The organism is Pseudophaeobacter sp. A-200-2 (assembly GCF_041008815.1).
GTDB classification, from domain to species: domain Bacteria; phylum Pseudomonadota; class Alphaproteobacteria; order Rhodobacterales; family Rhodobacteraceae; genus Phycobacter; species Phycobacter gallaeciensis_A.
Genome location: NZ_JAXGFU010000001.1, coordinates 285,303 through 341,976, shown reverse-complemented (window position 1 = coordinate 341,976; position 56,674 = coordinate 285,303). Strand labels below are relative to the sequence as shown.

The 56,674-nt window shown below is 60.9% G+C and carries 50 protein-coding genes and 1 tRNA gene (2 of these 51 only partly in view); 26 read left to right on the top strand and 25 right to left on the bottom strand.

The features are described from left to right. Positions 1 to 537 carry the end of a lipid-A-disaccharide synthase gene (lpxB, locus tag SM766_RS01560; protein WP_368946672.1) on the top strand. The gene continues 621 nt to the left of window position 1, outside the view, so 537 of the gene's 1,158 nt are visible here — the last part of the coding sequence; its start codon lies beyond the left edge, outside the window; it ends in the stop codon at positions 535 to 537. Here lpxB and mnmA read toward each other — a convergent pair. Beyond that, on the bottom strand, positions 534 to 1,679 hold the full coding sequence (gene mnmA / locus SM766_RS01555) for a tRNA 2-thiouridine(34) synthase MnmA (protein ID WP_065273436.1): 1,146 nt from the start codon (positions 1,677 to 1,679) through the stop codon (positions 534 to 536). The two genes, lpxB and mnmA, sit on opposite strands and share 4 nt — an antisense overlap. 147 nt (positions 1,680 to 1,826) lie before the next feature. Here mnmA and sciP point away from each other — a divergent pair, with 147 nt between their 5' ends. From sciP to SM766_RS01530, 5 genes are all read left to right on the top strand, one after another. Next, entirely contained in the window at positions 1,827 to 2,105 is a 279-nt protein-coding gene (gene sciP / locus SM766_RS01550; protein ID WP_065273437.1) for a CtrA inhibitor SciP, read from the top strand. Positions 2,106 to 2,277: 172 nt separating this feature from the next. Next, on the top strand, positions 2,278 to 3,003 hold the full coding sequence (gene ctrA / locus SM766_RS01545) for a response regulator transcription factor CtrA (protein ID WP_065273438.1): 726 nt from the start codon (positions 2,278 to 2,280) through the stop codon (positions 3,001 to 3,003). Between the two features lie 292 nt (positions 3,004 to 3,295). After that, positions 3,296 to 5,548 carry an NAD-dependent DNA ligase LigA gene (gene ligA / locus SM766_RS01540; RefSeq protein ID WP_368946671.1) on the top strand — a complete coding sequence of 751 codons (2,253 nt, stop codon included), beginning with the start codon at positions 3,296 to 3,298 and terminating at the stop codon, positions 5,546 to 5,548. Then, on the top strand, positions 5,545 to 7,635 hold the full coding sequence (gene recG, locus SM766_RS01535; RefSeq protein ID WP_368946670.1) for an ATP-dependent DNA helicase RecG: 2,091 nt from the start codon (positions 5,545 to 5,547) through the stop codon (positions 7,633 to 7,635). The genes ligA and recG overlap by 4 nt, the downstream gene beginning before the upstream one ends. A gap of 150 nt (positions 7,636 to 7,785) precedes the next feature. Then, positions 7,786 to 7,908, top strand: coding sequence for a hypothetical protein (locus tag SM766_RS01530; RefSeq protein ID WP_274831152.1), 123 nt, complete (start codon positions 7,786 to 7,788; stop codon positions 7,906 to 7,908). Positions 7,909 to 8,164: 256 nt separating this feature from the next. On the opposite strand, the gene SM766_RS01525 is transcribed toward SM766_RS01530, so the two are convergent. Next, entirely contained in the window at positions 8,165 to 9,571 is a 1,407-nt protein-coding gene (locus SM766_RS01525) for a methyl-accepting chemotaxis protein (RefSeq protein ID WP_368946669.1), read from the bottom strand. A 59-nt stretch (positions 9,572 to 9,630) separates the two neighbouring features. Continuing rightward, positions 9,631 to 10,083 (bottom strand): iron-sulfur cluster assembly scaffold protein, encoded by a 453-nt coding sequence (locus tag SM766_RS01520; RefSeq protein ID WP_274828013.1) that lies wholly within the window; start codon positions 10,081 to 10,083, stop codon positions 9,631 to 9,633. A gap of 58 nt (positions 10,084 to 10,141) precedes the next feature. Here SM766_RS01520 and hisI point away from each other — a divergent pair, with 58 nt between their 5' ends. Then, on the top strand, positions 10,142 to 10,537 hold the full coding sequence (gene hisI / locus SM766_RS01515) for a phosphoribosyl-AMP cyclohydrolase (protein ID WP_368946668.1): 396 nt from the start codon (positions 10,142 to 10,144) through the stop codon (positions 10,535 to 10,537). A gap of 6 nt (positions 10,538 to 10,543) precedes the next feature. Here the strand turns inward: hisI and gluQRS are convergent, their stop codons facing one another. The 3 genes from gluQRS to SM766_RS01500 form a co-directional block, all read right to left on the bottom strand. Then, complete coding sequence (gene gluQRS, locus SM766_RS01510; RefSeq protein WP_368946667.1) at positions 10,544 to 11,386, bottom strand: tRNA glutamyl-Q(34) synthetase GluQRS; 843 nt, start codon at positions 11,384 to 11,386, stop codon at positions 10,544 to 10,546. A 15-nt stretch (positions 11,387 to 11,401) separates the two neighbouring features. Then, positions 11,402 to 12,745, bottom strand: coding sequence for a methylenetetrahydrofolate--tRNA-(uracil(54)-C(5))-methyltransferase (FADH(2)-oxidizing) TrmFO (gene trmFO / locus SM766_RS01505; RefSeq protein ID WP_368946666.1), 1,344 nt, complete (start codon positions 12,743 to 12,745; stop codon positions 11,402 to 11,404). A 339-nt stretch (positions 12,746 to 13,084) separates the two neighbouring features. Next, a complete protein-coding gene (locus tag SM766_RS01500) occupies positions 13,085 to 13,873 on the bottom strand; it encodes an enoyl-CoA hydratase (protein ID WP_368946665.1) in 789 nt (262 codons plus the stop codon). A 58-nt stretch (positions 13,874 to 13,931) separates the two neighbouring features. Between SM766_RS01500 and SM766_RS01495 the strand changes: the two genes are divergently transcribed. Further along, a complete protein-coding gene (locus SM766_RS01495; protein ID WP_274828018.1) occupies positions 13,932 to 14,354 on the top strand; it encodes a PaaI family thioesterase in 423 nt (140 codons plus the stop codon). Between the two features lie 3 nt (positions 14,355 to 14,357). Here SM766_RS01495 and asd read toward each other — a convergent pair whose 3' ends face one another. Next, the gene (gene asd, locus SM766_RS01490; RefSeq protein WP_368946664.1) at positions 14,358 to 15,248 is read right to left on the bottom strand and encodes an archaetidylserine decarboxylase; all 891 of its coding nucleotides are present in this window, start codon (positions 15,246 to 15,248) and stop codon (positions 14,358 to 14,360) included. A gap of 199 nt (positions 15,249 to 15,447) precedes the next feature. Here asd and SM766_RS01485 point away from each other — a divergent pair, with 199 nt between their 5' ends. The 5 genes from SM766_RS01485 to SM766_RS01465 all read left to right on the top strand — a co-directional run bounded on the left by SM766_RS01485 (position 15,448) and on the right by SM766_RS01465 (position 20,066). Next, positions 15,448 to 16,068: a holin-associated N-acetylmuramidase gene (locus SM766_RS01485; RefSeq protein WP_368946663.1), complete on the top strand. Its 621-nt coding sequence runs from the start codon at positions 15,448 to 15,450 to the stop codon at positions 16,066 to 16,068. Further along, positions 16,065 to 16,637 carry a holin family protein gene (locus tag SM766_RS01480; protein ID WP_368946662.1) on the top strand — a complete coding sequence of 191 codons (573 nt, stop codon included), beginning with the start codon at positions 16,065 to 16,067 and terminating at the stop codon, positions 16,635 to 16,637. Before SM766_RS01485 ends, SM766_RS01480 begins: the two co-directional genes overlap by 4 nt. 79 nt (positions 16,638 to 16,716) lie before the next feature. Beyond that, the gene (locus tag SM766_RS01475) at positions 16,717 to 18,684 is read left to right on the top strand and encodes a heme lyase CcmF/NrfE family subunit (protein ID WP_368946661.1); all 1,968 of its coding nucleotides are present in this window, start codon (positions 16,717 to 16,719) and stop codon (positions 18,682 to 18,684) included. A 50-nt stretch (positions 18,685 to 18,734) separates the two neighbouring features. Next, the gene (locus tag SM766_RS01470) at positions 18,735 to 19,175 is read left to right on the top strand and encodes a cytochrome c-type biogenesis protein (protein ID WP_274834459.1); all 441 of its coding nucleotides are present in this window, start codon (positions 18,735 to 18,737) and stop codon (positions 19,173 to 19,175) included. Positions 19,176 to 19,289: 114 nt separating this feature from the next. Next, on the top strand, positions 19,290 to 20,066 hold the full coding sequence (locus SM766_RS01465; RefSeq protein WP_347509695.1) for an enoyl-CoA hydratase-related protein: 777 nt from the start codon (positions 19,290 to 19,292) through the stop codon (positions 20,064 to 20,066). 64 nt (positions 20,067 to 20,130) lie between these two features. Here the strand turns inward: SM766_RS01465 and SM766_RS01460 are convergent, their stop codons facing one another. From SM766_RS01460 to gltX, 3 genes are all read right to left on the bottom strand, one after another. Continuing rightward, positions 20,131 to 21,003 (bottom strand): calcium-binding protein, encoded by an 873-nt coding sequence (locus tag SM766_RS01460; protein ID WP_368946660.1) that lies wholly within the window; start codon positions 21,001 to 21,003, stop codon positions 20,131 to 20,133. Positions 21,004 to 21,257: 254 nt separating this feature from the next. Beyond that, on the bottom strand, positions 21,258 to 22,553 hold the full coding sequence (gene gltA, locus SM766_RS01455) for a citrate synthase (RefSeq protein WP_065270151.1): 1,296 nt from the start codon (positions 22,551 to 22,553) through the stop codon (positions 21,258 to 21,260). 128 nt (positions 22,554 to 22,681) lie between these two features. Then, positions 22,682 to 24,082, bottom strand: coding sequence for a glutamate--tRNA ligase (gene gltX / locus SM766_RS01450; RefSeq protein ID WP_368946659.1), 1,401 nt, complete (start codon positions 24,080 to 24,082; stop codon positions 22,682 to 22,684). Positions 24,083 to 24,161: 79 nt separating this feature from the next. Between gltX and SM766_RS01445 the strand changes: the two genes are divergently transcribed. Beyond that, positions 24,162 to 26,174, top strand: coding sequence for a ComEC/Rec2 family competence protein (locus SM766_RS01445; RefSeq protein ID WP_368946658.1), 2,013 nt, complete (start codon positions 24,162 to 24,164; stop codon positions 26,172 to 26,174). A 101-nt stretch (positions 26,175 to 26,275) separates the two neighbouring features. Here SM766_RS01445 and lexA read toward each other — a convergent pair whose 3' ends face one another. From lexA to SM766_RS01410, 7 genes are all read right to left on the bottom strand, one after another. Continuing rightward, positions 26,276 to 26,968, bottom strand: coding sequence for a transcriptional repressor LexA (gene lexA, locus SM766_RS01440; protein WP_274828025.1), 693 nt, complete (start codon positions 26,966 to 26,968; stop codon positions 26,276 to 26,278). Between the two features lie 228 nt (positions 26,969 to 27,196). Beyond that, positions 27,197 to 28,375 carry a molybdopterin molybdotransferase MoeA gene (locus tag SM766_RS01435; protein WP_368946657.1) on the bottom strand — a complete coding sequence of 393 codons (1,179 nt, stop codon included), beginning with the start codon at positions 28,373 to 28,375 and terminating at the stop codon, positions 27,197 to 27,199. Beyond that, positions 28,376 to 28,846: a cyclic pyranopterin monophosphate synthase MoaC gene (gene moaC, locus SM766_RS01430; RefSeq protein WP_065270156.1), complete on the bottom strand. Its 471-nt coding sequence runs from the start codon at positions 28,844 to 28,846 to the stop codon at positions 28,376 to 28,378. It abuts the gene before it with no gap. After that, the gene (gene trpC / locus SM766_RS01425) at positions 28,846 to 29,658 is read right to left on the bottom strand and encodes an indole-3-glycerol phosphate synthase TrpC (protein WP_368946656.1); all 813 of its coding nucleotides are present in this window, start codon (positions 29,656 to 29,658) and stop codon (positions 28,846 to 28,848) included. Before trpC ends, moaC begins: the two co-directional genes overlap by 1 nt. Before the next feature lie 14 nt (positions 29,659 to 29,672). Further along, a complete protein-coding gene (locus SM766_RS01420; RefSeq protein WP_368946655.1) occupies positions 29,673 to 30,323 on the bottom strand; it encodes a uracil-DNA glycosylase in 651 nt (216 codons plus the stop codon). Further along, positions 30,323 to 31,345: an anthranilate phosphoribosyltransferase gene (gene trpD, locus SM766_RS01415; RefSeq protein WP_368946654.1), complete on the bottom strand. Its 1,023-nt coding sequence runs from the start codon at positions 31,343 to 31,345 to the stop codon at positions 30,323 to 30,325. The genes SM766_RS01420 and trpD overlap by 1 nt, the downstream gene beginning before the upstream one ends. Then, the gene (locus SM766_RS01410; RefSeq protein WP_065270159.1) at positions 31,342 to 31,923 is read right to left on the bottom strand and encodes an anthranilate synthase component II; all 582 of its coding nucleotides are present in this window, start codon (positions 31,921 to 31,923) and stop codon (positions 31,342 to 31,344) included. Before SM766_RS01410 ends, trpD begins: the two co-directional genes overlap by 4 nt. 195 nt (positions 31,924 to 32,118) lie before the next feature. Here SM766_RS01410 and SM766_RS01405 point away from each other — a divergent pair, with 195 nt between their 5' ends. Further along, a complete protein-coding gene (locus tag SM766_RS01405) occupies positions 32,119 to 33,675 on the top strand; it encodes a divergent polysaccharide deacetylase family protein (protein ID WP_368946653.1) in 1,557 nt (518 codons plus the stop codon). A gap of 82 nt (positions 33,676 to 33,757) precedes the next feature. Here the strand turns inward: SM766_RS01405 and trpE are convergent, their stop codons facing one another. The 5 genes from trpE to fabI all read right to left on the bottom strand — a co-directional run bounded on the left by trpE (position 33,758) and on the right by fabI (position 40,109). Beyond that, positions 33,758 to 35,269, bottom strand: coding sequence for an anthranilate synthase component I (gene trpE, locus SM766_RS01400; RefSeq protein WP_368946652.1), 1,512 nt, complete (start codon positions 35,267 to 35,269; stop codon positions 33,758 to 33,760). Positions 35,270 to 35,299: 30 nt separating this feature from the next. After that, positions 35,300 to 37,144, bottom strand: coding sequence for a peptidylprolyl isomerase (locus tag SM766_RS01395; protein WP_368946651.1), 1,845 nt, complete (start codon positions 37,142 to 37,144; stop codon positions 35,300 to 35,302). Between the two features lie 156 nt (positions 37,145 to 37,300). Next, entirely contained in the window at positions 37,301 to 38,476 is a 1,176-nt protein-coding gene (locus tag SM766_RS01390; RefSeq protein WP_368946650.1) for an aminotransferase, read from the bottom strand. A gap of 168 nt (positions 38,477 to 38,644) precedes the next feature. Next, positions 38,645 to 39,148, bottom strand: a complete 504-nt coding sequence (gene gpt, locus SM766_RS01385) for a xanthine phosphoribosyltransferase (RefSeq protein ID WP_065270164.1) — start codon at positions 39,146 to 39,148, stop codon at positions 38,645 to 38,647. Between the two features lie 157 nt (positions 39,149 to 39,305). Continuing rightward, positions 39,306 to 40,109, bottom strand: a complete 804-nt coding sequence (gene fabI / locus SM766_RS01380) for an enoyl-ACP reductase FabI (protein ID WP_274833995.1) — start codon at positions 40,107 to 40,109, stop codon at positions 39,306 to 39,308. Between the two features lie 222 nt (positions 40,110 to 40,331). On the opposite strand from fabI, the gene pdxH reads away from it, so the two are divergent. The 6 genes from pdxH to SM766_RS01350 all read left to right on the top strand — a co-directional run bounded on the left by pdxH (position 40,332) and on the right by SM766_RS01350 (position 47,684). Continuing rightward, positions 40,332 to 40,937, top strand: coding sequence for a pyridoxamine 5'-phosphate oxidase (gene pdxH / locus SM766_RS01375; protein WP_368946649.1), 606 nt, complete (start codon positions 40,332 to 40,334; stop codon positions 40,935 to 40,937). A 118-nt stretch (positions 40,938 to 41,055) separates the two neighbouring features. Next, positions 41,056 to 41,601: a cold-shock protein gene (locus SM766_RS01370; RefSeq protein WP_368946648.1), complete on the top strand. Its 546-nt coding sequence runs from the start codon at positions 41,056 to 41,058 to the stop codon at positions 41,599 to 41,601. Positions 41,602 to 41,650: 49 nt separating this feature from the next. Beyond that, positions 41,651 to 42,094, top strand: coding sequence for a DUF192 domain-containing protein (locus SM766_RS01365; protein WP_368946647.1), 444 nt, complete (start codon positions 41,651 to 41,653; stop codon positions 42,092 to 42,094). A gap of 43 nt (positions 42,095 to 42,137) precedes the next feature. Continuing rightward, positions 42,138 to 42,214: transfer RNA gene (locus SM766_RS01360), tRNA-Pro, on the top strand. Positions 42,215 to 43,046: 832 nt separating this feature from the next. Further along, entirely contained in the window at positions 43,047 to 46,721 is a 3,675-nt protein-coding gene (locus tag SM766_RS01355) for a vitamin B12-dependent ribonucleotide reductase (RefSeq protein WP_274833999.1), read from the top strand. A 219-nt stretch (positions 46,722 to 46,940) separates the two neighbouring features. Next, the gene (locus tag SM766_RS01350) at positions 46,941 to 47,684 is read left to right on the top strand and encodes a glycosyltransferase family 2 protein (RefSeq protein WP_368946646.1); all 744 of its coding nucleotides are present in this window, start codon (positions 46,941 to 46,943) and stop codon (positions 47,682 to 47,684) included. Here the strand turns inward: SM766_RS01350 and SM766_RS01345 are convergent. Both SM766_RS01345 and SM766_RS01340 read right to left on the bottom strand, forming a co-directional pair. After that, a complete protein-coding gene (locus tag SM766_RS01345) occupies positions 47,671 to 48,450 on the bottom strand; it encodes a hypothetical protein (protein ID WP_274834003.1) in 780 nt (259 codons plus the stop codon). The genes SM766_RS01350 and SM766_RS01345 overlap by 14 nt on opposite strands. Positions 48,451 to 48,571: 121 nt before the next feature. After that, a complete protein-coding gene (locus SM766_RS01340) occupies positions 48,572 to 50,122 on the bottom strand; it encodes a trimethylamine methyltransferase family protein (RefSeq protein ID WP_368946645.1) in 1,551 nt (516 codons plus the stop codon). Positions 50,123 to 50,613: 491 nt separating this feature from the next. On the opposite strand from SM766_RS01340, the gene SM766_RS01335 reads away from it, so the two are divergent. From SM766_RS01335 to SM766_RS01315, 5 genes are all read left to right on the top strand, one after another. After that, positions 50,614 to 51,162 carry a hypothetical protein gene (locus SM766_RS01335; protein WP_368946644.1) on the top strand — a complete coding sequence of 183 codons (549 nt, stop codon included), beginning with the start codon at positions 50,614 to 50,616 and terminating at the stop codon, positions 51,160 to 51,162. Positions 51,163 to 51,439: 277 nt separating this feature from the next. Next, positions 51,440 to 52,879, top strand: coding sequence for a cysteine--tRNA ligase (gene cysS, locus SM766_RS01330; protein ID WP_368946643.1), 1,440 nt, complete (start codon positions 51,440 to 51,442; stop codon positions 52,877 to 52,879). Positions 52,880 to 52,988: 109 nt separating this feature from the next. Beyond that, positions 52,989 to 54,611: a citramalate synthase gene (cimA, locus tag SM766_RS01325; protein ID WP_368946642.1), complete on the top strand. Its 1,623-nt coding sequence runs from the start codon at positions 52,989 to 52,991 to the stop codon at positions 54,609 to 54,611. Then, a complete protein-coding gene (locus tag SM766_RS01320; RefSeq protein ID WP_368946641.1) occupies positions 54,611 to 55,579 on the top strand; it encodes an alpha/beta fold hydrolase in 969 nt (322 codons plus the stop codon). The genes cimA and SM766_RS01320 overlap by 1 nt, the downstream gene beginning before the upstream one ends. Next, entirely contained in the window at positions 55,569 to 56,345 is a 777-nt protein-coding gene (locus tag SM766_RS01315; protein ID WP_368946640.1) for a squalene/phytoene synthase family protein, read from the top strand. The genes SM766_RS01320 and SM766_RS01315 overlap by 11 nt, the downstream gene beginning before the upstream one ends. Positions 56,346 to 56,435: 90 nt before the next feature. On the opposite strand, the gene SM766_RS01310 is transcribed toward SM766_RS01315, so the two are convergent. Next, positions 56,436 to 56,674 carry the end of an MFS transporter gene (locus SM766_RS01310; protein ID WP_368946639.1) on the bottom strand. The gene runs 982 nt beyond the window's last position, so 239 of the gene's 1,221 nt are visible here — the last part of the coding sequence; the start codon falls outside the window, past its right edge; it ends in the stop codon at positions 56,436 to 56,438.

The following is a 56,674-nucleotide window of genomic DNA, read 5'->3' as shown; positions in this document are numbered from 1 at the left end:
GTCTTTGGCGCGGCGCTGGGGGATTTCGCGGCGGCCTACCCCCAATACCGAATCGTGGTACCGACCGCCGGTCCGGTGGCTGAATTGGTGCGCCAGCACGCCAAAGATTGGCCACAGGGCACTGTGTTGCTCGACCCGACCGGTCTTGACCCGGCTGTTGCCGAGGCGCGCAAACGAGCGGCCTTTGCCGCGGCGGATCTGGCGCTTGCCGCTTCGGGCACCGTGTCGCTGGAGCTAGCCGCCGCGCGCACGCCCATGGTGATCGCCTATCGCTTCCAATGGCTGACCTGGCAGATCATGAAGCGCATGGCCCTGATCGATACGGTCACACTCGTCAATCTGGTGAGCGAGACCCGCGTTGTGCCGGAATGCCTTGGGCCAGATTGCACCCCGTCGCGGATCGCCGGGGCGCTGGCAGATGTCCGTGCCAACCCTGAGGCGCAGCAGGAAGCCATGTGGCTCACCATGGAGCGTCTGGGCGAGGGCGGGGAGGCTCCGGGCCTGCGCGCCGCCCGCGCGGTTCTGGCGCGCCTTTAGTAGCCGCGCCAGATCCAGCCGCCGCCAAAGATGCGGCTACTTTCGGTGTCGTAGAAAACGCAGGCCTGTCCGGGCGATACGCCTTCTTCGGGCGTCAACAGCTCAACCTCGGCCGTGGTTTCGGACAGCGGACGGATAATCGCCTCACGCGGGGGGCGGGTCGAGCGGACTTTCACCGCGACATGCCATTCCTTCCGACTGGTAAAGGGTTCGTCGCCCAGCCAGTTGATTTCCCGCACAGGCACGATTCGGGTGGCCAGCATGTCCTTGGGGCCGACGACCACCTGTTTCTTGTCCACATCAAGCCGCACCACATAGAGCGGCTCGCTGAGGCCACCGATGCCCAGGCCGCGGCGCTGGCCGATGGTATAGTGAATTACCCCGGTGTGCTGGCCCAGAACGCGTCCGTCCGCATGAACGATCTCGCCCGGATCAGCCGCGCCGGGGCGCAGTTTCTCGATCACGCTGGCATAGTTGCCATCGGGCACGAAACAGATGTCCTGACTGTCGGGTTTGTCGGCGACCGCAAGGCCGTAGCGGGAGGCCATCTCGCGGGTGGCATCCTTGGAGGGCAGATGCCCTAGCGGAAAGCGCAGATAGTCCAGCTGTTCCGGCGTTGTTGAAAAAAGGAAATAGCTCTGATCCCGGTTGGCATCCTCGGCCGAATGCAGCTCGGGGCCGTTAGGGCCCATCTTGCGCTGGATATAGTGACCCGTCGCCATGCAATCGGCCTCCAGATCCTTTGCTGTCTCCAGAAGATCCTTGAATTTGACCCGTTCATTGCAGCGGATGCAGGGCACTGGCGTCGCCCCGGCCAGATAGCTGTCGGCAAATTCATCGATAACCGCATCCTTAAAAATGTTCTCATAGTCGAGAACATAGTGCGGGAATCCGCGCTCTTCGGCGACTCGCCGCGCATCGTGAATGTCGATCCCAGCGCAGCATGCGCCCTTCTTGGCTAGGGCCGCGCCGTGGTCGTAAAGCTGCAGCGTGACGCCCACCACATCATAGCCCTGATCGGCCAAATATGCAGCAACAACAGAGCTGTCGACGCCGCCGGACATGGCAACAACCACCCGCGTTTCCGAGGGCGGTTTGGCAAAGCCAAGCGAATTCAGCGGGCCATCGGTATCCAGCGCCATAGGGCGACTCCTTAGTTCAAGGGAAAGGCGTTGCAGAATATAGGAAAATCCTAACGACTCTCAAGTGTGTGGTTCACGCGCCATTAAGGACAATGGGGGAAACCTGCTCACGAAGCTAATTACGCAGATCCTCACAAGGATAAAGCAATGTTCTTGAAAAAAGTAGATGGACCACGGGCTGTGACCTTGCCGGACGGCTCCGTTATGACCCGTGCAGACCTTCCGCCCAAAACGACAAAACGCTGGGTTGCCTCGCGCAAGGCCTCGGTGGTGAGGGGCGTTCTTTATGGATTGCTGCCACAAGGGGAAGCACTGCGTCTTTATGGTCTCAGTGAAGAAGAATTCCGCAGCTGGGTTGCTGCGGTTGCCGATCACGGCGAAGAAGCGTTGAAAACCACCCAATTGAAGAAATTTCGTAAGCCTTAGTGCTTAATACTAACCTTTTGCTCCGCCTACCCAGTGCCATTTTGTGCTAAAACAACACCGAACGGTTGATTTGATGTTGAGTTTTAACGATCATGGTAACGGGGCATTAACTATTTTCCAGCAAGGTTAACAGCGACCTGAGGGAAACAGGATACAGGCGGAGAAAACGAACATGCGCATTCTTCTTGTTGAGGATGATCCTACAACTGCAAAAAGCATTGAGTTGATGCTGACCCATGCCAACCTGAACGTCTATACGACGGATCTGGGCGAGGAAGGCATCGATCTGGCGAAGCTTTACGATTACGATCTGATCCTTTTGGATCTGGGACTGCCGGACATGAACGGGCACGAAGTGCTGCGCCAATTGCGCATGGCACGTATTGAGACGCCCATTCTCATCCTGTCTGGTGCTGATGATACAGACAATAAAATCAAAGGCTTCGGTTTCGGCGCTGATGATTACCTGACCAAGCCGTTCCACCGTGAGGAACTGGTGGCACGGATCCACGCGATCATTCGCCGCTCCAAAGGTCACTCCCAGTCGATCATTAAGACCGGCAAGATCTCGGTTAATCTGGATGCAAAAACCGTTGAGGTTGACGGCAAGGCCGTTCACCTGACCGGCAAAGAATACCAGATGCTGGAATTGCTCAGCCTGCGGAAAGGGACCACCCTGACCAAGGAAATGTTCCTGAACCACCTTTATGGCGGGATGGACGAGCCCGAACTGAAAATCATCGACGTTTTCATCTGCAAGCTGAGAAAGAAACTCAGCACTGCAACAGGCGGTGAAAACTACATCGAAACGGTCTGGGGCCGGGGCTATGTGCTGCGCGATCCGCAGGACGATCAACTCGGTGGCGGTGCCGAACAACGGATGGCAGTCGGCGCCTGATCGGCGACCCATTCGAATTGTAACTCTTTGTTGGGGGCGGATATCTGCCCCCAATCATAATGGCATGTGCTGTTAACCAAAGGCGTGTGTCGTTAACCATGTGGCTGCGCCATTTACCATGTGCGCGCCACGCCAATTTTGATTTTCGTGAGTAAGGTTCTGTACGGGCCTTGGCTCAACCCGCTGCGGCGGGATTTTTTGTGTTTGATGGGACGCCAAAGCCCTCTTGCTTCTCTGGACGTGGCAGGTTCTGCGGCCTATCACCTAGTCTGAAGCAAGACGGGGCAAACGCGTGACACAAAGCCAAGACAGCGATCCGAAGAGTCTTTCCAAAGAAGACGCCCGCCAGGAATTCCTGGCCTTGCAGGAGAAACTGCAAACCGCCGATCTTGCGTATCACCAGGAAGATGCGCCGATCATTTCGGACGCCGAATACGATGCGGCGAAGCGGCGGTATGTTGCTTTGACGGAAGCATTTCCGGCGTTGAAGGACGAGGCGTCTCAGCTGAATACCGTAGGGGCGCCCGCAGCCTCTGGCTTTGGCAAGGTGGCGCATAGCGTGCCGATGTTGTCGCTGGGAAATGCGTTTGAAGACAGTGATGTAGAAGATTTTGCCCGCAGTATTCGAAAATACCTGGGTCAGTCCGAGGATACTCCGCTCAGCTTTACCGCCGAGCCAAAAATCGATGGTCTGTCTCTTTCTCTGCGCTATGAAAACGGTGTGCTGATACAGGCCGCCACCCGCGGTGATGGATCGGTGGGCGAGAACGTCACCGAAAACGCCCGCACCATCGCCGATATTCCGCAGCAGATCGCAGATGCGCCCGCAGTGCTGGAGGTGCGCGGCGAAGTCTACATGAGCCATGAGGCTTTTGCCGCCCTGAACGCCCGGCAGGAAGAACGCGGCGGCAAGACATTTGCCAACCCGCGCAACGCGGCGGCAGGGTCCTTGCGTCAGCTGGATCCGGAAATTACCCGCTCCCGCCCTTTGCAGTTCTTTGCCTATAGCTGGGGCGAGCTCTCTGAACCTCTTGCGGAAACGCAGTTCGAGGCGATGAAACGATTGGAAAGCTTTGGCTTTACCATCAATCCCCTGACCAGGCTGTGCCCCACTGTGGACGAGATGATCGCGCATTACCGGAGCATCGAGGAACAGCGGGCCACGCTGGGCTACGATATCGACGGTGTCGTTTACAAGGTGAATGACATGGCGCTGCAGGGGCGGCTGGGTTTCCGCTCCACCACGCCACGCTGGGCGATTGCGCATAAGTTTCCCGCCGAACTGGCCTGGACCCGGCTTGAAGCCATCGACATCCAGGTTGGCCGCACCGGTGCGCTCAGTCCCGTTGCGCGGCTGACCCCCGTGACCGTCGGTGGGGTGGTTGTCTCGAACGCAACCCTGCACAACGAGGATTACATTCGCGGCTTTGACTCCAAAGGCGAAGAAATCCGTGGCGGCAAGGACATCCGCATCGGCGACTGGGTGCAGATCTACCGCGCTGGTGATGTGATCCCCAAGGTGGCGGATGTGGACCTCACCAAGCGGCCCGAGGGTGCAGAGCCGTATGCCTTCCCGCATATCTGCCCGGAATGCGGATCCGATGCGATCAGGGAAGAGGGCGACGCGGTGCGTCGCTGCACTGGCGGCCTTATCTGTCCGGCGCAAGCTGTTGAAAAAATGAAACATTTCGTTTCCCGCGCCGCCTTCGATATCGATGGCCTTGGCAACAAGCAGGTCGAACAATTCTACGGCGACGAATGGATCCGCGAACCTGCCGACATCTTCACTCTGCGGGATCGCTTTGGCTCTGGCATGCAGCAGCTGAAAAATCGCGAAGGCTGGGGCGAAAAATCGGCCACGAACCTGTTTGATGCCATCGACGACAAAAGACAAATCCCATTGGCCAAGTTCATCTTTGCCCTTGGTATTCGCCACGTCGGCGAGGTCGGTGGCCGCGATCTGGCGCTGCATTACGGCGGTTGGGAAGAGCTGGTTTCGGCGCTTGATACCGCGCGTCCGGCGGCGCTGGCGCATCGGGCGGCGGATGAGGCGGAAGAGGCCGAACGCATCGCCGCCGCCGAGGAAGGGCGCCGCGCCCGGATCACTGACACCCGCGCCGCTGCGGTCAGCGCTTGCGACGTGCCCGAGGCAGCGCAGGCGGCCTGGGACGATCTGGTTGGCGCGGACGGGATGGGTCCCATTCTGGCCCTGTCTCTGTCCGACGCGCTTGCCAACCCCGAGGAACGCGCCGCGATTGACCGGCTGACCGCACATCTGACGATTATCCCGCCCGATGCGCCCGCGGCCGAAAGCCCGGTGTCCGGCAAAACGGTGGTCTTCACCGGAACGCTGGAAAAGATGACACGGGCCGAGGCCAAAGCGCGGGCTGAGGCGCTGGGGGCAAAGGTCTCCGGCTCGGTCTCCAAGAAAACCGATATCCTTGTGGCGGGGCCCGGCGCCGGGTCCAAGGCAACCAAGGCGGCAGATCTTGGGATCAAGGTTCTGGATGAAGACAGCTGGCTGGAGCTGATAGAACAGTCATGAGCGGGCGTCCCGAGATCCTGTTTCCCCTGTTTTCAGGGCTGGAAAAACTGCCAGGGATTGGGCCGAAGACGGCCCAAAACCTGGAGCAGATCCATATAGAAACGCCGCGTGACCTGTTGTTTTCATTGCCATACTCGGTACAGGATCGCCGTCGTCGCGATACGGTTTCCGGGTTGGAGCTGCCGACCGTTGCCACGGTTGAAGTCACCATCGGCGCCCATAGGCCGCCGCGCAATCGCGGGGGCGCCTACCGCATTACGGTGACGGATGCGGAGACGGATTTTCAGTTGGTGTTCTTTCACGGACGCAGCCGTTACCTGGAGGCGCAGTGCCCCGAGGGATCGCGCCGTCTGGTGTCGGGCAAGCTGGAGCTGTTCGACGGTATCGCGCAGATGGTGCATCCCGATCACATGGTGCCAGTCGAAGAGGCCGCGACGATCCCCGAGTTCGAGCCAGTCTATCACTTGACCCATGGGGTGTCGCAGAAAACCATGTTCAAGGCGCTGCGCGGCGCATTGGATCTGGCGCCGGAACTACCCGAATGGATCGACCCCGAGCAAGTCAAACGCGAAGCCTGGCCTTCATGGGACGAGGCGATCACCACGGCGCATGAGCCACAAGGACAGGAGGATCTGTCGCCTGATGCTCCGGCGCGGGCGCGTCTGGCCTATGATGAGCTGTTCGCGCATCAGCTGACGCTGGCGCTGGCCCGGCAATCCGAACGCAAATCCCGTGGCATCCAGAGTCAGGCCACCGGGCGTTTGCAGTCCCGTGTCCTGTCGGCGTTGCCTTATCGCCCCACGGGGGCGCAGACCCGCGCGATCGAGGAAATATCCGCCGATATGGCCTCGGACAGGCGGATGAACCGGCTGCTGCAGGGCGATGTGGGCGCGGGCAAGACGCTGGTGGCGCTGATGGCGCTTCTGGTTGCGGTTGAGGCAGGCGGGCAGGGCGTGATGATGGCCCCGACCAGCATCCTCGCGCAGCAGCATTACGACGGGCTGCGCCCCCTGGCCGAAGAAGCAGGCGTGGTTCTGGAACTGTTGACCGGCCGCGACAAGGGCGCCGAGCGCAAGGCCAAGCTTGCAGCGCTACAGCGAGGTGATATCCAGATTCTGGTCGGGACCCATGCGGTTTTCCAGCAGGATGTTCATTTTGCAGATTTGCGGTTGGCCATCGTAGATGAACAGCATCGGTTCGGCGTTCGTCAACGTATGGAACTGGCAGAAAAGGGCATGGGCGCCGATGTTCTGGTGATGACCGCGACTCCCATTCCACGCTCACTGGCTCTGGCCCAATACGGCGATATGGATGTTTCGGTGCTGGATGAGAAACCCCCGGGCCGCAAGCCGGTCAAGACGGCTGTGATCAGCACGGAACGGACCGAAGAGATTGTCAGCCACCTGCGCCACGCCATTGAGGAAGGGCGGCAGTGCTACTGGGTGTGCCCCTTGGTCGGCGAATCCGAGGTCATGGACCTGACCGCTGCAGAAGAACGGTTCAAGCTCTTGCGCGCCGCCCTTGGCGAAGGCGTGGTGGGTCTCGTGCATGGGCAGATGCCGGTTGGGGAAAAAGATGCGGCCATGGCTGCCTTTCAAAGCGGTGAGACCAAGGTTCTGGTGGCGACCACGGTGATCGAGGTGGGCGTCAACGTGCCCAATGCCTCGATCATGGTGATCGAACGGGCCGAAATCTTTGGCCTCGCACAGTTGCACCAGCTGCGGGGGCGGGTCGGCCGTGGCAGCGCCGAATCCACCTGCCTGTTGATGTACCAGCCACCGCTGAGCGAGGGAGGCCGCCGACGGCTGGAGGTGCTGCGCGAAACCGAGGATGGCTTTCGCATTTCCGAAACCGATCTGGAGATGCGCGGTGCCGGTGACATGATCGGCACAGCCCAATCCGGTCTGCCGCGGTTCAGGATTGCCGATCTGGAACGGCAGGCACCATTGATGGCCGTAGCGCAAAGCGATGCGCGCGCATTGCTGGCCAAAGACCCCGATCTGACCGGCCCCCGGGGGCAGGCCGCACGCGTTCTGCTGTGGTTGATGAAGCAGGATCAGGCGTTCCGTTTAATTTCAGTGGGTTAACCTGTTTCGTTCCTATTGAAATCGGTTTTGTTCCAAAAAGTTCGCAAATGTTCTCATAAAGTTCTTTACTTGCCGTTCGCAACATGAGAACAAAGAGGCAACAAGAACGCGCCCAAGCGCAAACACAGCGAACAGACCGGAGGAACGATAATGATTGCACAGTTGAAAACGACCCTTCAAAACGCCCAATCCACCCTGCTGCAGGACGCGATTGGTGCGGGCGCCCTTACGGTCATGCTGGTGGCGGCGCTGCACCTTCCGGGATCTTTCTAAGCCTGACACAATCCTGAATTCGATCTTGGCTCTTCATGGTGGTCGCACTGCATCCTGTCCCGAACCGATGAGGGGAACACCTGCCTGTACCCATCCCCGTCCGGCCTTGCCTGATTGCCGGAAAGCGTGACCCGTCCCGCATGAAGAACCAGAGTTGCCGCCACCATCTGCCCGGATGTGTGGCGGCTTTTTTTATTGCGTAAATATTTAGTTGCGCGGGGTTTTCGTCTGTTTCTGGGATCCGTGTAATTGGGCTTCAGGTCGTAAAGGCCATCCGCAGACCACCCCAATGGCGACCGCCCACGGTAATGGGCGCCGACAGGTCCTTCATCATGACGAAGTCGCCGCCGCCCATGTCGCGCCGGTAAACCTGCATCAGGAAGGGACCTGTGTTGCGTCCGGCCTTGAGCCCGACACGATCATCGAAAATCCGCCGGTTGCGGCAGTTGGCCATGTTCCAGTCAGGATCTGCGCTTTGCGGTTTGGAAAATTTCTTGTTGTGGGTCGGAAGGTATCCGTTGACGTCCACTGCTGCGGAAAAGACCACGCGCGGATCCAGATCCAGGGCGGCCTCTAGCAGCGGCGGCAGGACGCTGTCGGTGAACTTGGTGAAACGGGTCATGACCTGTGTCGGATTGGTGTTGGGGATTGGAACATAGGTCCGGTCGAACAGATCTGCCTGCGAAATCCGGCTGCTGGTCAGGCCCTCTTCGAATAGCCTGCCAATCTGGGCCGCCATGTCGGTGACAAATGCGATGAACATCTTGTCCCCGGATTGGCCGCCAAGAGCGACCGTGCCCTGAACAAGACGTTCAGAGGAAAGAATAAGATTTTCAACACGGTGGTGGGTCTTTTGAATGTCGGCAGTGGTATTCTGAACAGAATGCTTGATCCGGTTGATGTTGGGAAAACACGCCTCCATCGCGTCGCGCACGGTCGTGGCATCGGTCAGAATCCGGCCGGTTTCGCTGTTCACGTTCTGGGCGTCTTTTTCAATGCCAGCCAGCGACGCGTCGGTATCTCGGGCGCGGTCCAGGATTTGTTTGGCGGATTTGGATATCGTCTCAGTCTCTTCGTCCAGAGTCCGGATCCAGCTGTAAAGCGTTTCGATATTTGTGCTGATCTCCCGTGCCGCGCGTTGGGTGCGTTTGGACAGATCATTGATCGCCTCTGCAACGACTGCAAATCCCCGCCCGGCATCGCCTGCGCGGCCCGCTTCGATCTTGGCATTGATGGCCAGAATGTTCACCTGCGCCGCGATCGAAGTGATGATCTCGTTGTCCTTACGCATAGCGTCAACGGTGTTGCTGACGTCCTCGGTCCGGCTGTTGAGATCCTGCACCCATTCGGCAACCTCCTGGCTGCGGCCGCTGCTTTCGCGGACGAGGGCTACGGATTCTCTGGCTGACTCCAGCGTCTTCTGGGTTGATAGAGAGACGGCGCCCACGGTCTCCATGACCTGCGCATTCGATCTAACAACCCGCTCGGCGCCTCGGTCCAATTGGTCAAGATCTTCAAGTTGGGTTTTGGATTTACTCTCGATCGTGTCCAGAAACCCGGCAATGTCGACGATTTCAAAACCGAGCTGGGAAGAGATTTCGGCAAGATCGTTCAGATTGGCGTCCGCAACTGATGGCGCCTGAGTGTCTTGTTTTTGCAGCATTTAGGGACCCGTTTACTCGTTCACAGTCAACAAGTAGCCCAAGTGTTATAAAATTATCGTTAAGTACACTCTTCCTTAGCAACTTGCTGAAGCGCCTCATGTGTCGCATCCAGCGCCAGCATGATCGAAGCATGGCGATTCTTGAACTCACGGGCGGGCACCAATACCTCAAGTTCGTCAAAGGGGGCTTGCGGCGGTTCGGCACCTTCGGTCAGCATCGCTTTCAGCTGGTTGCGGGCCTTTTCCACCGTCTCCAGCGAGCAGCCGATAATGTGATCCGCGACAACCGATGCCGCGGCTTGCCCCAGGGCGCAGGCTTTCACGTCCTGGCCGAAATCGGTGATCTTGCCATCCTCGACCTTCAGATCGACGGTCACCGTCGACCCGCAGAGAGGCGAGCGTTTTTTCACTGTGACATCAGGATCTTCCAGACGCTCCAAATGCGGAATATCCGCCGCAAGGGCCAGAATGCGGGAAGAATAGAGTTTGATCAGATCGGTTTCGCTGGACATGCGGGCCTCGGGGTTTCCCTTGGGTGGAGTTCCTCATACATAGGGAGCGAAGCTTCAGATGCAAAAGGTTTTTGCCATGTCCAGCGCGACCACACAGTCCTTTGATCCCGCAAGCCTGCGTTACGACGCAAACGGCCTTATCCCCTGTATCGCGCAGGACCACGACAGCAAAGAGGTGCTGATGATGGCCTGGATGAACGCCGAAAGCGTTGCACGCACGCTTGAGACGGGCAAGGTAACCTATTGGTCGCGTTCGCGGCAGTCGTTCTGGGTCAAGGGTGAAAGCTCGGGCCACGTGCAGGAGCTGGTGGATCTGCGACTGGATTGTGACCGGGATTGCTTGCTTGCTGTCGTGCGCCAGACCGGACCGGCCTGCCACACCAACCGGCGCAGCTGTTTCTATACCGCTGTGCGGGAAGGGGAAGAGGTCGAACTGATGGCGCCCATGGTCTGAGGCAGCTCAGCCAAGGCCGACCATGCGGCGGATGTCCTGCGGTGTTGCGCCCTCGGCGCGGTATTTTGCGATGGCTCGGGCATCGTCGCGTTTGGCGAGGCGCTTGCCTGCCTCGTCACGGATCAGGCGGTGATGGTGGTAGATGGGGACGGGCAGCTCCAGTAGCGTCAGTAGCAGGACCTGTAGCTGGGTGAAGTCGAACAGATCCTCGCCCCGTACCACATGGGTGATCTCCTGATGCACGTCGTCCAGCGCCGAGGCCAGGAAATAGGCGATGATCTCTTCGCCTTTACGGGACAGAACGACATCGCCGATTTCCTTTCGGGCGCGCTCAGGATCCAGATGGTGTGTGCCGTTATGCGCCGCGCCGGTTTCCTCAAACACCACGTTCTGGCCTTTGAGGCGGGAAAGCGCGCGGTCAAGATGCAGCCGCAGCGCATCACCCGGTTTGCGATCCGACATGGGGCGGTTCTTGCAGGTGCCGGGATAGACGTCGTGGCTGACACCCTCCTGCGGTGCGGAGAGGGCGGCGCGGATATCTGCACGGCTGCAGGAGCAGGGGTATAAAAGCCCCATTCCTTCAAAGGTTTCGAGGTATTTGTTATAGTCGTTCAGATGCTCTGACTGGCGCAGAATAGGCTCGTCCCAGCGAAGGCCCAGCCAGGTCAGATCTTCCATAATGGCCGCGTCCCATTCCGGTTTCGACCGTTGCAGGTCGGTGTCCTCCATGCGCAGCAGGAAGGCGCCTCCGGCGGCGCGGGCCATGTCATGAGCAATGATCGCGGAATAGGCATGGCCCAGGTGCAGCGGGCCGGTGGGCGAGGGCGCAAAACGGGTGCGAAATGTCATTGCGCCCCTCGCGGTTCAGGAAAACTGCTGCAGCCATTCGGTCCAGGCGGCTTTGGCCCGGTCAGTATAGGCCTTGTAGCGGTCCTTGCGGCCCCGACGCCCGCCTTTCAGCCCATCCACCGGGCGGAACAGGCCAAAGTTCACGTTCATCGGCTGGAACGTCTTGGCCTCGGCGCCGCCGGTGATGTGATGGATCAGCGCGCCCATGGCGCTGTCCTGAGGCACATCGGTCAGGGGCTTGCCCAGGATCTCCGCAGCGGCCAGACGACCGGCAAGCAGGCCCATGGCGGCGCTTTCCACGTAGCCTTCGACGCCGGTAATCTGCCCGGCAAAGCGGATATTGGGCCGCGATTTCATGCGCATCTGGCTGTCCAGAAGGGTCGGAGAGTTGAGGAAGGTATTGCGGTGGATACCGCCAAGCCGAGCGAAACTGGCATTCTCCAGCCCCGGAATCATCCGGAACACCTCGGTCTGGGCGCCGTATTTCATCTTGGTCTGGAAGCCGACGATGTTGAACAGCGTCCCCAAAGCATTGTCCCGGCGCAGCTGCACCACGGCGTGTGCCTTGATGTCGGGCTGGTGCGGGTTGGTGAGGCCAACGGGCTTCATCGGTCCGTGGCGCAGGGTTTCGCGGCCGCGTTCGGCCATCACTTCAATCGGCAGGCAGCCGTCGAAATAGCCAGCGGTTTCGCCCTCGTGGAACTCGGTCTTGTCGGCGGCGAGCAGCGCGTCGATGAAGGCCTCGTATTGGTCCTTGTCCATCGGGCAGTTGAGGTAAGCGGTGCGCTCCTCCTCGGTTTCGCCCTTGTCATAGCGCGACTGCATCCAGGCCTTGGACATGTCGATGCTCTCGGCATAGACGATGGGCGCGATGGCATCGAAGAACGCCAACGCCTCGGCGCCGGTTTCGGCCTGGATCGCCTTGCCCAGATCGGGGGAGGTCAGCGGGCCGGTTGCGAAGATCCACTGACCTTCGGTGGGAAGCTCTGTGATTTCTTCATAAGAAACAGAGACATTCGGCAGGCTCTTAAGCTGCGCGGTCACGGTTTCGGCAAAGGGTTCCCGGTCCACCGCCAGGGCGCCGCCTGCGGGCAGGCGATGCTTATCCGCCGTGGTCATGATCAGACCCTTGGCGGCGCGCATTTCCCAATGCAGAAGGCCGACGGCATTCTGTTCATCGTCATCGGAGCGGAAGGAGTTGGAGCAGACCATCTCACCCAGGTTGCCGGTCTGGTGGGCAAAGGTTTCGACCTTGGGCCGCATCTCGTGCAGCACGACCTTTACGCCCATGTTCGCCGCCTGCCAGGCAGCTTCGGACCCGGCCATGCCGCCGCCCACGATATGCAATTCTTGTGTCATGAGGTGCCACATAGGGCAGGGATGGCCATTGCGCAATATGACATGCGTCGGGGGCAGCAATGGCGCGCAATGCAAGGGGGCCGACAACGCACCCGTTTGCTGATCATTGGAACCGGTATTGTGCAGGGGAGAATTTTGGGGCCACTGCGGCGGGAATGTCGACCGGGGAGAGAGACCCGGTTGGAGGGACCTTCCGACGCAGCGGCCCAAAATTGTGACCGGTCTGTGACCGGTGCCCAACCTTTGCCATTATCCTGCCTTTATTGAAAGACCGGATATGGAAACAATATCTGGTCAATCGTAAACAAAGGCTAAACTTGTTTTAAATTTTCGGAAAACTCAGTTGTCTTCCCAGTTGGGTGGACGCTTTTCGATAAAGGCGTTGAGCCCTTCGATGGTGTCTTGGTGCATCAGGTTTTCGACGATCACCCCGCTGGTATAGGCATAGGCCTCGTCCAGGGGCATTTCGATTTGACGGTAATAGGCTTCCTTGCCGATCTTCACGGCCGAGCCGAGTTTTGATGCGATGGTTTCTGCCATCTTCAGCGTTTCCGCCTCCAGATCCTCTTCGGGCACGGCGCGGTTGATCAGGCCCAGCTCGGCGGCGCGGTCGGCGGACATAAACTCACCCGTGGTCAGCAGCTCAAAGGCGTGTTTTCGCGGGATATTGCGAGACAGGGCCACCATAGGGGTTGAGCAGAACAGACCGATATTGACGCCATTGACGCCGAACCGGGTGCCCTGCGCGGCCACGGCCAGATCGCAAGAGGCGACAAGCTGACAGCCGGCGGCAGTCGCAATCCCATGCACCTGGGCAATCACCGGCTGCGGCAGGCGTTGCAGACCCATCATCACGCTGGTGCAGCGGGCGAAAAGGCCCTCGAAATAGGCCTTGCCGCCATCCTCGGCCTGCCGTCCCGCCGTCATCTGCCGAATGTCATGCCCGGCGCAAAAGGCCTTGCCCTCGCCAGAGAGCACAACGGCCTTGATGCTGCTGTCATCTTGCAAGGCATCGATCTGCTCTTGCAGGGCGGCCAGCATCTCATCCGACAGCGCATTCAGCCGCTCGGGCGCGTTCATACGCAGATGTGCGATCGCATTTGCGTCGCGACGTTCCAGAATTGTCATCTTGTCCTCCTGACCCTGTTTGGGGCAACTCTATGGCGGACAAGGGAGAAGGAAAAGCATGGCTTTGGCTTTTGATGCGGCGGGGCTGACCGCCTATATGGCGGAGATCTTTCCGCAGGTGGCGGATGATTTCGCCGTGGATGAACTGTCCGAGGCAGGGATCACCATGCGGCTGCTGACGGCAGAACGGCACCTGCGGCCGGGCGGCACTGTGTCTGGCCCTTCGATGTTCGCGCTGGCTGATGTGACGGTCTACGGGCTGGTCCTATCCCGGCTGGGACGCAAGGCACTGGCGGTGACCACCAATTGCTCGCTTGATTTCATGCGCAAGCCCGAGGCGGGTGTCGATCTGATCGCCAAAGGAACTCTGTTGAAACTGGGCCGCGCGCTGGCTGTGGGCGATGTGCATATGTATTCGGAAGGTTCGGACAAGATGGTGGCGCGCTCCACCATGACCTATTCGATCCCGCCGGAAAAATAGGGTTCAGAGGGCGCGCGCCAGAGGGTCTCCGACTTTCACAAGGGTCTCCAAGCCTTTGGAACTGTTGGTGATCAGATCGTCGCTGAACTGGACCTTCCCGGGTTCAAAGACCACGACGACGGTGGAGCCGCCGAACTTGAAATAGCCCTTTTCGTCCATCTTCTCGACCCGGCCACTGGTGCGGGTGTTGACGATGGACCCCACGCCAAAGGCGCCGACCTCGACAAAGCACATGGTGCCCGCCGTGTCCGTGTCGATCAGGGTCAGGCTGCGCTTGTTGTCACCAAAAACATCCGGCCCGGCGCCAAGCGCGATGGGGTTCACCGAATGCAGCGCGCCGGGTATGTCGCGGGTTTCGGTAATCTGGCCTGCGGTCGGAAAATGATACCTGTGATAATCGGCGGGGCACAGGCGGACAATGGCGAGGGCACCGCCCAGAAACCGCTCGTGCAGGCCGGGCAGCATGGTACGGATCGACATCGGGTGCCCTTTGACCGGGACAAAAACGTCCTCCTCCAGTTCAGGGAACACCAAGACGCGACCATCCGCCGGGGAGACGATGTCGTTCAGCTCATCGCTATAGGGGCGGGTTTCCGGTTTCAGGTGCCGCACAAAGAAATCGTTAAAGCAGCGAAAGCTGGAGACCGGATCGCGGGCCTCGTCCATGTCAATCGACAGTTCCTCGATGACCGCGGCGATCTTGCGCCGGGACAGGGGAGAGTCGAACCACAGCCCGAACAGGCGGCTGACCAAAGAGGATCGGAACAGTGCGCGCTCCAGCAGGTTGGAGCCTGCGTCCTGATAAGCCCAGCGGATCCATTTCTCGCCAAGGATCACCTCGTCGAAAACCGTGCCGCTTGCCCGGTCGACCACCTTGATCGGAGTATTCGTCATCTATCCGCCTTGTCGCTTGTCCGGCCAGTCTGGCCCGTGGCGATGAGGTAGCAGAGTGCGCGCAGAAGGCTCAAGAGCGGAATGCAACGGCGGCGGAGGGCCGCAGGGCCAGACCGTTGCCTCACGCGCGGACGCCAGGGCAACGGGACCTCAGCTGTTTGGTGCAACACTTTGCCATTAAACAGCAAAGAGTGTCCGGATGCAGGTCAGACAGATTGCCGAAGAGATCGTCGAGCGCGAAGGCGGTTATGTGAATGATCCCGGTGATCCGGGTGGGGCCACCAAACACGGGGTCACGATCGGGACCCTGAAACGGCTGGGAATTGATGTCACCGGTGATGGGCAGGTCGACGCCACGGATGTGAAGGCGCTGAGCCGCGAAGAGGCGGTGGATATCTTCATCCGCTGGTATTTCGAACGTCCAGGAATCGCCCGCTTGCCAGAGGCGCTCCAGGCATCGGTGTTCGATATGTACGTCAATTCCGGCGCTAACGCGGTGCGGATATTGCAGGGGCTGCTACAGGAAATGGGGTTCGACATTGCGGTGGATGGGGTGATTGGGACGCATACTGCGGCGATCGCACTGCGGGCGGCGCAGGTAGATGACGGCAGCCTGCGCGACGCCTACGGCATTGCCCGGCGCAGCTACTATTTCGACTTGGCAGACCGGCGCCCGGCCAGCCGCAAATACGCCCGGACCCGCGCGGGCGGCAAGGGTGGATGGATCCGGCGCGCCGAGGTATTCATCAGCACCAAATACCACATGGACCGGAAGGCCTTTGTCCGGCGGGTCGCACGGTGGCAGGGAGAAAAGCCATGATCGCAGGTTTGTTTCGCTTTCTGTTTCGTAGCAATCGCAATGTGTTGCGGAATACAGTTGAGGTGTTTCGTGAAAACGCGGAGGCCGGTGCAGAGCGGGCCAGCCGGGCGCAAGGCGCGGCGCTGCAGCAGTTCGCGGCAGAATTCCGCGCTGAACGGCGTAGCGGGTTTGACCGGTTGATGGATGGGATCAACCGGCTGCCAAGGCCGCTGCTGGCGCTCGGGACAGTGGGGCTGATGGTGAGCGCAATGGCCAACCCCTCATGGTTTGCAGCCCGGATGCAGGGGCTGGCGGCCGTGCCCGAACCGTTGTGGTGGCTGCTGGGGGTTATCGTCTCTTTCTATTTTGGCGCGCGTCATCAGATCAAAAGCCAGGAGTTTCAGCGAAGTCTTGCGAAAGTCGCAGAAAGTTTTGCGTCTTTGCAAGGTTGTGAGGTGCCGTCCGTTCAAGAAGCCCCTTCTATGCAGCAGGAAGGACGCTTGGCGGCGAGTGCGGAAGCTGAAAACCGGGCGCTGGCGGCATGGAAGCAAAGCCAGCTCAGGCTGTCGCAGGCCGACCCCGCAGAGTAAGCGCGCAATCGCCTCCTGCGGCGGCTGGACGCGCCAAATGCCATTGGCGCCGCCCCGGTGAAAGATTATAGACAGAGGTATGATTACAGAACTCGGTCACTTCGCCCTCATCCTCGCCTTTCTGGTTGCCATCGTGCAGATGGTTGTTCCCATGATCGGCGCCCATAAACGCTGGCCCGGCTGGATGGCCGTCGCCGAACCTGCGGCACAGGCGCAGTTCTTCTTTACTGCCTTTGCCTTTGCGGCGCTGGTCTGGGCCTTCGTGACTTCGGATTTCTCGCTCCGGCTTGTCACCCTCAACAGCCACTCGGCCAAGCCGATGCTTTACAAGATCTCGGGCACCTGGGGGAACCACGAAGGCTCCATGCTGCTCTGGGTGCTGATTGTCAGCCTGTTCGGCGCAGTGGCCTCGGTCTTTGGCGGCGGCTTGCCGCAGACGCTCAAGGCGCGGGTTCTTTCGGTTCAGGCCGCCATTGGCGTTGCCTTCTTTGCCTTCATCCTGTTCACATCAAACCCGTTCTTGCGGCTGGTATCGCCGCCGTTTGACGGGCAGGATCTGAACCCGCTGCTGCAGGACCCGGGCCTCGCCTTTCACCCGCCATTCCTTTACCTCGGCTATGTTGGGCTTTCGATGGCGTTTTCCTTTGCCGTGGCAGCCCTGATCGAGGGGCGCATTGATGCCGCTTGGGGACGCTGGGTGCGGCCCTGGACGCTGGCCGCCTGGATTTTCCTGACCATCGGCATCGCGCTGGGATCCTGGTGGGCCTATTACGAGCTGGGTTGGGGGGGCTTCTGGTTCTGGGACCCGGTGGAAAACGCCAGCTTCATGCCCTGGCTGCTGGCGGCAGCGCTGCTGCATTCCGCCATCGTGGTGGAAAAACGTGAGTCACTCAAAAGCTGGACCATCCTGCTGGCCATCCTCGCCTTTGGCTTCTCGCTGATCGGGACCTTTATCGTACGCTCGGGGCTGCTGACCTCGGTACATGCCTTTGCCAACGATCCGGAACGCGGCGTGTTCATTCTATTCATCCTGGCCTTCTTTACCGGCGGAGCGCTGACGCTGTTCGCGGCGCGGGCCCAGCAGATGCAGGCCAAGGGCGTCTTTGGCATCGTCAGCCGCGAAGGCGCGCTGGTGGCCAACAACATCCTGCTGGCCGTGAGCTGCTTTGTGGTGTTCTTTGGCACGCTCTGGCCGATCGTGGCCGAAATGGCCTTTGCCCGCAAACTGAGCGTCGGACCGCCCTTCTTCAACGCGGCCTTCACCCCCTTCATGGTGCTATTGGGGATGATCCTGCCGGTTGGCGCCATGCTGCCGTGGAAACGCGGTAAGCTGGGCCAGACGATCTGGTACTTGCGCTATGTGCTGGTCCTGTCGGTTGCCTTGAGTGTGCTGGCCTGGGCCATGCAGACGGGCCGCTCGGGTCTGGGGCCCATCGGGTTGTTCATCGGCTCCTGGGTGGTCTTTGGCGCCGCTGCCGATCTGTGGTCGCGCACCGGCAAGGTCGGGCAGATTGGGCGCTTGCTGCGCCTGCCGCGCGCCGACTGGGGTAAGGCCGTGGCCCATGCAGGGCTGGGGATCACCATCTTTGCCATTGCCGGTCTGACGGCGTGGGAAGAGGAAGACATCCGCGTTGCCAAGATCGGAGAGCCCTTCACTGTCGGCGGGTACGAGCTGGTGCTGGATGCGGTCGATCGCGCGCGGGGGCCGAACTACTTCACCACCATGGCCACCGTCAGCATCTTTAAGGATGGCGCGGATGTTGCTGTGCTGCATCCTGAAAAACGCACCTATCCGGTGGCGAAGATGCCGACGACAGAGGCCGCAATTGACTACCGGCTGTTGCGTGACCTTTACGTAGTGATCGGGGATCAGCAGGCGGATGGCGGCTGGACCGTGCGGACCTATATCAAACCGCTGGCCAACTGGATCTGGGGTGGCTGTCTGTTGATGGCGCTTGGCGGTTTGCTGAGCCTCAGCGACCGGCGTTTCCGTGTGGCGGCCGGAGCCCGCAAGGGCGCTGGCGCGGCCAAGGTGCCCGCAGAATGAGGGGCGCGGCTATGCTCAATCGGTTTGCCAAGGTTCTGGTGATCACCCTCATGGGGGTGATCGCGCTGCCTGCGACGCCAGTACTGGCCGTCCAACCGGATGAGGTCCTGTCCGATCCGGTTTTGGAGGGACGCGCGCGGGAACTCTCCAAGGATCTGCGCTGCCTGGTCTGCCGCAACGAGAATATCGATGAATCCAACGCCGATCTGGCGCGGGATCTGCGGCTTCTGGTGCGCGAGCGCCTGGTGGCCGGGGACAGCGATACCGAGGTGATCGATTTCGTGGTCGACCGCTACGGTGAATACGTGCTGCTGCGGCCCACCACCACCGGAGCGAACTGGCTGCTTTGGGCGGCGGGTCCGCTGATGCTGTTGCTGGCCCTTGGTCTTGGCGCCGGGTATCTGCGTGGACGGGCCAGGGCGCCCGGAACAGCAGAGGCCGGGCTGAGCCCCGAGGAAGAAGACCGGCTGCGGAAAATTATGGACGAGTGACGCCGGGTCCGGCTTTTCGACCGCAATGCTTTACGCCACCATGGCTGAAATCACATCCGCTCTGCGGCGCCACTGGGCCGCGGGGTCCCGAGAGACGACAGACGAGGCCCTCTGATGGACTATAAAGAAATCCAATATTCGCTTGAGAACGGATTGGCGATCCTGACGCTGAACCGCCCGTCGAAGATGAACGCGCTGACTGGTCAGATGCGGGCCGAACTGACCCATGCCCTGAAACAGGCCGCGGGCGAGGCACGCGCTGTGGTGCTCACCGGCGCTGGCAGCGCCTTTTGCTCGGGGCAGGATCTGAGCGATGCCTCTGGCTCTGGCGACCTGGATCTGGAGCGGACGCTGCGCGACGAATACACGCCGATGCTTGAGGCGCTTTATGATTGCCCGGTGCCGACCATGGCGGCGGTCAACGGTCCTGTGGCTGGGGCAGGGGCCAATCTGGCGCTAGCAGCCGATGTGGTGATCGCGACCGAGAGCGCCTATTTCCTGCAGGCCTTTGCCCGGATCGGCCTGATGCCGGATGCAGGCGGTACCTGGTTCCTGCCGCGCCAGATGGGGCTGGCCAAGGCAATGGGCGCGGCCCTGTTTGCGGACAAGATCACGGCCAAGCAAGCCAGCGACTGGGGCATGATCTGGGAAGCGGTGCCGGACGCCGAGTTCGACGCCCATTGGCGGGCGCGCGCGGCCTATCTGGCCGAAGGCCCGACCAAGGCTTTTGGCGCCATCAAGACCGCGATGCGCGGCAGCTATGACAAAAGCCTGCCCGAACAGCTGTCGATTGAGGCCCAGTTGCAGGGCGAATGCGGCAAGACCCGCGATTTCCTGGAAGGCGTAACTGCCTTCATGGAAAAACGCCCAGCCAAGTTCGAAGGGCGCTGAAGACAGCCTTATGCAACAGGAAGCCCCCGCCGGTTATTCCGGCGGGGGTTTTTCATTTCAGTTATCAGATCGTGGGTCTCGCGCTAGCGCCATCGGCAAACAGCCGGATATGGCGGTCTGGATTGAACTGTCCATCCTGATCCAGAATCCGCAGGACCTCGACCCCGTCTGCCAGGACAATGGCATCGCTGCCGCCGTCCTCATTCTCTTGGTTGAGGACTGAAAACCGCGGCGGCGGGCCGTCTTCGGGATTGAAACCGTAAACGATCTGATCCTCGCCCGGCTCGAAATCAGTAATGGTGGCAGCCTCGGTGGTTTCCAGCCAACGACCGGCGAAAAATTCATCCGCGCCGTCGCCCCCAGTTACGGTATCATCGTGGCCAAAGAGGATAATATCATCCCCGGCGCCGCCATTCACGGCATCGCCACCGGTATCGACATCGGCCCGGATGGCGCCGGAGGGATGCAGATCAAAACGGCTGGTCAATAGAACGTCGTTGCCTCCGCCGCCGCTGATGCTATCTGCGCCCCGACCTTCGAGGATTGCATCGTTTCCTTCACCACCAAAAACGGTGTCATTGCCATCGGCGCCGGTCAACAAGTCGTTGCCATCGCCTCCCGAGACCAGATCGAAGCCTGATCCCCCAAGAATCGAGTCATTCCCATCATCGCCAAACAGGCGATCATTTCCTCCTCTGCCGTCGATCTCATCATTGCCGGCACGCCCGGCGATGGATTCGCCTGCGTTGCTGCCAGTCAATGTTTCGCTGGAACCATCGCCTTCGATCAGATCACCGGGGGGCGTCGTATTGCCATTGTCCGGGGGGGAGGGCAGTTCGCTGAGATCGTCATCCGGCATGTTGTCTCCATCATCGCTGGAGTCCAAGATGATCCCGGCAAAAAGGCCAAGAGAAACAAGCGCGAAAAGAGCAATCATAGGGGCGTCCTAAAGTTCTTAATACAACTAAGGGAACGTTACCTTTGAGGCAAAAATCTGTCAATTTTTAATAGAAAACAAACTTTTGCCATAGTTTCTGCACCCGCAACAATTGACGTGTGCCGCGTCGGTACGCGGCTCAATCAGAAAGGTCTGCGCATAAGGCATTTGGCAAGCGGCTCTTGCAACGTGCCAACAAAAAAACGCCTCGCACCCAACGGGTGCGAGGCGCCTAAACAAGTCTGACCTTCCGATCAGCGGTTCTCGATATCCACGTAATCGCGGGCGGTTTCGCCGAGGTACAGCTGACGCGGACGACCGATTTTGTTCTGTGGGTCTGCGATCATCTCTTTCCACTGCGAGATCCAGCCGACGGTGCGCGACAGCGCGAAGATCGGCGTGAACATCGAGGTCGGGAAGCCCATCGCCTCCAGGATGATGCCCGAGTAGAAGTCGACGTTCGGGAACAGTTTCTTCTCGATGAAGTAGGGGTCGTTGAGCGCGGTCTGTTCCAGCTCCTTGGCAACCTGCAGCAGCGGGTTGTCTTCGACGCCGAGCAGTTCCAGAACCTCATCCGCGGACTGTTTCAGAACCTTGGCGCGCGGGTCGGTGTTTTTGTACACGCGGTGACCAAAGCCCATCAGGCGGAACGGATCGTTCTTGTCCTTGGCGCGGGCGATGAACTCGGGGATCTTGTCGACGGTGCCGATTTCTTTCAGCATCTCGAGGCAAGCCTGGTTGGCGCCACCGTGTGCCGGACCCCAGAGGCAGGCAATACCAGCCGCGATACAGGCGAACGGGTTTGCACCCGAAGAGGACGCCAGACGCACGGTCGAGGTCGAAGCGTTCTGTTCGTGGTCCGCGTGCAGGATAAAGATCCGGTCCATGGCGCGAGCGAGGATCGGGTCGACGTGATACTCTTCGGCCGGAACCGAGAAGCACATATGCAGGAAGTTCGCGGCGTAATCCAGATCGTTGCGCGGATAGACGAAGGGCTGACCGATCGAATATTTATAGGCCATCGCGGCGATGGTCGGCAGTTTTGCGATCAGGCGGATCGAGGCGACCTCGCGCTGCCACGGATCGGCGATATCGGTGGAGTCGTGGTAGAAGGCGGACATCGCGCCAACCACACCAACCAAGGTCGCCATCGGGTGCGCATCGCGGCGGAAACCACGGAAGAAGTTGTGCATCTGCTCGTGCACCATGGTGTGACGGGTCACACGCGCTTCGAAATCTTCCAGCTGAGCAGCGGTCGGCAGCTCACCGTAAAGCAGCAGGTAGCAGACTTCGAGGTGGTGCGAATTGGCTGCAAGTTGGTCGATCGGGTAGCCACGGTGCAGCAGCTCGCCCTTGCCACCATCGATGAAGGTGATGGTGCTGTCGCAGCTTGCGGTCGAGGTGAAGCCCGGATCGTACGTGAAGACACCGGCCTGCGCGTAGAGTTTGCGGATGTCGAGAACATCGGGCCCGGCTGTCGGAGAGAAGATGGGAAGCTCGTAAGTTTCGCCATTCAGGCTGAGCTGGGCTGTCTTATTGGTATCGGTCATAGATGTCCCTTCCTGTTACAGGCACGAAAACCCGGAGAAATCCGGGCTTCGTGCAGGCAGCACCTGCGCGTGGACTGCGCAGGTGAGGTCGTATCGAAGCAGACTTACCCAAGGGTTAAGAGGCGGGATCAGCCTGCAGCGTCGGTCAAACGGGCCAATGTTTCCTCACGGCCCAAAATCAGCATCATATCGAACACCGAAGGCGTTACCGCCCGGCCTGCCAAGGCCGCTCTCAGCGGGCCGGCCAGCTTGCCGAACTTGGTATCCTGTGCTTCCGCGAATTGGTTGAGAAGCGCCTCCAGATCGTCACGCGTCCAGCTAGCACTTTGCAACTGCGGCGTCAATTCATTCAGTATACTATCGGATACAGATGCCAGCGCCTTGGCCGCCTTTGCATCCGGTTCGATGGGGCGTGCCGTCAGGATAAAATGCGCTTTCTCAAGAAGTTCAGGGAAAGTCTTGGCGCGATCTTTCAGGCAGTACATGGCCCGTTCAAGATCAGTTGACTGAACGTCAGTCAGGGCAGGCTCACCGGCTGCGGCAAGATAGGCTTCGATCTCCTGCCGCAGTGCAGCGTCATCGCTAACGGCGATATGCTGCCCGCAGAGGCTTTCCAGCTTTTTGGTATCGAACCGGGCCGGGCTTTTGCCGATTCCATCCAGATCGAACCATTCGCGTGCTTGCGCGTCGGTGAAGAACTCATCGTCGCCATGGCTCCAGCCGAGACGGGCCAGATAGTTGCGCATGCCAGCCGCGGGATACCCCATGGCCTGATACTCCTGCGCGCCAAGGGCGCCGTGGCGTTTCGACAGTTTCTTGCCGTCGGGGCCATGGATCAGCGGGATGTGCGCCCAGACCGGAATGTCCCAGCCCATCGCCTCGTAGATCATCATCTGACGGGCGGCGTTGTTGAGATGGTCGTCGCCCCGGATCACATGGGTGACGCCCATGTCATAATCGTCCACGACCACGGCCAGCATATAAACAGGCGTGCCATCGGACCGCAGCAGAATCATGTCGTCCAACTGGTCGTTGCGGATCGAGACATCGCCCTGCACCTGATCGCGAATGACCGATGTGCCCTCCTGCGGGGCCTTGATGCGCACCACGTAAGGCGCATCCGGATGAGTGGAGGCATCGGCATCGCGCCAGGGCGAGCGGTAGAGCGTCGATTTTCCCTCGGCCCGGGCCGCATCGCGGAAGGCGGCGATTTCTTCCTGGGTGGCAAAGCATTTGTAGGCCTTGCCTTCGGCCAGCAGCTGATGCGCGACCTCGGCGTGACGGTCGGCGCGCTCGAACTGGCTGATCACCTCTCCGTCGTGATCCAGGCCCAGCCAGTCCAGCCCCTGCAGGATGGCGGCGGTGGCTTCCGGGGTGGAACGCTCCCGGTCTGTATCTTCGATTCTGAGCAGGAATTTACCGCCGCGTCCGCGCGCATACAGCCAGTTGAACAGCGCGGTGCGGGCGCCGCCGATATGCAGAAAGCCGGTGGGCGAGGGGGCGAAACGGGTGACGACCGGTTTGGACATGGAGGTGATTTACCTTTTGGAAACCATAAGAGGAGTAGCGTTTCTGCCTGTCTACCCACCCGAAGGGTCAGGAGCAAGCATGCGTATGATGCCTATCCTGGACCAGCTGCTACAGGTTCAAAGGGGACATTTACTGGCCTGGGTGCCGGTGTTTCTGGGGCTTGGAATAGGGGTCTTTTTTGCGCTCCCGGTCGAGCCGGAGGCGGTGGCCTATCTTTGCGCTCTGGTTCTTGGTGGAGTGTGTGCTGGTTTCTCTTTGCGGGGCAGCGCCAGCGGATTGCTGGCACGGGCGGTTCTTCTTTGTGTTCTTGGGTTCATGGTTGCGGGGTGGCGGACCCATTCTGTGGCGGCTCCAGTACTCGGCTTTCGCTACTACGGCCCTGTGGAGGGGCGCGTCGCCACTATCGATCGCTCCGCGCGCGATATGCTGCGTCTTACGCTGGATCAGGTGCGGCTGAAGCAGGTATCTCCGAGTAGAACGCCTGCGCGGGTGCGTGTCTCGGTGCCGGTGGATAGCGGGTTGCCCGGTCCCGGTGCAAGGGTGGCTACCACCGCACATCTGATGCCGCCGCAGGGCCCAGCAGAGCCGGGCGGTTTCGACTTCCGGCGCCATGCCTGGTTTTTGCAACTGGGCGCGAATGGCTACACCCGCGTTGCCGTGCTGACTCTTGATCCCGGCCCGCCGGGGCCAACTCTGGCCGGGCTGCGGCGGGACCTGTCTTTGGCGCTGCGGCAGCGGCTGCCCGGTGAGACCGGCGCCATCGCCGCCGCCATCACCACCGGCGACCGCAGCGGTGTCAGTCAGTCAACGTTGCAGGATTTGCGAGCCAGCAATCTGGCGCATTTGCTGGCCATTTCCGGTCTTCATATGGGGCTGGTGGCCGGATTTGTCTTTGCGTCTTTACGGTTTGCCTTGTGCATGGTGCCGCCCATCGCACTGCGACTGAACGTGAAGAAACTGTCAGCGGCTGCGGCCTTGCTGGCGGCGGGCGGATACTTGGCGCTGTCCGGGGGGAATGTCGCGACCGAGCGAGCCTTTATCATGGTGGCGGTGATGTTTGTCGCGGTGCTGCTGGACCGGCGGGCGATATCCTTGCGCGCGGTTGCCATTGCTGCGGTTCTGGTTCTGTTGCGGCGCCCGGAGACGCTGCTCAGCCCGGGCTTCCAGATGAGCTTTGCTGCCACGGCCGCGCTGGTGGGGGTGTTTGGGGTGATCCGGGATGGCGGTCTTACCCTCGGGCCAAAATGGCTGCGCCCTGTGGCCGCCTTGGTCTTGTCATCGCTGGTTGCAGGGCTGGCCACGGCGCCCTTTGGCGCGGCTCATTTCAACACCCTGTCGCACTATGGGCTGCTGGCCAACCTGCTGGCAGTGCCGGTGATGGGCCTTGTTGTGGTGCCCGCCGCAGTTCTGTCCTTTTGCCTGCTGCCCCTCGGTTTGGAGGGCTTCGGCCTGGCGGTGATGGGGGCGGGCATTGACTGGATCCTGACCGTCGCCCGCGCGGTTGCGGAGCTGCCGGGAGCAGAGGGCACGGTGATGCAGCCGGGGCAGTGGGTGTTGCCGTTGCTTTCGGTTGGCGGGGTGTTCCTATTGATCTGGCAGGGGCGTTTGCGCCTTCTCGGGGTGATGCCGATTGCTCTGGCCTTCGCGCTTTGGTCGCAAGACACGCGGCCGCTGGCGTTGATTTCATCGAATGGCGGCTTGGTCGGGGTAATGGGGCCAGAGGGCCGGGCCTTGTCCCGCAGCAAGGGGCAGGGCTTTGCGGCGCGGGTCTGGCTGGAAAATGACGGAGATCCCGTCAGACAGGTCATTGCCGCAAACCGCTGGCGGTCTCAGGGCAACGACCCGAGCCTTCGCCGCGCCAGGGTTGGTCCCTACAGTCTGGTGCATGCGGTAGGCAGCAGGGCTGCGGAGCGTTTGACCTCATGTGCCGAGAGGGAGATTCTAGTGTCGACGGTCGATCTGAAGCCGGAGGGCGGCTGCATCATTTTGGGGCTACAGCAATTGCGGCGCATGGGCAGTATTGCGATCGATCAGCAAGGCAAATTGACCACGGCGAGGGACCTGTCAGGGCAGCGCATCTGGACCCGCTAGGGCCATTGACCGCGATTGGTACGGCTCATCCGAACCGGGCCGGTGTCCGCCGCATACAACAACTGGCCGACACTCCGCCCACCAAACAGCGGTGCGGGCGGTCAGTAGCTGCGGATCAAGCCAACCAGCCGCCCCTGCACCTCGACCTGATCGGAGGGGTAGGCGCGGGTTTCATAAGCCGGGTTGGCGGCCTCCAGTTCAATCGCGCCGTTGCGGCGATAGATCTTTTTCAGCGTGGCTTCATGCCCTTGAACCAAGGCGACCACGATGTCGCCATCGTCCGCCGTGTCGGTTTCGCGGATCACCACGATATCGCCGTTGTTGATCCCGGCGTCGATCATCGAGTCGCCGCGCACCTCAAGGGCGTAGTGGCTACCGGATGAGGTCAGCATCGAACTGGGCACAGTCACCTTGCTGGCCATCTGGCTGATTGCCTCGATCGGCACACCTGCAGCGATGCGCCCCATGACGGGCAAGTCCATTGCGGAGCCAATCGCTCGGTCGGTGTTGGCCGCAGCCGGTCCCGCATCTGCACTGGCGGAGCGATCCGTGCCCGTTTCGGTGGATCCGCCGCTGATACTGTCAGGGAGACGCAGGATTTCGATGGCGCGGGCACGGTGGGCCAGGCGGCGGATGAAACCGCGTTCTTCCAAAGCAGTGATCAGGCGGTGGATGCCGGATTTCGACCGCAAATCCAGTGCGATCTTCATTTCATCAAAGCTGGGCGGGACACCGTCCTTTTGCAGACGCGTGTGAATGAATTCCAACAAATCCAATTGCTTCTTGGTCAGCATGTCCGCCCCTCTGCGCCCTGTGACGCTTTGCCATGTTTCCCTTTGTTCTAGTCATGTTCCCGTTTTGTGTCAACGGACCCCATGCGAATTTCCCGGTGGCGTTGTGGCGACGCACCGAACGGCCGGGGTATCACAGTGGGCAAGGGGCATGTGGCGCGCGGGCATACCGCAGGAGCGGTCAACCTGAGAGACGGTTGGGCTTCGGCAGCCGTCCCGGCGCCGGAAACATCAGATCAAGCGCAGATAGGACATTGTTTCGCCGATCTCGCGGGGCGGATCATGCGGCGGGCGGATCAACAGGGCGTCGGCCTCTGCCAGTACCGTCAGCAGCGCACTGTCCTGCCGCTCGAACGCGCGGATCTGCCCGTCATCCGTCAGGGTGGCGCGCATGTAATGTTCTCTCGGACCGTTCTGTCCCAGCGGTGCCGCCAGCGGCGCGGATAGAATAACCTCTTGCAAGGGCGGCAGCCCCAGCATCGCCCGCACCATCGGTGCCAGGAAGATATGGCCGCAGACCATGGCCGACACTGGATTACCTGGCAGTCCGGCCATGGCAGAGGTGCCAAGGCGGCCAGCCATCAGCGGTTTGCCGGGGCGCATCGCCACCTTGTAGAAACTCCGCTCCATGCCAAGGTCGGCGGCAACCTCGCCAACCAGATCATGATCGCCAACCGAGGCGCCACCAATGGTGACGATCAGATCAGCGCCCTCGGCCAGCGAAAAGGCGGTGCGCAGAGAGCTGTGGGTGTCCCGCGCGATGGGCAGGATCCGCACATTGGCGCCTGCCGCCTCCAGCATGGCCTTCAGTCCGAAGGTGTTGGAGGCAATGATCTGGTCCGGGCCCGGAGTGCTGCCGGGCATCACCAACTCGTCCCCGGTGGAGATCAGGGCGATGTCGGGTTTGCGGGCAACGGGGACCTCGGCAATATTCATCGCAGCGAGGAGGGCGATGTCAGATGGTGTTAGCAGCCGCGGCGCCGAGATGGTCTGGCCGTTTTTGAAATCACCACCGCGCGGGCGAACGTTGGGATTGTCGCCGGGTGCGTCGGTGATGGTGATCAGGGTACCTTTTGCGGTGACGTCTTCCTGAATGACGACGAAATCGGCTCCGTCGGGGATCGGTGCGCCGGTGAAGATACGCACCGCTTGACCCGCGCCGACGGTGCCGTCAAATCCGTGGCCGGCGGCGGCTTCGCCGATCACCTTGAACATGGCGTGAAGTTCGACCTCGGCAGATTTTACCGCGTACCCGTCCATCGCCGATGCGGCAAAGGGCGGTTGATCCCGGCGGGCGGCGACGTCGTCGGCCAGAACCCGGCCCGCAGCCTCAGCGAGAGGGAACAGTTCGGTTCCAAGCGGGGAAACCAGCTCCAGAAGATGCGCGCGTGCCTCGCTGACTGAGATCATTTAAGCCTCGTACCGTCCTGATTTTCCGCCATCTTTTAGCGTAACGCGGATGCCACCGATTTCCATCGCCTTGTCCACGGCCTTGGCCATGTCATAGACGGTGAGCGCCGCAGTCGACACCGCGGTCAGGGCTTCCATCTCGACCCCGGTCTGGCCGGTGGTCTTGACGGTGCCTTCGATGCGCACGCCCGGAAGATCGGGGTCCAGGGTCAGCTCAACCGCGACCTTGGTCACCGGCAGCGGATGGCAGAGCGGGATCAGCTCTGGCGTTTTCTTGGCGCCCATGATCCCGGCCAGCCGGGCCACGCTCAGCACATCGCCCTTTTTTGCGCGGCCTTCGGAAATAATATCAAAGGTTTCCCGGGCCATGGTGATGTGGCCTTCGGCGGTGGCGATACGCGCGGTCACTGCCTTGTCCGAGACATCGACCATATGGGCGTCGCCCTTGCCGTCAAAATGCGTCAGCGGCATCACATCGCTCCCGGTGTCAGGGGATTGGCGAGCAGGTGGCGGGTTGCAGAGGCCACGTCCTCCTGGCGCATCAGGGATTCCCCGATAAGGAAGCTGCGGGCGCCATAGCGGGCCATGTCCGACAGGTCCTGCGGGGTGAACAAGCCGCTTTCGCAGACGATGGTGCGATCTGCCGGAACCATGCGCGACAGTTCCCGCGTGGTGTCCAGAGTGGTCTCGAAGGTCTTGAGATTGCGGTTGTTTATTCCCATCAGGGGCGATTTAAGCGCGCAGGCGCGCTCCAGTTCCTCGGCATCATGCACCTCGAGAAGTACATCCATGCCCCATTCGGTGGCGCAGTCTTCCAGCTCGGCCGCCTGCGCGTCACTGACAGAGGCAAGGATGATCAGGATGCAATCGGCGCCAAGCGCGCGTGCCTCGGCCACCTGATAGGTGTCATACATGAAATCCTTGCGCAGCGCGGGCAGGCTGCAGGCGTCACGCGCCTCGGTCAAAAAGGATTTGGCGCCCTGAAAGCTGGGCGTATCGGTCAGTACGGACAGGCAGGTGGCGCCGCCCTGTTCATAAGCCTCTGCCAGCGCCACGGGGTCGAAATCCTCGCGGATCAATCCCTTGGAGGGGCTGGCTTTCTTGATTTCCGCGATCAGGCCGTATCCTTCGCGGCTGGCCCCGAGCAGCGCATTTGCAAACCCGCGCACCGGAGACGCGTTGCGAGCCATGGATTCAACCTCGGTTAGCGGAACGGCGGCCTTGTCGGCGGCGACTTCCTCCAGCTTGTAGGCCTTGATCTTGTCGAGCACGTTTTCTGTCATCGCGTTGCCTCCAGTCAGCTGGCCCAGTCGATGGGCGCTTCGCCGCGCGCGCGCAGCCATGTGTTTATTGCCGAAAACGGCCGGGATCCGAAGAAGCCGCGCCGCGCCGAAAGCGGCGAGGGATGCGCGGTCTTCAGGATCAGGTGATCGCTCGGATTCAGGTGTTTTTCAAGCCTTTGTGCCTGTTTTCCCCAAAACACATAGGCCGTGGGGCGCTGCGATGTGCGCTGCAGCACCTCTTCGATCAGGGATAGCCATCCCAGATCCTTGTGCCCGTTCGCGTCCCCCGCCGGTACGCTGAGCGCGGTATTGAGAAGCAGCACCCCTTGCCGCGCCCAGCTGCGCAGGTCACCGGTGGCGGGTGTGGCACCAATATCGCTCTGCAACTCCTTGAAAATATTGCCAAGGGATCGGGGCAGGGGCGCGACATCCGGTTCCACGGAAAAGGCCAACCCATGGGCGTGGCCGGGGGTCGGATAGGGATCCTGCCCCAGAATGACCACACGGGTGTCTGCAGGTTGGGTCAGCTCCAGCGCAGCAAAACGCTGCGCGGCGGGTGGCAGAACCGGCTGCGTCTCTGTCTTCAGCGCAGCCTCGATTGTGGGCCAGTCACGCTGAAAAAACGGCAGGTCGGACCAGGCGCCAAGACCACCCGGCAAGGGCATCAGTTGCCCCCGGAGGTGATCCGCGCAACGGTTGCGATCTTGTCCCGTGCAGCGCCGCTGTCGATGCTGTGGGCCGCCTTGGCGACGCCTTCGCGCAGGTCTTCGGCGTCTCCGGCGACCACCAGCGCGGCGGCGCTGTTGAGCAGGACGGCATCGCGATAGGCCGAAGGCTGCCCGTCCAGCAGTGCCCGGAAGGCAATCGCGTTCTCTTCCGGCGTGCCGCCGATGATATCGTCGAACGGGTGGACCGGCAGGCCCGCGTCCTCCGGGTGCAGTTCCACATCGCGGATGCTGCCGTCTTCTTCGAGCGCGGAGACCCAGCTGACGCCGGTAATGGTCAGCTCGTCGGTCCCGTCCGAGCCATGCACCAGCCAGGCCCGTTCAGAGCCAAGCTGCCCCAAGGTTTCCGCCATGGGACGGATCAGATCGCGGGAGAAAGCCCCGGTCAGCTGGCGTTTGACGCCCGCAGGGTTGGTGAGCGGGCCGAGGATGTTGAAGATCGTCCGGGTGCCAAGCTCCTGCCGGGTGGGCATGACATGGGCGATCGCAGGGTGGTGCATGGGGGCCATCATGAAGCCAATTCCGGCCTCTTTCAGTGACTTTTCAACCACTTCTGCGCCGACCATAACCTGAATACCCATCTGCCCCAGCGCATCTGCCGCTCCGGATTTTGAGCTGAGGTTGCGGTTGCCGTGTTTGGCGACAACCGTGCCTGCACCAGCGACCACGAATGCGGTCGCGGTCGAGATATTGAGCGTGCCCTTGCCGTCACCGCCAGTGCCGACGATATCGATAGCGCCCTTAGGCGCCTTCACCGGGTTGCATTTCGACCGCATCACGGCGGCAGCAGCAGCATATTCATCAACGGTTTCGCCGCGGGTGCGCAGGGCCATCAGCAGCCCGCCCATCTGGCTGGGGGTCGCTTCGCCTTCGAACAGCAGGGTAAAGGCCTGTTCTGCCTCGGCCCGTGTCAGCGGGCGGTCGGCTGCGGCGTCGATCAGCGGCTTCATCTGGTCGCTCATGCGGGCACCTTCATTTCATTCAGGAAGTTCTTCAGCAGGGTATGGCCGTGCTCGGAGGCAATGGATTCCGGGTGGAATTGCACCCCGTGGATCGGCAGCTCCCGGTGTTGCAGCCCCATGATGGTGCCGTCTTCGAGCTCTGCTGTGATCTCAAGGCAGTCGGGCAGGCTGTCGCGATCCACCACCAGCGAATGATAGCGCGTCGCCTGGAACGGAGAGGGCACCCCGGCAAAGACGCCTTTGCCCTGATGATGCACTGCGCCCATCTTGCCATGCACGATTTCGTGGCAGCGCACGACCTTGCCGCCAAAGGCCTGTCCGATGGTTTGGTGGCCAAGGCAGACGCCCAGCAGCGGAATACCGGCCTCTGCCGCAGCAAGGGTCAGCGGTAGGCAGATCCCGGCCTGATCCGGATCGCATGGGCCCGGGCTCAGCAGGATCCCGGCGGGGCGCAGGGCCAGAGCGGCCTCGACATCCAGCGCGTCGTTGCGGCGCACTTCCATCGAAGCCCCCAACTCGCCCAGATAATGCACAAGGTTGTAGGTAAAGGAATCGTAGTTGTCGATCAGCAGCAACATCTTGGCAGGCTCTTTTATGGGTGGCGGGCAGGGCTTGCGCCGCAGTATAGTTGTTGCGACATACATGTTCAGGCTTGCAAGGCAGCGTCAAGAGCGCGGCGCGTTTTTGAAGGCTCGGCGGGGCTGTGGCGACAGGGTGTCGCCCTCGCTGGTCCTGACGGCCAAGCCGGACACAAGGATAAAGGGCGAGCGGGCATGCGTGGCTTTCTGGGAGGCGTGAGTATCGGAGCTTTGGTGGCGGTGTGCGGCGCTGCCATGTGGTCGTTGTCGACGCCGCTGCCGCGGCAGGTCGACGTCAGCGCCACGGGACCGGAAAAGGCCACTTTGCCTCAATCGGGCGCGCTGGCGCCCATAGAGACGCCGCAACCCGATGCCGATCTGGTCGAGGCCGCGCCGGTAGCACCTGAAACGGCACCTGCGGATGACCTCAATGACCTGACCTCTCTGGATACCGAACCGGCTGCCCGTCCCGAAGTCGGACCTGCGGGCGATGTGCGCGGCTCTGGCGAGGCTGATCTGCCGGATGTGCCAGAGGCCCCGTCCGAGGCGGAAACAGCGGCTGGCAGGGCTGAGCCTGCAATGTTGCCCGAAACAGCAGAGAGCGACGACGGTGTCGAGGTGTCCATGACCCCGGCGCCGACACCCGAGGCGCCGGACACCACGGCAGAGGTGGGGCAGAACCCGACCGACAGCCCGGCGCCTGGCACCGCGCCTGAAATGACGGCGCCGCAGGGCGCGCCCGAGACGGTTCAGCTGGAGCAAGGCGCTGCGGTGCCGGTGCCGCAATTGGGCAGCGCCCCGGATCCGACCGCGCCTCCGGTGATTGCCTTCTCCACCCCCGAACCCGCGCCTGAGCAGCCTGAGGTCGTCGAGGCGGAGCCGGAAGAAGACATGCCGCCCGCCGAGGAGGCCGAGACGGAAGATGCGCCGGAAAATGGTCGGATCGCCGCGCTGCCAACCGCAGACGGAAGTCGCGCGTCGCAATCGCCGCAGATCGGAACCCGCGTGGTGCCGCTGACCGAACGCGACAGCGAGGAGACCGCTGCGGCGGGCGCTGAAACCACGCAGCAGCCGTTTGATGCCTATTCCGAACCCTTCGCTGGCAGCGATGGGCGGCCCTTGATGTCGATTGTCCTCATCGATGATGAGACATCCGTCGGCGCTGAGGCGCTGGTCGATTTTCCCTATCCGCTGAGCTTTGCTATCGATCCCGAAGATCCCAGGGCGCCTGAGAAAATGGCCGCGCGCCGGGCCGCGGGCTTTGAGGTGCTGATCCTGTCGGATCTGCCGCGCGAAGCCATGCCGCAGGACGCGGAGACTGCGATGGAGGTCTGGCTGGACCGGGTGCCGCAGGCGCTGGGAATTCTGGAGGGCGTGGAGACAGGCGTGCAGGGCAACAGGCCGCTGGCGGAGCAGGTGTCTGACGTGGCGCGGACCGGGGGATACGGGCTGGTGCTGCAGAACAGCGGCCTTAATACCGTGCAGAAACTGGCGCTGCGCGACGGCGTGCCGTCCGGCGTGGTGTTCCGGGATTTCGATGGCGCCGGTCAGAACCCGCGTGCCATTCGCCGGTTTCTGGATCAGGCGGCCTTCCGGGCCGGTCAGGAAGGCGCAGTGATCATGCTGGGGCGATTGCAGCCAGATACGATTTCAGCACTGTTGCTGTGGGGGCTGCAGGACCGGGCCAGCCGGGTGGCGCTGGCGCCGGTTTCGGCTAGTCTGCGCGCCAATTTGGCTGCAACGGCAGAATAACCGGAGATAGACACGCACGGGGCAGAGCCCAGGGGCACGGGGTTGCTTATGCTTGCCCGCGCCCCGGAGCGCTTTGATGTTATCAGCTGTTGCGGCTGCCGGTAAAACGCGCGGCATCCGCAGCAGCACGGCGGATCGCGTTCGATTTATGCACGGTTTCCTGATACTCGGCCTCGGGATCGCTGTCATAGACCACGCCGCCACCGGCCTGAATATAGAGCGTCTGATCTTGCACGATGGCCGTGCGCAGGGCGATACACATATCCATGTCGCCCCCGGCCGAGAAATAGCCGACACCGCCGCCGTATACGCCGCGTTTTTCTGGCTCCAACTCGTCGATGATTTCCATCGCGCGCACCTTTGGCGCGCCGGACACCGTGCCCGCCGGCATGCCCGCAAAAAACGCATCCAGCGCGTCCTTGTCCTCGTCCAGCTCACCCACCACGTTCGATACGATATGCATCACGTGGCTGTAGCGTTCGATGATGAACTTTTCCGTCGGGCGCACAGTGCCGATCTTTGACACGCGGCCCGTATCGTTGCGGCCCAGATCCAGCAGCATTAGGTGTTCTGCCAGCTCTTTCTTGTCGGCCAGAAGATCGGCCTCCAGCGCCTTGTCCTCTTCCGGTGTTGCGCCGCGCGGGCGGGTGCCTGCGATGGGGCGGATGGTGACCTCTTTGCCAAAGACACGGACCAGAATTTCGGGGCTGGCGCCAATCACCTGAAAGCCACCGAAGTTGAAATAGAACATGAAGGGCGACGGGTTGGTTCGCCGCAAAGAGCGGTAAAGCGTGAACGGCGGCAGCGGGAAGTCCTGCTTCCAGCGCTGCGCGGGCACCACCTGAAAGATGTCGCCGGCCCGGATGTATTCCTTGGCCTTTTCCACCGCTTCCATATAGCCGGATTTGCTGAAGTTGCTGACCGGCGGGGCCACCTCGTGCGCATCGCCGAGATCGCGGGTCTCTGCGGGCATGGCGCGCTCCAGATCGCGCACCGCGTCCATCACCCGTTCTGCGGCCTGCGCATAAGCGGCCTTGGCCGATTTCCCGTCTCCGGTCCAGGCCGGGGAGACCACGGTCACCTCGCCTTTGACGCCGTCCAGAACCGCGACCACCGAAGGGCGCATCATCACCGCGTCGGGCAGGCCAAGGGGGTCGGGATTGACGTCCGGCAGATGTTCGATCAGCCGGACCATGTCATAGCCAAGATAGCCGAACAGCCCGGCCGCGGCCTGCGGCAGGTCGTCGGGCAGGTCGATGCGGCTTTCGGCGAGAAGCGCGCGCAGGTTGTCCAGCGGCGCGCCCGTCTGCGCTTCAAAACCCTCGGGATCAAAGCGGGCCGAGCGGTTGATTTCGGATGTCGTGCCGCGGCAGCGCCAGACCAGATCGGGTTTCATGCCGATGATCGAGTAACGGCCGCGCACCTCGCCACCGGTCACCGATTCCAGCATGAAGGCGTCCTTCTGGGCGCCCGTCAGCTTGAGCATCAGCGACACGGGCGTGTCGAGGTCAGCCGCCAGCCGAGTATAGACCAGCTGGTTCTCTCCCGCCTCATAGGCGGCGGCGAAAGTGTCGAAATCCGGGGTCAGAGCCATCGTCAGGTGCCTTGATTGATCTATGCGCGCTTATTGGAAATTGGCCTGAACCGCGTTCAGGGCCTGTTGGTCAACACGCGGTGCGGCGCGCAGCTGTGCGTCCTGCGCGAAGGCTTCGAACAGCGCCTGCGACAATGCCTGATCCAGCTGGGTCTGCATCGCGTTGGCCAGCATCTGCATTTCCTCGCTGGTGTCCTCTGCAGGCAGAACCTCGTCCAAACGCAGCACCACGGTGGAGCCTTCACCGGACACGGTGCGCAGCTCGCCTGGGTTCATTTCGAAGACCTCGATCATCATCTCGACCGGGGTGGTGTCGATATAGGCGGTGCGGGTTTGCGCCGTCTCGGTCTGCACGTCGTAGCCTTCGGGGAAGGCTCCGTCTGCCTCGGTCTGTTTCAGCAGATCCTGTGCCAGGTTGTTTACGGCCTCTGCTGTCCGGTTTTCGTTCCAGGCGGCAAGTACCTTGTCCCGAGCGTCTTCGAAGGGCTCGGGGCGCGGGGGCAGGACTTCGTCGAGCCGCAGAGCAAAGAGGCTACCATCCTCAAGGAAGGCGACCGAGGGGAAATCATCAACCGTCACGGCCTCTGCGGCCTCGCGGAAGCCGTCATATGCGGCGATGCCTTCGGCGTTGAGCCCGGTCCAGCCGAGGGTGCCAAGCTGCATGTCGGTCTGATCCGGCAGTTCTTCCAGCGTGACGCCGCCAGCCAGCATGTCCTCGATGGATTCGGCCTGCTGCTCAATCACCCGACGTGCGCGGTCTGCGGCCAGTTCGGCGCGGAGCTCGGCTTCGGCCTCTTCAAAGCTGGTTTCCCGGGCTTCGAGGCGGCCGTTCACCCGGTAGAGCGCGGGGCCAAGATCCGACGGCAGCGGGCCGACAACATCGCCGACCTCTGCAGCAAAGACTTCGGTGCCTGCATCCGCGAGGTCAGCTTCGGTCACATCGCCCATGTCCACGTCCGACAGGGCCAGACCGCGATCCTGCACCAGGACCTCAAAAGTCGTGCCGCCCACGTCCAGCTGGGCCTTGGCGCTGGCGGCGTTGTCGCTGTCAGCAAAGACAAGGCGTTCCACCAGACGGCGTTCGGGAACCAGATATTGCTCAGCGCGGTCCTCATAAAGGCCACGCAGTGCGTCCTGATCGACCTCAACGGTGTCCAGCAGCATGTCGGGGCTGAGATGCGCGTAGGTCAGGGATTTGGTTTCCGGCAGGGTGAAATCCGCGATGTTCTCGTCATAGAAAGCGCGCAGCGCAGTGTCATCGGGCATCTCCTGCGTCAGCAGCACATCGTCGGATGACAGTTGCACGTAGGAAAAGCTGCGGCGTTCGCCGATATAGGACACCAGCGTATCGCTCATCACTTCGGGCATCTTGGTGCCGGACATGATGGCGCCTTGCACCAGCGTGCGCGAGGCTTCGCGGCGAAGATCGTCTTCGAACTCGGCTTCGGTGAAACCGGCGTTGTCGAGGGTGAAGCGGTAGGTCTCGCGGTCGAACTGGCCGCTGGCATCCTGGAAAGAGGAAACCTTGGTCAGTTCGGACAAGAGGTTTTCATCCCCGATGGAGATGCCCAGCTTACTGACCTCATTGTCGATGGCAGCGAGGGTGATCAGCCGCCCGAGCACAACCTGATCCAAACCCATTGCGGTCAGCTGCGACATCGGCATTGCCTGACCGGTCTGGGCCTGCATGGCGCGTTGTTCGCGCTGCAACTCGCGCACATAGGCGTCGACGGTGACTTCTTCGTCGCCCACCAAGGCAACCGCGCTCATCGAGCCGGTGAAATTGACCGCACCAAAACCGGCAAGGCCGACGATCAGCATCCCCATCAGGATCCAAACAAAGGTTCTGGAAAGATTTTTCATGCCTGCGGCCATTGTGCCCTCATTCGTACCTGTTGCCCGCTCCCTTTGCGCCGGATGGGCGCTGCGGGCAGGGTGCCTGTGTCATAATCGTGTTCTGCATACGCTGCCGCCCGTACAGGAGCAAGATCTTGTGCCGGGCTTGTTGGTTTCGGGTGTCGCAGCGTAGCGTTAGGGGTGAAACGCGCAAAGCCGGTCGAACAGGGAGACGATCCCGGCCCGGTCGACATTGGCAAAGGCGATGCGGAATTGCTTGCTGCCTGCCGGATCGCCTTCGGGCATGAACATCATGCCCGGCAGCATCAGGACCGACGCGTCCTGCACCAGCTTTTTGGCCAGTTCGGACGAGGCTTCCTCGAACGGGTGTTCCACATAAGCGAAATAGGCACCGCAGCCCAACAACTTCCATCCCTTCTCGGCAAGGCGGGGGAATTCCTCTTCGATCGCCGCCTTGCGGTCCAGAATCTCCAGCCGTTCCCCGGCGAGCCAGGACTGGAGGTTTTCAAGTCCCCAATGCGCGCCGATCTGTCCAAGCTGTGCAGGACAGATCGTTATCGTATCGAGAAACTTCTCCATTTCGAACAATTTCTCTGTAGAACTCGCAATCGCTCCAACCCGGTGACCGGTCAGCCGATAGGCCTTGGAGAAGGAGTACAGATGGATCAGTGTCTCGTCCCAATTCGGGGTCTGGAACAGGTCGTGCGGCGCCCCTTCGCGACTGTCAAAGTCGCGGTAGGTTTCATCCAGAATCAGTGCCAGCCCATGTTTGCGGGCCAGGTCAAAGAAGGCCTGCACGAGGCCCGACGGGTATTCGGCGCCAGTGGGATTGTTGGGGGTGACAAGCGTGATGGCCCGCGTCTTGGGTGTGATCAACTGGGCCGCGGCCTGCGGATCCGGCATCATATCAGCACCTACCGGCAGCGGAACCGCTTTGACGCCTGCCATATCGAGGCACATTTTGTGATTGAAATACCAAGGCACCGGGATGATCACCTCGTCCCCTTCGCCGCAAAGGGCGGCGATGGCAGCGGCAAAGGCCTGATTGCAGCCAGAGGTAATACCGACCTGCGCTGCGCCAACGGTGCCGTCATAATGCTCCGAGATCTGTGCTGCCAGTGCTGCACGCAGCTCGCTGCGGCCCAAAACGGCGCCATATAGATGCGCGTCGGTTTCATTCAGGGCCGCATCGGCGATGGCCTGCCGCAAGCCCGTGGGCGGCGGATCTGCCGGGGCGGCCTGACTGACGTTGATCAGGGGGCGCGACGGCGGAAAAGTGACCCCTTCGGTCCAGCGCCGGGACTCGACGATCGGAGAACAAAAGGTCGCTTCGGTGCGGGAGATATGCATGCAGTCATCCTATTGTCGCAAGGCCCTGCCAGGGCAGGCGTATTCGGGCCTTATCTGTGGCACGCCCTCGCGGCAGGCTCAAGAAAAAGCGCGCCTCCAACAGGGGCGCGCATTCATGGTGTTTTGAAAATCGGCTGCGGTCCGTCCCGCGCACGGGGCGGGGCGGCGTCAGTCCTTGCCGCGATAGGGCTCGACGTATTGCAGCGCCATATCCCAGGGGAAGAAGATCCAGGTGTCTTGGCTGACCTCGGTGATAAAGGTGTCCACCATCGGGCGGCCCTTGGGCTTTGCATAAACCGTGGCAAAATGCGCCTTGGGATACATCTGGCGCACCAGTTCAAGGGTTTTGCCGCTATCCACCAGATCATCGATGATCAGGATACCTTCGCCATCACCCATCAGCTCGGCGTCGGGTGCTTTCAGCACCACGGCCTCACCCTGGTCCTGGTGGTGGTAGGATTTCACCGAGATCGTATCGACGGTGCGGATGTCCAGCTCGCGGCTGACGATCATCGCGGGGGCCATGCCGCCACGGGTGATCGCGACAACGGCACGCCAAGCGCCACCGTCAGGTCCCTGACCGTCCAGCCGCCAGGCCAGAGCGCGGCTGTCCCGGTGGATCTGATCCCAGCTGATGTGAAACCCTTTTTCGTGCGGCAGGCGGTCGGTCATCTTGCGATTTGCTCCGGCAATTGTAGCGTCTGATGCGGTGTCATGTGCCGGGCTGCAAAGCAGGCACGATACCAGTGTTGGTCTGACGAGTGCGTCGTTGATATAGCCCCGGGCGCACCATTCAAAATAAAAACAGCACAGGCCCGGGGCAGTTCATTTATTTGGTAATGTCGGGGGCGTCCACGGCTTTCATGCCCACAACGTGATAACCAGCATCCACGTGCAGGTTTTCCCCGGTCACGCCCGATCCGAGGTCCGACAAAAGATACAAAGCGGATTTACCGACGTCCTCGGTTGTAACATTTCGCCGCAGCGGCGAATTGTATTCGTTCCATTTCATAATGTAGCGGAAGTCGCCAATTCCGCTGGCGGCCAGCGTTTTGATCGGACCGGCGGAAATCGCATTTACCCGAATGCCGTCTTTTCCAAGATCTTCGGCCAGATATTTGACCGATGCTTCGAGCGCGGCCTTGGCAACGCCCATCACATTGTAGTGAGGCATAACCTGCTCGGCACCATAGTATGTCAGGGTAAGCATCGAGCCACCCTCGGACATCAGTTTCTCGGCGCGGCGGGCAACAGCCGTAAAGGAGTAGACCGAGATATCCATGGTCATCTGAAAATTGTCACGACTGGTATCGACGTAGCGGCCGCGCAGTTCGTTTTTGTCAGAAAAACCAATGGCGTGCACGACAAAGTCCAGCTTACCCCATTCTTTTTCGAGGCTCTCAAACAAGGCGTCAATCGAGGTTTCGTCGGATACATCGCAGGGCAGAACGATGGAGCTGTTCAGCTGTTCGGCGAGCGGGCCAACGCGCTTTTTAAGGGCTTCACCCTGGTAAGAAAAAGCAAGTTCGGCACCGGCATCGGCGCAGGCCTTGGCGATCCCCCATGCGATGGATTTGTCGTTGGCCAGGCCCATGATAAGGCCACGTTTGCCGGACAGCAGTTGACTGGGCATGCAGGTTCTCCGCCTGTAAAATATGAACTGAAGGACCTTTAATATGCTCGGGCCGCTGCATCAAGAGAGTACCGGTTGAGGCGCATTGTCAGTTTTGCGGCCCGTTTTGGATGTCGGCCTGCATGGTCGCACATATTTATACGCATAAATCCGCAGCCACCTTGGCTTGTATGCCCAACCAAGGCGGCATAGATTGGCGCGCACAATTAAGAAGAGGTTTCCATGTCAGAGCGGTCGGGACTATTTGCGGGGGATAACCCCTTTGAACTTGCGCGGGCATGGCTCGCGGAGGCCGAAGAGACTGAGCTCAATGATCCGAATGCGATTGCGCTGTCGACGGTGGATGCTGATGGCATGCCGAATGTCCGCATGGTGCTGCTCAAGGAAATCGAAGATGGCGCTTTTGTCTTCTTCACTAACTACGAAAGCGCCAAGGGGCAGGAGCTGGAGCAGTCCGGCAAGGCCGCCTTCGTGCTACATTGGAAGAGCCTGCGTCGCCAGATCCGTGTCCGTGGTCATGTGACACGCGAAGACGGTCCGCAGGCAGACGAGTATTACCACTCCCGGTCGCTGAAAAGCAGGCTCGGGGCGTGGGCTTCGCAGCAATCGCGCCCATTGCAGAGCCGTTCGGCCCTGATGGCAGAGGTTGCAAAAATCACGGCCACGAAAGGCCCGAACCCGGACCGGCCGCCATTCTGGGGTGGATTTCGCATCGTTCCGAGCGAAATTGAATTCTGGGCGGATGGGGCTTTCAGGCTGCATGACCGATTTGTCTGGCGCCGAAATGCGCCGGATGACGAATGGAGTGTGGTGCGGCTAAACCCTTAATGGGTTAAGCACAAAATAGCATTTTCGTGATAATGGGGAATTTTTTTAACTTGAACTCATATGCGAAAATCGCGCATCAAGCATCGAGAAATCAAATACGACGCGGTGGACGAGATAAGTGGCAGACGATCAAAGCAGTCTCAGGCAAATCCAGGGCATAGTGAAGTGGTTTGACCCGACCAAAGGGTATGGCTTCGTTGTGTCCGACGAGGGTGGTCCCGACATCCTGTTGCACGTGAATGTCCTGCGTAACTTCGGGCAGAGCTCGGTGGCGGACGGGTCCAGCGTAACCGTTCTGACCCACGCGACGGAGCGCGGCGTTCAGGCTGTGGAGGTTGTCGCAATCGTGCCTCCGGCCCGGGATGACGCGCCGGTTCTCAGCGATTTTGTCGATATGGATATCGAGGAGCTGAAAACACTTCCGTTGCGCCCGGCGCGTGTGAAGTGGTTCGACAAGGGCAAGGGCTTTGGCTTTGCCAACCTGTTCGGCTACGGAGATGATGTCTTCTTGCACGTCGAGGTGTTGCGCCAGTCGGGTCTTGCTGACCTCCAGCCGGGCGAGGCTATCGCGATGCGATCGATCAGCGGGCGGCGGGGCTGCATGGCGGTCGAGGTCCAGGCCTGGGAAGCGGCCATTTCCGAAACCGCATCCCAAGAAGAATAAGAACATGTCGGTGCGCGCCTCTGGAATTGTCCGCTGGGGGGCCGCCATAATGCTGTGCCTTGGTGCAGGTATTGCACAGGCACAGGAGACCTGCGCCCCGGATCGTGTCGATCTTCGCGGCGATTGGGGGCAGGCGTCCTTCTCTGTTGAGATTGCCGATACTGTCGACAGCCGTTCAATGGGGCTGATGCACCGGGAGGACCTGCCGCGCGGGGCGGGGATGCTGTTCGTTTACGAGCATCCTCAAAGGGCGGCTTTCTGGATGAAGAACACGCTGATCCCCCTGGATATCATTTTCCTTGATGAAACCGGCATGGTGACGTCGGTGCATTCCAATGCCATTCCCCATGATCTGACCCCCATTCCAGGCGGCGACCGGGTGTTTGCGGTGCTGGAAATCAATGGTGGTCTGGCGCGCCGATATGGCATTGGGCCGGGCACCCAGATGCGGCACGAAGTTTTTTCTTCTAATGCGTCTGTTTGGCCCTGTTAGGGCTTTTCAAATCCGTTTCACACCGCTAGGAAAGCGCACGGTCCGGGGCGTGGCGCAGTCTGGTAGCGCACCTGTTTTGGGTACAGGGGGTCGTGAGTTCGAATCTCGCCGCCCCGACCACTTTCCACTTATAAAAATCCCAGCTCTGATCGGTTTGGCCCGGTCAGGGTGACGTCCTTTGGCGGTCAAGTCCAAGGCGGGCGTGCAAGCAGCCAGTTTCACTGAAAGTGCGATCAGGGATCCACATCTCACTTAGATGTGATCGGGGCGAGGATTAGAATCGCGCAAAATGTGACCCCGAAATGTTGTTGGCTACCAAATCTTGTGTTAACCGATTATTAACCATGTGACGCGAACTGGCGCCACCTACAGCTGGGTTTTGCCTAACTTGGCACAGGATTTCAGCAGATAGACTGTGCGCTTCGTGCAACGTGGCAGGTCGGCGCAAAAAGTCCGCTGCCATGTCTCGGAAGTGGACCGCCCGCGGGTGTTAGTGGAGTCGCCGAGGAAGTGGTGAAGGGGCCGTGAGTAAGGTATTTGCGGCAAACCATTAGTGTTTCGCAAAAAAATACGAGGCTACCGAAGTGGTGTTGGCGGCTCGGTCAGCCCGCAGGTGCAGTCGGTGAATCGATGAAGCGAACCACGGGCGTTTCCGATTTCACCGGTCAACCAAAAAAATGGTATCTAAGTGGTAAATTTTGCGTTGACCCTCACGGCGTGATTACGCCAAATTGTGGATGCCGGTTGCTTCGCCACTAAATCTTGTATGTTCTTTGGGCGCTGCAACAAGACTAAACACTAGTATAGATTCCAAGGACCGGGGCCGGTGTAGGGCTCCCTGGCACGCTTCTGACAGCAGTTGCCGCCTGTTTTCTGTGTTTCTTCATGGCAAGGCTGCGCCACGACGTGGCCAACAAAAAGACGGGACAGAGCTAATGCGAAGGGGCAGAGCATGAAGATCGAACGGAAGTACACCAAATCTGGTCAGGACGCATATGCGGACCTCGATTTCATCTCGGCTACATCCGAAATTCGAAATCCTGACGGGACCATTGTCTTCCGACTCGAAAACATCGAAGTTCCGGCTGAATGGAGCCAGGTTGCCAGCGATGTCATCGCCCAGAAATACTTTCGCAAAGCCGGTGTTCCGTCCCGCCTGAAGAAAGTCCGCGAAAAGGGCGTGCCAGAATTCCTGTGGCGGTCGGTTCCCGATGGCGATGATGTTGAATTTGTTGGTGAAACCTCTTCCAAACAGGTCTTTGACCGTCTTGCCGGTGGCTGGGCATACTGGGGCTGGAAAGGCGGCTATTTCTCGACCGAGGAAGACGCCCGCGCCTATTACGACGAAATGCGCTATATGCTGGCCTCCCAGCGCGCGGCGCCAAATTCGCCGCAGTGGTTCAACACCGGGCTTCACTGGGCTTATGGCATCGACGGCCCCGCGCAAGGCCACCACTACGTCGATTACAAGACCGGCAAGCTGACCAAATCCGACAGCGCCTATGAACATCCGCAGCCGCACGCCTGTTTCATCCAGTCCGTGTCCGACGATCTGGTAAACGACGGCGGCATCATGGATCTTTGGGTGCGCGAGGCGCGCCTGTTCAAATACGGCTCCGGCACCGGCACCAACTTCAGCCATCTGCGCGGCGAAGGCGAGCCTCTGTCCGGTGGTGGCAAATCTTCGGGCCTGATGGGCTTCCTCAAGATCGGTGACCGGGCAGCTGGCGCGATCAAATCCGGTGGCACCACCCGCCGCGCGGCCAAGATGGTCATCGTCGATGCGGATCACCCCGATATCGAGGATTTCATCCAGTGGAAGGTGATCGAAGAGCAGAAAGTTGCCTCGATCGTTGCTGGCTCGAAGATGCACGAGCAGATGCTGAACGGCATCTTTGCGGCGATCCGCGAATGGGACGGTCTGGAGGCAGACGCCTATGAGCCGAGCAAGAACGACGGGCTGAAGAAAGCCATTCGCGAAGCGAAAAAGGTCGCGATCCCGGAGACTTATATCAAACGGGTTCTGGATTACGCCAAGCAGGGGCACACTTCGATCGAATTCCCGACCTATGACACCGATTGGGACAGCGATGCCTATTCCTCGGTTTCGGGTCAAAACTCCAACAACTCGATCCGCGTCACCAATGCGTTCCTGCACGCGGTAGAGAAGGACGCGGATTGGGAGCTGATCAACCGCACCGATGGCCGCGTCGCCAAGACCGTCAAGGCGCGTGATCTGTGGGAGAAGGTCGGCCACGCCGCATGGGCCTGTGCCGATCCGGGCATCCAGTTCCATGACACAGTGAATGACTGGCACACCTGCCCCGAAGACGGCGAGATCCGCGGATCGAACCCGTGCTCGGAGTATATGTTCCTGGATGACACCGCCTGTAACCTGGCCTCGCTGAACCTCCTGACCTTCCTCAAGGACGGTGAGTTCCAGGCCGAGGACTACATGCATGCCTGCCGCCTGTGGACCCTGACGCTGGAAATCAGCGTGATGATGGCGCAGTTCCCGTCCAAGGAAATTGCGCAGCGGTCTTATGACTTCCGCACGCTGGGTCTGGGATATGCCAATATCGGCGGTCTCTTGATGAACATGGGCTATGGCTATGACAGCGACGAAGGCCGCGCGCTCTGCGGCACGCTCACTGCCATCATGACCGGCGTCGCCTATGCCACTTCGGCCGAAATCTCCTCCGAGCTGGGCCCGTTCCCCGGTTTTGAAAAGAACCGCGACCACATGCTGCGGGTGATGCGCAACCACCGCACCGCCGCCCAGGGGAAGACAACCGGCTATGAAGGGCTGGCGGTGCCGCCGGTGCCGCTCGATCTGAAGAATTGCCCCGATGCACGCCTGACCGATCTGGCCGCAGGTGCCTGGGATGAGGCGCTGGAACTGGGCGAGAAGCACGGCTACCGCAACGCGCAGGCCACCGTGATTGCCCCGACCGGCACCATCGGCCTTGTGATGGATTGCGACACCACCGGGATCGAGCCCGACTTTGCCCTGGTGAAGTTCAAGAAACTGGCCGGTGGCGGCTATTTCAAGATTATCAACCGCTCGGTGCCTGCCGCGCTGGAAGGGCTCGGGTATACCTCGGCCCAGATCGAAGAAATCGTTGCTTATGCCGTCGGCCACGGCACCATCGGCAATGCGCCGGGGATCAACCATACCTCGCTGGCTGGTCACGGCTTTGGCCCCAACGAGCTGGCCAAGATCGACGCCGCACTGGAAAGCGCCTTTGATGTGCGTTTCGTGTTCAACCAGTGGACCCTTGGCGAAGAGTTCTGCACCGGTGTTCTGGGCATCCCGGCGACCAAGCTGAACGACCCGACCTTTGATCTGCTGCGTCATCTGGGCTTTACCAAGGCCGATATCGAGGCGACCAACGATCACGTCTGCGGGACCATGACCTTGGAGAACGCGCCGCACCTGAAGGAAGAGCACTATCACATCTTCGATTGCGCCAACCCCTGCGGCAAGAAGGGCAAGCGCTACCTGAGCGTTGACAGCCACATCCGCATGATGGCGGCGGCGCAAAGCTTTATCTCGGGCGCGATCTCCAAGACAATCAACATGCCCAACGATGCGACCATCGAAGACTGCCAGAAGGCCTATGAGCTAAGCTGGTCCTTGGGCGTCAAAGCAAACGCGCTCTATCGTGACGGGTCCAAGCTGAGCCAGCCGTTGGCGGCTGCGCTGGTCGAGGACGACGATGAGGCGGCGGAGATCCTGGAAAGCGGTAGCCAGCAGGAAAAGGCCGTCACCCTGGCCGAGAAGATCGTCGAAAAAGTGGTCATCAAGGAAGTGGTTAAATCGCACCGCACCAAGATGCCCCAGCGCCGCAAAGGCTATACCCAGAAGGCGGTTGTCGGCGGGCACAAGGTCTACCTGCGCACCGGCGAGTATGAAGACGGCAACCTTGGCGAGATCTTCATCGACATGCACAAGGAAGGCGCTGGCTTCCGGGCGATGATGAACAACTTTGCCATCGCCGTCTCTGTTGGCCTGCAATACGGCGTGCCGCTGGAAGAGTTCGTCGATGCCTTCACCTTCACCAAGTTCGAACCGGCGGGCATGGTGCAGGGCAACGACAGCATCAAGAACGCTACCTCGATCCTCGACTATGTTTTCCGCGAACTGGCGGTCAGCTACCTGGATCGCACCGACCTCGCGCATGTGAAACCCGAAGGCCCCGCATTCGATGATATCGGTCGCGGTGAGGAAGAGGGCGTCTCCAACGTCACCGAGCTGAGCGAAAGCGCCGCAACCCGTTCGCTGGAGGTGCTGAAGCAGATCTCCTCGACCGGGTACTTGCGCAAGCGTCTGCCGCAGGAACTTGTGGTGCTGAACGGCGGGCAGACCGTGCTGGACGGGATCGCGCCGCTTGGCACCGGTGCTGACCCGGTGACGGCGCTGCAAACACTGGTGCCGGAGGTGACTGAAAGCGCAACGGTGACGGAAACGGCTTCGGTTACGGTGACCGGCATGGACGCCCGCACCAAGGCCAAGATGCAGGGCTACGAGGGCGAGGCCTGCGGCGAATGCGGCAACTACACGCTGGTGCGCAACGGCACCTGCATGAAGTGCAACACCTGCGGCGCCACTTCGGGCTGCAGCTGAGACCAGATCGGGGGCGAGTGCGCTCGCCCTGGACGCCAAGAAGGCCCAGGCAAAAAAACGCGGGCGGTACACTAATGAGCCTGATTGGCGAAACTCGCCCCCTCCGCATCGGAGGGGGCTTTTTCCTGTGGGGTATCCGTTTCCTCGTTCTGCCGCTTGGCCTTGGCGCGGCTCTTTGCTAGGCCAAGAGTGCAGTCCACCAAGCTCCGGAGAAACGCCATGCCTGCCATAAGTATCTGCATTCCGGCCTATGGCATGGGGGGCAAAGGTGCAGAGTATCTGGCTCAGTCGCTGGAGATCCTGACAGGGCAAAGCTTTCGCGATTTCGAGGTTGTCGTTTCGGACCAATCCGATGACACGGCGGTGGCCGATGTCTGCGCCGCTTTCTCGGATCGTCTGACCATACGCCACATCTGGAACCACGATGCACCACGGCAGGCATCGGCCAATGTGAACAATGCCCTGGATCACGCATCCGGTGATATCGTCAAAGTGCTTTTTCAGGACGATTTCCTGAATGGAAGCCGTGCCTTGGGTGATATTGTTGAAGCGATGGATGGGGGGGGCGACTGGCTGTTGTGTGGCTCGGGTATCAGCCGCAATAGCGGGTCGGTTGAATGCCCCATGGTGCCGCGACTGACTAAGAAGTTGCAGTTTGGCAAAAACACCGTCTCAAGCCCATCGGTGCTGGCAATGCGGCGCAGCCGTATGCAGCTGTTTGATGAAAACCTGATCTGGCTGATGGATGTGGACCTCTACAAACGGCTGTGGGATGCGCTTGGCGATCCGGTGATCCTGCCGCAGACCTTGGTGGTGAACCGGATACATGAGGGGCAGGTCAGCGCCAGCGTCTCAAAATCGCTGCGCCAAAAAGAGCTGCGCTATGTCCGCCAGAAATTCGCGGCCTCCACATCCCTTTCAGGTTATCTTGAATACCTGCGCCAAAGGATCAAGGCTCTCTAGAGTTTCGGGCCAGCAGCTGGTGCAGACGCCCGGTATCCTTTTTGAAATCCTGCGTTTCGTGGGAGTTCATCTGGAAATGCTGCAAAACCTCACGGTCGTACAGGTTGTGCCTTCCTGTCAAAATGCAAAACAGTTTGATGGCACGCTCGAACGCATGCCCGGACGGGCGGCTGTTTCCCATCGCAAGGCCAAGCGGCGTAAACCAACGCACGAAATCGGACAGCGTATCGCGGCGCATAGCCACGTTGTTTGTGGCAGGCCAGTTCTTGTCGGATGCTGAGGCCATGTGGCTGCGCAGGATCGGTTTGATGTCAAACCCATACACCTTCTTCACGGCCTCACGCAGGGGCGCGTAACCCATGTTGTCACGGATAAAATTCCGATCTGCCATGGGGACAGGGCTATATCCCAGCACCGCGTCTGGATCGGTTTGAAGCTGGGACAGCGTGGCGCTGGAGAAACTTTCGCTTACGGTTACATCGTATTGAATCAGCGCAACAAATTCCGTCAGGGGGACAGCGTTATTGATGCAGGCGTACCAAGACGTGAAGTCTACTAGGAATTTGTAATCCTCAATATTGTCAGCCTGTTCCCGGGCAATGATGACGCGATCCATGGCGCGAACCTTATCTACCGGCCCTTTGCCTACGAACATATAGGTGACAGGGCACCCAATCGTTTGAAATTTGTTCTCAGCTTCATACTGCAGAAGAAGGTCCTGATCGTGGATGGTCACGATTGCGGATAATTGGGAGGGAGTTGTCATCGTATGCTCCAACAGGGCGCTGCTTTCTCCGCAGCGGACGCTCCCCTATATGGACCATTCGACAGCCCAACACTAGGTGCGAGCACCGGAATGCCTGAGACCCTCAGGTGCTCGCGCTGTGTCAACTGGGCAAATGGATGGGGAACCGCTCCCTTATGACCCGGTCCAGATCCGGGGGAAGGCGCGCCGGGCTTCGGCGTGACAGGATCTCCTCCTTCCGCTCTCGTGCCTTGTGCAACAGATCCGGCTTCCCCTTTTCCTCCCACTCCTTGGGGGAGGTGCGATCCCCAAGGGTTGGATAGACATGGTCGGCCTGCATCCGTGACAGGGTTTGCGCCGTTCCAAGGTAGTGACCACTGCCACCAAGGCAAACCTCGGCGATTTGATCCAGCGCCAGGGTTTCATCGGTCACTTCGATCCCCCGCACGCAGCGCAGGGCTTGGCCGATCAGATCATCGCCAAGGATCAGGGATTCGTGGCAGAAACCCAGCAGCGACGCGTGCATTCCGGCGGCCTCATAGACCATGTTGAGGCCGGAAAGGCCGGCCATGACGTTGGAGCACATCTGCTCCCATCCCGCCTGCATGTCCGGCAATTTTGCATCCGCGATCCCCGCCGCCGCGCCGCCTGGCAGGCCGTAGAACCGGTGCATTTGTGCACAGCCTGCCGTCAGCAACGCCTGTTCACCCGATCCGCCGGTCATAGCGCCGGTGCGCAAGTCCAGCCCAAATGGCCAGGTGCCAAAAATCGCAGGATGTCCGGGGCTTACGGCGTTGACGTAAACCAGCCCTGCCAGGCATTCTGCCACCGCCTGCACGATCGCGCCCGCGATGGTTGATGGCGCAGTGGCCCCGGCCATTCCCGCCGACAGCAGCAAGACAGGAACGCCGTGGCGAATGCATTCTTCCATCACCAGACAGCTTTCAGTGGCGAATTTCATCGGCGGCACCACAAAGCAGTTGGAATTGGAGACAAAGGGGCGTTCGCGCCATTTCTCCTCGCCACCTGCGATCATGTGCAGCATCTCCACGGCGGGCGCGACAAAGCTCGCGTCGGTGAATGAGGTGCCGATGTGTTTGAAGGTTCCCGAACAGCAGGCGTAGATGGTGTTGAGGTCAAGTTCGCGGCTGTCGGTGATGTCCCGGGCCACCATGGGGCGCTGTACGAAATGGATATTGTCTAGCGCGTCGCAGATCCGGGCGGCGTCATGCAGGTCCTGCAGGGTGGACTCGCGATAGGCGCGGCCGTCGACGTCAACCATATGTACCGCTGCGCCCGCCGTTCCGTAGTGCACCCGGGTGCCGGAGAGGTTTAGGTCGGTCTGCCCGTCGCGGCTGAACAGGGTGACGGATCGGTTGGCGCGGGCCAGGGTATCTTCGACCAAGGCGCGGGGAAAACGCAGGCGCCCGTCGTTGCCCAGCGTGCAGCCCGCAGCGGTCAGGCTATCAATTCCACTTTGTGGGGCGTCGGCAAGGCCGATCCGCTCCAGCGCGTCCAGCGCAGTGTGGTGGATTTTCTCCACATCGGCCTGTGACAGGGGCGAATAGGCGCCGCCGGACATACCGGGGCGGATGGGACGGAGGGCGCGGTCCAGCGGCGCGGCGCGCGCGGCGCGGCGGGCCGCACGCCCACCGCTGCGCAAATTGGTGCGGATTGTCGGATCAGCAGTCATGAAAAATCCCGTGGATAGATAGGGTTACCTTCTTTTGTTAAGCGGATAACCCGATCTCGGCCGACCGCGCGCTGCAAGACCCCGCGCGGCGCCGATGGTGCGCCAGACCAGACTGACCAAGCATTGCTCCTCCTGCATCCGTGCGCCCTCCTTTCACGGTTTCAGGATGGCAGCGCGACAAGGCAAAACTATCGTGTTTGCGACCGATGTGAAAAAAACGTCATCTATTTCACGAGCGCGCTCGGACGATGGAGGGTTGCGCGGGGACGCCGCGCAAGGGCTGGGGAATGTTCTGGAAATTTTGCGGTTCGAAAGCGGCGTGTTTTCAAGGTGTTATAACGAAACGGTGATTTTGTGGGGGAATGGTCGCAGCACACGCGATACGGGAACCAAGTGTTAAGAGATTTTTGACAAGCTGGATCACGGGGATGCCGCGCCATCACTGGCGTAAAATACCGTACCGATACGGGTGCGAAAACAGGACCGAAACAATGTCAGGGGTTTTCAAGCTTCATCATCTCAGCACCAGTGTCATCGGGGCGATGACCGGGCTTGCGCTGGCCATTCCCGCAGCGGCAGGGGATTGGTCCACCTCCTTTGTGGCACGCTCTTTGGGGCAGGCGGGATCCGGCGGTAATGGTGCATATGTCGCTCGGTCGGGGCTGCAGTCAAACGGGGCTGCCGCGCTGCAGGCGGGCTTCGATCATGATTATGGTGAGCTTGTCCTTGGTGGCACGGTCCGTCAGGGCGGCGGTCTGGATATTACTGGTCTTGGCAGGCAGTCGGACAGTCAGCAGCTGCATCTGCGGGCCGGATACGATTTTGGCGATGCCCTTGGCTATGTCACGCTGGGCGAGGTTCAGCACGGTGCGTCCTCTGGTCTGGCGCCGAGCCAGGTCTTTGGTCTCGGGTTGCGGGTCTCGGTGAACCGTGTGTTGCAGATGACCGGCGAATTTCTGCACCATGATGTTGATCCTGCGGCCGCGCAGGCGGGAAAGGGCGGCGATATCCTTTCGGTGCGGGCCGCCTTCCGGTTTTGAAGGGGGCACCGGGTCTGCAAAGGGGTGGCGAGACCATGGGCAGAAAGAGCCAGCATAGCATTGCGAAATGCTTGGCGGCGGAGCCAGGGCGTGCTAACAGCCATCCCATGACCCGAACCGCCGCGCCTATCTCCATTAGCTGCTGCATTACCTGCTGAATTTCACAGCGGGCTGGTTTCTGTCGTTCCCTTCCAACTGACAACTTGCTAAGCCCGCGCTGCGCCCCCGTGCGCCTGGCCTTGAGCCCTGCACGCCCGAGCCTGTCAAAGGAGCTGTCATGACGACGACCGACACAGTGACCCAACCGGTGATCAAACTGCACAACACGAAGACCCGCAAGAAAGAGGTCTTCACTCCAATCGATCCGGAAAACGTGCGGATGTATGTCTGTGGTCCCACTGTCTATGATCGGGCGCATCTGGGCAACGCCCGCCCGGTGGTGGTGTTCGACGTGCTCTACCGGCTGCTGCGGCACATGTATGGCGCCGATCACGTGACCTATGCGCGCAACTTCACCGACGTGGATGACAAGATCAACGCCCGCGCTGCCGAAAGTGGTCGTGCAATTGGTGAGATCACCGCCGAGACGACCCAGTGGTTCCTGGATGACATGGGGGCCCTTGGTGCGCTGGAGCCGAACCACATGCCGCGCGCGACCGAGTATATCCCGCAGATGATCGCGATGATCGAGGATCTGATCGCCAAGGGCCATGCCTATGCTGCCGAAGGGCATGTGCTCTTTGCCGTCGACAGCTGGCGCGAGGGTTATGGCAAACTGTCCGGCCGCTCGGTCGACGACATGATCGCGGGCGCACGGGTGGAGGTCGCGCCCTACAAGAAGAACCCGATGGATTTCGTTCTGTGGAAACCGTCAACCGATGATCTGCCCGGTTGGGACAGCCCCTGGGGCCGCGGGCGCCCCGGCTGGCATATCGAATGCTCGGCCATGTCCTTTGAGCTGCTGGGCGACACCTTTGACATCCACGGCGGCGGCAACGACCTGATGTTCCCGCACCATGAGAATGAGATCGCGCAAAGCTGCTGCGCCCATCCCGAAGGCGAATTTGCACACTACTGGCTGCACAACGAGATGCTGCAGGTTGAAGGCAAGAAGATGTCGAAGTCGCTCGGCAATTTCTTCACCGTGCATGATCTGCTGGAGCAGGGTATTCCGGGTGAGGTGATCCGCTTTGTGTTCCTGTCGACCCACTATCGCAAACCGATGGACTGGACCGATAAAAAGGCAAAGGAAGCAGAGGCGACACTTCGCAAGTGGCGCAGAATGACGAAGGGAGTTCCCGCAGGCATTGTACATGATGCGGTCAAAGCTGCTGTATCTGATGATCTTAATACTCCAGAAGCGATCACCGAACTGCGGAGAATGGAAAGGATGATTTCTCGACAAGCTACCGCTGAAAATCAGCCAGTAGACTTGCACAGTGGCCTACTGAGTAATTTTCTTGCTTCTGCAAACTTCTTGGGGCTTTTGACTGAGGAACTAGGTGGTTGGGCAGATGCTGTGGCGGTGGATCTGTCCGCCCATGAGACGCGCCTGTTCGAGGCCCGTCAAACTGCCATGGAAAGCAAGGACTTCTCTGAAGTGGATCGTCTGAAAACGGCCTATACGGGCGCAGGACTAGAAGTCCGGATGAGCAAGACAGGCGTCGAACTGGTACCGGGGCCGGGGTTTGATCCGGCCAAGCTGGACGAGATCTGATCCAACCCGCCCGGAGCACGTCTCCGGGCAGCGCCCGACCCGCCCCATGGGCGGGCGCTTTACGCCCACCCCGGGCCGGGCGCCGCCCGGTGAACACAACGAGGCAGGAATGAGCAAAGAACGTCTCTACCTTTACGACACCACGCTGCGCGATGGGCAGCAGACGCAGGGCGTGCAGTTCTCGACCGCGGAAAAGCAGCAGATCGCCCGGGCGCTGGATGATCTCGGTATCGACTACATCGAAGGAGGCTGGCCCGGTGCCAACCCGACCGACAGCGCCTTTTTCGACGTCGCGCCGAAAACCCGCGCGCGGCTGGCGGCCTTTGGCATGACGAAACGGGCAGGGCGCTCGGCTGCGAATGACGATGTTCTGGCAGCAGTGATGAACGCGGGAACCGATACGGTCTGCCTAGTCGGAAAATCACACGATTACCACGTGACGGCCGCGCTTGGCATCACGCTGGAAGAGAACCTTGAGAATATCGGCGCCTCGGTGGCGCATATCGTGGCCGAGGGGCGCGAGGCGCTGTTTGACGCCGAACATTTCTTTGATGGCTACAAGGACAATGCGGAGTATGCGCTGGCCGCCTGCCGTGCCGCTCTGGATGCGGGCGCGCGCTGGGTGGTGCTGTGCGACACCAACGGCGGCACCATGCCCGCCGAGGTCTATCGCATCGTGACCGAGGTGATCGCGGCAGGCATTCCCGGGGAGCGCCTTGGCATCCATACCCACAACGACACCGAAAACGCAGTGGCCTGTTCGCTGGCAGCCGTGGATGCGGGCGTGCGGCAGGTGCAGGGCACGCTGAATGGGCTGGGCGAACGCTGTGGCAATGCCAATCTGACGACGCTGATCCCCTCGCTGCTGCTGAAGGACCCCTATGCCAGCCAGTTCGAGACCGGCGTCTCATTGGAGGCGCTGACCGGCCTCACACAGCAAAGCCGAATGCTGGATGATATCCTCAACCGGGTGCCGATGAAGCAGGCGCCCTATGTTGGGGCCTCGGCCTTTGCGCATAAAGCGGGTCTGCACGCCAGCGCGATCCTGAAGGATCCGTCGACCTATGAACATATCCAGCCTGAACTGGTGGGCAACGCGCGCATCATTCCCATGTCCAATCAGGCCGGCCAGTCGAACCTGCGCAAGCGGCTGACCGACGCCGGGCTGAACGTGGAAAAGGGCGATCCGGCGCTGGCGCGGATCCTTGACCGGATCAAGGCGCGCGAGGATGAAGGATACTCCTACGATACGGCGCAGGCCTCGTTCGAGCTGCTGGCGCGCGAGGAGCTGGGGCAACTGCCGACGTTTTTTGAGGTGAAGCGCTACAAGGTCACGGTTGAGCGGCGCAAGAACAAGTACAACAAGATGGTGAGCCTCTCCGAGGCGGTTGTTGTCGTGAAAGTGGACGGCGAGAAACGCCTGTCGGTCAGCGAATCCATGGATGAAACCGGCAGCGACCGCGGCCCGGTGAACGCGCTGGCCAAGGCGCTGGCCAAGGATCTGGGGCGTTACTCCGAAGTGATCGACGATATGCGTCTGGTGGACTTCAAGGTGCGCATCACTCAGGGCGGCACCGAAGCGGTGACGCGTGTGGTCATCGACAGCGCCGACAATCAAGGCCGCCGCTGGTCCACGGTCGGCGTCAGCCCGAACATCATCGACGCCTCTTTCGAGGCGCTGCTGGATGCGATCCGCTGGAAGCTGATACGCGACTGCGCGCCGGAAGCATGATGGAAGCGCTGATCCGGGCGGCGGCTATCGGTCTGGCCATCACGGCGGTGCTGCCCTTTGCTTTGATCCTGTCGCAGAGGCCTGCAGATATGCTGCCTGCGGCGCCGGAAAAGGGGCTGGATTTTTCTGCGGTCTCTGCTGGGCCGGACATGCCAGAGCCGGAGACCGTTCCGATGCGGGATGGCTATCCGCTGCAGGTGCGCAGCTTCGACAACGGCGCCGGGCCGCTGGTCGTCATGGTGCATGGTTCCGGCTGGAATGGGCTACAATATGCCACGCTTGCACGGCAGATCGCAGGACATGTTCTGGTGCCGGATCTGCGCGGGCACGGAGCCGCCCCCGGGCGGCGCGGAGATGTGGAGTATATTGGCCAGCTGGAGGATGACCTTGCGGACCTGATCGCAGCCCGCGTGCAACCGCGGCAGAAAGTTGTTCTGCTCGGACATTCCTCGGGCGGCGGGCTGGTGGTGCGCTTTGCCGGGGGGCAACATGGGGGCATGCTGGACCGCGCCGTTCTTCTGGCGCCGTTCCTGAAGTATGACGCCCCGACAACCCGCAAGAATTCGGGCGGATGGGCGCAGCCGCTGACGCGCCGGATCATCGGGCTTTCGATTCTGAATGCCTTGGGGATCACGTGGTTCAATCACCTGAACGCGATCCAGTTCGCGATGCCGAAACAGGTTCTGGACGGACCGCTGGGGCATCTGGCGACGACGGAATATTCCTATCGGCTCAACACCTCATACGCACCGCGCAGCGACTATCTGGCGGACATTAGGGCTCTTCCGGAATTCTTTGTAATGGCAGGGGAAAAAGACGAAGCCTTTGTCGCGGAGGGCTATGAGCCACTGATGGCGCCAGTGACGCACCGGGGAAGCTATCGCATCATTCCGGGTGTCGGCCATCTTGGCATCGTCGATGCGCCGGAAACTGCAATGGCCGTGAAGGAGTTCCTAAATGGAATTTGACGACGATCTGAAAGGCTGCGCTGAGTTGGTCCGGCAAGGCGATCCGGACCGCTTCATGGCGACCATGGCGGCGCCCGTTGCAGCGCGTCCGCTTCTGTTCGCGCTTTATGCCTTCAATCTTGAACTCTCCCGCGCGCCCTGGGCCAGCCAGGAAAGCATGATCGCAGAGATGCGGGTGCAATGGTGGCGCGATGTCGGCGCCGAAATCGCGGAAGCGAAGCCGGTACGCCGTCACTATGTGGCGACCCCGCTTGGGCGGCTGCTTCGCCCCGAACTTGCGAAAGAGATTGATCCCATGTCCGAGGCGCGGCGCTGGGACATCTACCGCGATCCTTTTGAGGATGAAGCGGCGTTTGATACCTATATCGATGCCACCTCGGGTAGCCTTTTATGGATGGCAGCAGCTTCGCTGGGCGAGGCGGAAGAAGAAACCGTGCGCGCCTTTGGACGTGGCATGGGCATTGCCAACTGGCTGCGCGCAATCCCGGAGCTGGAAAAACAAAAACGCGTGCCCTTGCTCGATGGCACCACCAAGGGTGTGCAGCAGCTGGCGGAAAAGGGATACCACTATCTGGAGCAAGCGCGGCGCGCGCGTAGCAGCGTGTCGCCGGCAGCGGCCCCGGCGATGCTGGCAGGCTGGCAGGCGCAGAGTATCCTGAAACAGGCGATCGGGGAGCCAGAACGGGTTGTGGCAGGCGCGCTTGGCACCAGCGAATTCCGCCGCCGCAGCGGGCTGATGATGCGGGCCGCACTGGGGCGCTGGTAGACGGGCGCGTTTGAGCCCGTGGGTCTCTGCAAGCGAACACAAAAAAGCCGCCCCACGGGGCGGCTTTTGAATTTTGGCTGAATGAAACTGTCAGACCCGCTTGGGCCGTAGGGCGAGCCAGACCAGCGCGCCGCCGGCCAGCACCAGGAAGGGCGCCATCGCCATGTTGACCGCGCTCCAGCCATCCACCGGCGAGCCGCCCGAACAGTTCATCAGACCGCCCGAGGCGAGCGAGGCCATGGTGACACCGCCAAAGACCAGAAGGTCGTTAAGACCCTGCATCCGGCCACGTTCGTGCGGCTCATGCGCGCCCGCCAGCATTGTGGTCG

What these genes read in the sequence shown, in the direction of transcription:
- SM766_RS01470 (WP_274834459.1), top strand. Translation starts at nt 18,735, where the DNA reads ATGGGGGTGATCGCGCTGCCTGCGACGCCAGTACTGGCCGTCCAACCG.
- SM766_RS01340 (WP_368946645.1), bottom strand. Translation starts at nt 50,122, where the DNA reads ATGACTGCTGATCCGACAATCCGCACCAATTTGCGCAGCGGTGGGCGT.
- recG (WP_368946670.1), top strand. Translation starts at nt 5,545, where the DNA reads ATGAGCGGGCGTCCCGAGATCCTGTTTCCCCTGTTTTCAGGGCTGGAA.
- SM766_RS01405 (WP_368946653.1), top strand. Translation starts at nt 32,119, where the DNA reads ATGCGTGGCTTTCTGGGAGGCGTGAGTATCGGAGCTTTGGTGGCGGTG.
- SM766_RS01495 (WP_274828018.1), top strand. Translation starts at nt 13,932, where the DNA reads ATGGCTTTGGCTTTTGATGCGGCGGGGCTGACCGCCTATATGGCGGAG.
- SM766_RS01520 (WP_274828013.1), bottom strand. Translation starts at nt 10,083, where the DNA reads ATGTCCAGCGAAACCGATCTGATCAAACTCTATTCTTCCCGCATTCTG.
- SM766_RS01320 (WP_368946641.1), top strand. Translation starts at nt 54,611, where the DNA reads ATGGAAGCGCTGATCCGGGCGGCGGCTATCGGTCTGGCCATCACGGCG.
- SM766_RS01365 (WP_368946647.1), top strand. Translation starts at nt 41,651, where the DNA reads ATGCTGTGCCTTGGTGCAGGTATTGCACAGGCACAGGAGACCTGCGCC.
- pdxH (WP_368946649.1), top strand. Translation starts at nt 40,332, where the DNA reads ATGTCAGAGCGGTCGGGACTATTTGCGGGGGATAACCCCTTTGAACTT.
- trpC (WP_368946656.1), bottom strand. Translation starts at nt 29,658, where the DNA reads ATGACAGAAAACGTGCTCGACAAGATCAAGGCCTACAAGCTGGAGGAA.
- SM766_RS01435 (WP_368946657.1), bottom strand. Translation starts at nt 28,375, where the DNA reads ATGATCTCAGTCAGCGAGGCACGCGCGCATCTTCTGGAGCTGGTTTCC.
- SM766_RS01460 (WP_368946660.1), bottom strand. Translation starts at nt 21,003, where the DNA reads ATGATTGCTCTTTTCGCGCTTGTTTCTCTTGGCCTTTTTGCCGGGATC.
- asd (WP_368946664.1), bottom strand. Translation starts at nt 15,248, where the DNA reads ATGACGAATACTCCGATCAAGGTGGTCGACCGGGCAAGCGGCACGGTT.
- mnmA (WP_065273436.1), bottom strand. Translation starts at nt 1,679, where the DNA reads ATGGCGCTGGATACCGATGGCCCGCTGAATTCGCTTGGCTTTGCCAAA.
- SM766_RS01390 (WP_368946650.1), bottom strand. Translation starts at nt 38,476, where the DNA reads ATGCATATCTCCCGCACCGAAGCGACCTTTTGTTCTCCGATCGTCGAG.
- cimA (WP_368946642.1), top strand. Translation starts at nt 52,989, where the DNA reads ATGAGCAAAGAACGTCTCTACCTTTACGACACCACGCTGCGCGATGGG.
- gltA (WP_065270151.1), bottom strand. Translation starts at nt 22,553, where the DNA reads ATGACCGATACCAATAAGACAGCCCAGCTCAGCCTGAATGGCGAAACT.
- SM766_RS01485 (WP_368946663.1), top strand. Translation starts at nt 15,448, where the DNA reads ATGCAGGTCAGACAGATTGCCGAAGAGATCGTCGAGCGCGAAGGCGGT.
- trmFO (WP_368946666.1), bottom strand. Translation starts at nt 12,745, where the DNA reads ATGACACAAGAATTGCATATCGTGGGCGGCGGCATGGCCGGGTCCGAA.
- SM766_RS01355 (WP_274833999.1), top strand. Translation starts at nt 43,047, where the DNA reads ATGAAGATCGAACGGAAGTACACCAAATCTGGTCAGGACGCATATGCG.
- SM766_RS01475 (WP_368946661.1), top strand. Translation starts at nt 16,717, where the DNA reads ATGATTACAGAACTCGGTCACTTCGCCCTCATCCTCGCCTTTCTGGTT.
- SM766_RS01410 (WP_065270159.1), bottom strand. Translation starts at nt 31,923, where the DNA reads ATGTTGCTGCTGATCGACAACTACGATTCCTTTACCTACAACCTTGTG.
- lexA (WP_274828025.1), bottom strand. Translation starts at nt 26,968, where the DNA reads ATGCTGACCAAGAAGCAATTGGATTTGTTGGAATTCATTCACACGCGT.
- gpt (WP_065270164.1), bottom strand. Translation starts at nt 39,148, where the DNA reads ATGACCGACCGCCTGCCGCACGAAAAAGGGTTTCACATCAGCTGGGAT.
- hisI (WP_368946668.1), top strand. Translation starts at nt 10,142, where the DNA reads ATGCAAAAGGTTTTTGCCATGTCCAGCGCGACCACACAGTCCTTTGAT.
- sciP (WP_065273437.1), top strand. Translation starts at nt 1,827, where the DNA reads ATGTTCTTGAAAAAAGTAGATGGACCACGGGCTGTGACCTTGCCGGAC.
- SM766_RS01350 (WP_368946646.1), top strand. Translation starts at nt 46,941, where the DNA reads ATGCCTGCCATAAGTATCTGCATTCCGGCCTATGGCATGGGGGGCAAA.
- SM766_RS01480 (WP_368946662.1), top strand. Translation starts at nt 16,065, where the DNA reads ATGATCGCAGGTTTGTTTCGCTTTCTGTTTCGTAGCAATCGCAATGTG.
- SM766_RS01345 (WP_274834003.1), bottom strand. Translation starts at nt 48,450, where the DNA reads ATGACAACTCCCTCCCAATTATCCGCAATCGTGACCATCCACGATCAG.
- trpE (WP_368946652.1), bottom strand. Translation starts at nt 35,269, where the DNA reads ATGGCTCTGACCCCGGATTTCGACACTTTCGCCGCCGCCTATGAGGCG.
- moaC (WP_065270156.1), bottom strand. Translation starts at nt 28,846, where the DNA reads ATGCCGCTGACGCATTTTGACGGCAAGGGCGACGCCCATATGGTCGAT.
- SM766_RS01530 (WP_274831152.1), top strand. Translation starts at nt 7,786, where the DNA reads ATGATTGCACAGTTGAAAACGACCCTTCAAAACGCCCAATCCACCCTG.
- SM766_RS01395 (WP_368946651.1), bottom strand. Translation starts at nt 37,144, where the DNA reads ATGGCCGCAGGCATGAAAAATCTTTCCAGAACCTTTGTTTGGATCCTG.
- SM766_RS01465 (WP_347509695.1), top strand. Translation starts at nt 19,290, where the DNA reads ATGGACTATAAAGAAATCCAATATTCGCTTGAGAACGGATTGGCGATC.
- gltX (WP_368946659.1), bottom strand. Translation starts at nt 24,082, where the DNA reads ATGTCCAAACCGGTCGTCACCCGTTTCGCCCCCTCGCCCACCGGCTTT.
- SM766_RS01525 (WP_368946669.1), bottom strand. Translation starts at nt 9,571, where the DNA reads ATGCTGCAAAAACAAGACACTCAGGCGCCATCAGTTGCGGACGCCAAT.
- SM766_RS01315 (WP_368946640.1), top strand. Translation starts at nt 55,569, where the DNA reads ATGGAATTTGACGACGATCTGAAAGGCTGCGCTGAGTTGGTCCGGCAA.
- cysS (WP_368946643.1), top strand. Translation starts at nt 51,440, where the DNA reads ATGACGACGACCGACACAGTGACCCAACCGGTGATCAAACTGCACAAC.
- fabI (WP_274833995.1), bottom strand. Translation starts at nt 40,109, where the DNA reads ATGCCCAGTCAACTGCTGTCCGGCAAACGTGGCCTTATCATGGGCCTG.
- SM766_RS01445 (WP_368946658.1), top strand. Translation starts at nt 24,162, where the DNA reads ATGCGTATGATGCCTATCCTGGACCAGCTGCTACAGGTTCAAAGGGGA.
- SM766_RS01500 (WP_368946665.1), bottom strand. Translation starts at nt 13,873, where the DNA reads ATGACAATTCTGGAACGTCGCGACGCAAATGCGATCGCACATCTGCGT.
- trpD (WP_368946654.1), bottom strand. Translation starts at nt 31,345, where the DNA reads ATGAGCGACCAGATGAAGCCGCTGATCGACGCCGCAGCCGACCGCCCG.
- gluQRS (WP_368946667.1), bottom strand. Translation starts at nt 11,386, where the DNA reads ATGACATTTCGCACCCGTTTTGCGCCCTCGCCCACCGGCCCGCTGCAC.
- SM766_RS01335 (WP_368946644.1), top strand. Translation starts at nt 50,614, where the DNA reads ATGTCAGGGGTTTTCAAGCTTCATCATCTCAGCACCAGTGTCATCGGG.
- ctrA (WP_065273438.1), top strand. Translation starts at nt 2,278, where the DNA reads ATGCGCATTCTTCTTGTTGAGGATGATCCTACAACTGCAAAAAGCATT.
- SM766_RS01420 (WP_368946655.1), bottom strand. Translation starts at nt 30,323, where the DNA reads ATGCCCTTGCCGGGTGGTCTTGGCGCCTGGTCCGACCTGCCGTTTTTT.